At 62.4% G+C, this 43,848-nt stretch carries 60 protein-coding genes and 2 pseudogenes; 10 read left to right on the top strand and 52 right to left on the bottom strand.

Features of this window, described 5'->3' with window-relative positions; translation table 11 throughout:
- Both K9B37_RS23755 and K9B37_RS23750 read left to right on the top strand, forming a co-directional pair.
- Positions 1-1,021 (top strand): autotransporter outer membrane beta-barrel domain-containing protein (locus tag K9B37_RS23755; RefSeq protein ID WP_224316187.1); only part of this gene is annotated, 1,021 nt, incomplete at its 5' end.
- Between the two features lie 152 nt (positions 1,022-1,173).
- On the top strand, positions 1,174-2,349 hold the full coding sequence (locus tag K9B37_RS23750) for an isovaleryl-CoA dehydrogenase (protein ID WP_224316186.1): 1,176 nt from the start codon (positions 1,174-1,176) through the stop codon (positions 2,347-2,349).
- A 51-nt stretch (positions 2,350-2,400) separates the two neighbouring features.
- On the opposite strand, the gene K9B37_RS23745 is transcribed toward K9B37_RS23750, so the two are convergent.
- Positions 2,401-3,351, bottom strand: coding sequence for a DUF6454 family protein (locus K9B37_RS23745; protein ID WP_224316184.1), 951 nt, complete (start codon positions 3,349-3,351; stop codon positions 2,401-2,403).
- Positions 3,352-3,508: 157 nt separating this feature from the next.
- Between K9B37_RS23745 and K9B37_RS23740 the strand changes: the two genes are divergently transcribed.
- Complete coding sequence (locus K9B37_RS23740; RefSeq protein ID WP_224316183.1) at positions 3,509-4,213, top strand: ribonuclease activity regulator RraA; 705 nt, start codon at positions 3,509-3,511, stop codon at positions 4,211-4,213.
- A 25-nt stretch (positions 4,214-4,238) separates the two neighbouring features.
- Entirely contained in the window at positions 4,239-5,039 is an 801-nt protein-coding gene (locus K9B37_RS23735) for a YdcF family protein (protein ID WP_224316181.1), read from the top strand.
- A 3-nt stretch (positions 5,040-5,042) separates the two neighbouring features.
- On the opposite strand, the gene K9B37_RS23730 is transcribed toward K9B37_RS23735, so the two are convergent.
- Both K9B37_RS23730 and K9B37_RS23725 read right to left on the bottom strand, forming a co-directional pair.
- Positions 5,043-5,312, bottom strand: coding sequence for a DUF3253 domain-containing protein (locus K9B37_RS23730; protein WP_439651788.1), 270 nt, complete (start codon positions 5,310-5,312; stop codon positions 5,043-5,045).
- The gene (locus K9B37_RS23725; protein WP_224316178.1) at positions 5,290-6,003 is read right to left on the bottom strand and encodes a DUF599 domain-containing protein; all 714 of its coding nucleotides are present in this window, start codon (positions 6,001-6,003) and stop codon (positions 5,290-5,292) included. Before K9B37_RS23725 ends, K9B37_RS23730 begins: the two co-directional genes overlap by 23 nt.
- A 62-nt stretch (positions 6,004-6,065) precedes the next feature.
- On the opposite strand from K9B37_RS23725, the gene K9B37_RS23720 reads away from it, so the two are divergent.
- Complete coding sequence (locus tag K9B37_RS23720) at positions 6,066-6,476, top strand: rhodanese-like domain-containing protein (protein ID WP_224316176.1); 411 nt, start codon at positions 6,066-6,068, stop codon at positions 6,474-6,476.
- Positions 6,477-6,480: 4 nt separating this feature from the next.
- Here the strand turns inward: K9B37_RS23720 and K9B37_RS23715 are convergent, their stop codons facing one another.
- The 6 genes and pseudogenes from K9B37_RS23715 to K9B37_RS23695 form a co-directional block, all read right to left on the bottom strand.
- Positions 6,481-7,104, bottom strand: coding sequence for a glutathione S-transferase family protein (locus K9B37_RS23715; RefSeq protein WP_224316174.1), 624 nt, complete (start codon positions 7,102-7,104; stop codon positions 6,481-6,483).
- 31 nt (positions 7,105-7,135) lie between these two features.
- The gene (locus K9B37_RS23710; RefSeq protein ID WP_224316172.1) at positions 7,136-7,432 is read right to left on the bottom strand and encodes an acylphosphatase; all 297 of its coding nucleotides are present in this window, start codon (positions 7,430-7,432) and stop codon (positions 7,136-7,138) included.
- A gap of 148 nt (positions 7,433-7,580) precedes the next feature.
- Positions 7,581-7,991 (bottom strand): annotated as a pseudogene (locus tag K9B37_RS23705) (gamma-glutamylcyclotransferase); the annotation flags it as partial.
- A gap of 29 nt (positions 7,992-8,020) precedes the next feature.
- Positions 8,021-8,569: a biotin/lipoyl-containing protein gene (locus K9B37_RS25090; protein WP_439651787.1), complete on the bottom strand. Its 549-nt coding sequence runs from the start codon at positions 8,567-8,569 to the stop codon at positions 8,021-8,023.
- A pseudogene (locus K9B37_RS23700) lies at positions 8,555-10,021 on the bottom strand (acetyl-CoA carboxylase biotin carboxylase subunit); the annotation flags it as partial. The pseudogene K9B37_RS23700 and the gene K9B37_RS25090, both read right to left, overlap by 15 nt.
- A gap of 109 nt (positions 10,022-10,130) precedes the next feature.
- Positions 10,131-10,544: a hypothetical protein gene (locus K9B37_RS23695; protein ID WP_224316168.1), complete on the bottom strand. Its 414-nt coding sequence runs from the start codon at positions 10,542-10,544 to the stop codon at positions 10,131-10,133.
- Positions 10,545-10,850: 306 nt separating this feature from the next.
- Between K9B37_RS23695 and K9B37_RS23690 the strand changes: the two genes are divergently transcribed.
- On the top strand, positions 10,851-11,780 hold the full coding sequence (locus K9B37_RS23690; RefSeq protein ID WP_224316166.1) for a ring-cleaving dioxygenase: 930 nt from the start codon (positions 10,851-10,853) through the stop codon (positions 11,778-11,780).
- Positions 11,781-11,833: 53 nt separating this feature from the next.
- The gene (locus tag K9B37_RS23685) at positions 11,834-12,445 is read left to right on the top strand and encodes an alpha/beta hydrolase (protein ID WP_224316164.1); all 612 of its coding nucleotides are present in this window, start codon (positions 11,834-11,836) and stop codon (positions 12,443-12,445) included.
- 121 nt (positions 12,446-12,566) lie between these two features.
- On the opposite strand, the gene K9B37_RS23680 is transcribed toward K9B37_RS23685, so the two are convergent.
- The 6 genes from K9B37_RS23680 to K9B37_RS23655 all read right to left on the bottom strand — a co-directional run bounded on the left by K9B37_RS23680 (position 12,567) and on the right by K9B37_RS23655 (position 18,333).
- The gene (locus K9B37_RS23680) at positions 12,567-12,959 is read right to left on the bottom strand and encodes a c-type cytochrome (RefSeq protein ID WP_224316162.1); all 393 of its coding nucleotides are present in this window, start codon (positions 12,957-12,959) and stop codon (positions 12,567-12,569) included.
- Positions 12,956-13,933: a Vgb family protein gene (locus K9B37_RS23675; protein ID WP_224316154.1), complete on the bottom strand. Its 978-nt coding sequence runs from the start codon at positions 13,931-13,933 to the stop codon at positions 12,956-12,958. The genes K9B37_RS23680 and K9B37_RS23675 overlap by 4 nt, the downstream gene beginning before the upstream one ends.
- A gap of 158 nt (positions 13,934-14,091) precedes the next feature.
- Entirely contained in the window at positions 14,092-15,624 is a 1,533-nt protein-coding gene (locus tag K9B37_RS23670; RefSeq protein ID WP_224316151.1) for an acyl-CoA carboxylase subunit beta, read from the bottom strand.
- A 101-nt stretch (positions 15,625-15,725) separates the two neighbouring features.
- A complete protein-coding gene (locus K9B37_RS23665) occupies positions 15,726-16,505 on the bottom strand; it encodes an ATP12 family chaperone protein (protein ID WP_224316150.1) in 780 nt (259 codons plus the stop codon).
- Positions 16,506-16,523: 18 nt separating this feature from the next.
- Entirely contained in the window at positions 16,524-17,201 is a 678-nt protein-coding gene (locus K9B37_RS23660) for an HAD-IA family hydrolase (RefSeq protein ID WP_224316148.1), read from the bottom strand.
- 64 nt (positions 17,202-17,265) lie between these two features.
- Positions 17,266-18,333, bottom strand: coding sequence for a patatin-like phospholipase family protein (locus K9B37_RS23655; RefSeq protein ID WP_224316146.1), 1,068 nt, complete (start codon positions 18,331-18,333; stop codon positions 17,266-17,268).
- Between the two features lie 208 nt (positions 18,334-18,541).
- Here K9B37_RS23655 and K9B37_RS23650 point away from each other — a divergent pair, with 208 nt between their 5' ends.
- Positions 18,542-19,876: a globin-coupled sensor protein gene (locus K9B37_RS23650; protein WP_224316145.1), complete on the top strand. Its 1,335-nt coding sequence runs from the start codon at positions 18,542-18,544 to the stop codon at positions 19,874-19,876.
- Between the two features lie 6 nt (positions 19,877-19,882).
- Here the strand turns inward: K9B37_RS23650 and K9B37_RS23645 are convergent, their stop codons facing one another.
- The 13 genes from K9B37_RS23645 to rpsM all read right to left on the bottom strand — a co-directional run bounded on the left by K9B37_RS23645 (position 19,883) and on the right by rpsM (position 30,442).
- On the bottom strand, positions 19,883-20,488 hold the full coding sequence (locus tag K9B37_RS23645; protein ID WP_224316143.1) for a GNAT family N-acetyltransferase: 606 nt from the start codon (positions 20,486-20,488) through the stop codon (positions 19,883-19,885).
- A gap of 130 nt (positions 20,489-20,618) precedes the next feature.
- Entirely contained in the window at positions 20,619-21,080 is a 462-nt protein-coding gene (locus tag K9B37_RS23640) for a hypothetical protein (RefSeq protein ID WP_224316141.1), read from the bottom strand.
- 123 nt (positions 21,081-21,203) lie between these two features.
- The gene (locus K9B37_RS23635; protein ID WP_224316139.1) at positions 21,204-22,457 is read right to left on the bottom strand and encodes an RluA family pseudouridine synthase; all 1,254 of its coding nucleotides are present in this window, start codon (positions 22,455-22,457) and stop codon (positions 21,204-21,206) included.
- Between the two features lie 220 nt (positions 22,458-22,677).
- Entirely contained in the window at positions 22,678-23,193 is a 516-nt protein-coding gene (locus K9B37_RS23630) for a hypothetical protein (RefSeq protein ID WP_224316137.1), read from the bottom strand.
- Between the two features lie 173 nt (positions 23,194-23,366).
- The gene (gene crcB, locus K9B37_RS23625) at positions 23,367-23,753 is read right to left on the bottom strand and encodes a fluoride efflux transporter CrcB (protein ID WP_224316134.1); all 387 of its coding nucleotides are present in this window, start codon (positions 23,751-23,753) and stop codon (positions 23,367-23,369) included.
- A 9-nt stretch (positions 23,754-23,762) separates the two neighbouring features.
- Positions 23,763-24,359 (bottom strand): tetratricopeptide repeat protein, encoded by a 597-nt coding sequence (locus K9B37_RS23620; protein WP_224316132.1) that lies wholly within the window; start codon positions 24,357-24,359, stop codon positions 23,763-23,765.
- A 150-nt stretch (positions 24,360-24,509) separates the two neighbouring features.
- Entirely contained in the window at positions 24,510-25,820 is a 1,311-nt protein-coding gene (locus K9B37_RS23615; protein WP_224316131.1) for a replication-associated recombination protein A, read from the bottom strand.
- A 6-nt stretch (positions 25,821-25,826) separates the two neighbouring features.
- Complete coding sequence (locus K9B37_RS23610; protein WP_224316129.1) at positions 25,827-26,273, bottom strand: GNAT family N-acetyltransferase; 447 nt, start codon at positions 26,271-26,273, stop codon at positions 25,827-25,829.
- Positions 26,270-27,673, bottom strand: a complete 1,404-nt coding sequence (locus K9B37_RS23605) for a Do family serine endopeptidase (RefSeq protein ID WP_439651786.1) — start codon at positions 27,671-27,673, stop codon at positions 26,270-26,272. Before K9B37_RS23605 ends, K9B37_RS23610 begins: the two co-directional genes overlap by 4 nt.
- 197 nt (positions 27,674-27,870) lie before the next feature.
- Positions 27,871-28,293, bottom strand: a complete 423-nt coding sequence (rplQ, locus tag K9B37_RS23600; RefSeq protein WP_224316126.1) for a 50S ribosomal protein L17 — start codon at positions 28,291-28,293, stop codon at positions 27,871-27,873.
- 116 nt (positions 28,294-28,409) lie between these two features.
- Positions 28,410-29,432, bottom strand: coding sequence for a DNA-directed RNA polymerase subunit alpha (locus K9B37_RS23595; protein WP_224316124.1), 1,023 nt, complete (start codon positions 29,430-29,432; stop codon positions 28,410-28,412).
- Between the two features lie 85 nt (positions 29,433-29,517).
- On the bottom strand, positions 29,518-29,907 hold the full coding sequence (rpsK, locus tag K9B37_RS23590; protein WP_047186967.1) for a 30S ribosomal protein S11: 390 nt from the start codon (positions 29,905-29,907) through the stop codon (positions 29,518-29,520).
- 166 nt (positions 29,908-30,073) lie between these two features.
- Positions 30,074-30,442 (bottom strand): 30S ribosomal protein S13, encoded by a 369-nt coding sequence (gene rpsM, locus K9B37_RS23585; RefSeq protein ID WP_224316122.1) that lies wholly within the window; start codon positions 30,440-30,442, stop codon positions 30,074-30,076.
- Between the two features lie 729 nt (positions 30,443-31,171).
- On the opposite strand from rpsM, the gene K9B37_RS23580 reads away from it, so the two are divergent.
- Positions 31,172-31,510 carry a DUF6968 family protein gene (locus K9B37_RS23580; protein ID WP_224316120.1) on the top strand — a complete coding sequence of 113 codons (339 nt, stop codon included), beginning with the start codon at positions 31,172-31,174 and terminating at the stop codon, positions 31,508-31,510.
- 100 nt (positions 31,511-31,610) lie between these two features.
- Complete coding sequence (locus K9B37_RS23575; RefSeq protein ID WP_224316118.1) at positions 31,611-31,949, top strand: DUF6968 family protein; 339 nt, start codon at positions 31,611-31,613, stop codon at positions 31,947-31,949.
- 26 nt (positions 31,950-31,975) lie between these two features.
- Here the strand turns inward: K9B37_RS23575 and K9B37_RS23570 are convergent, their stop codons facing one another.
- From K9B37_RS23570 to K9B37_RS23455, 24 genes are all read right to left on the bottom strand, one after another.
- Positions 31,976-32,557, bottom strand: coding sequence for an adenylate kinase (locus K9B37_RS23570; RefSeq protein ID WP_224316116.1), 582 nt, complete (start codon positions 32,555-32,557; stop codon positions 31,976-31,978).
- A gap of 54 nt (positions 32,558-32,611) precedes the next feature.
- Complete coding sequence (gene secY / locus K9B37_RS23565) at positions 32,612-33,949, bottom strand: preprotein translocase subunit SecY (protein ID WP_224316114.1); 1,338 nt, start codon at positions 33,947-33,949, stop codon at positions 32,612-32,614.
- Positions 33,950-34,054: 105 nt separating this feature from the next.
- On the bottom strand, positions 34,055-34,528 hold the full coding sequence (gene rplO, locus K9B37_RS23560; protein WP_224316112.1) for a 50S ribosomal protein L15: 474 nt from the start codon (positions 34,526-34,528) through the stop codon (positions 34,055-34,057).
- A gap of 10 nt (positions 34,529-34,538) precedes the next feature.
- Entirely contained in the window at positions 34,539-34,748 is a 210-nt protein-coding gene (rpmD, locus tag K9B37_RS23555; RefSeq protein ID WP_224316110.1) for a 50S ribosomal protein L30, read from the bottom strand.
- 13 nt (positions 34,749-34,761) lie between these two features.
- Entirely contained in the window at positions 34,762-35,328 is a 567-nt protein-coding gene (gene rpsE / locus K9B37_RS23550; RefSeq protein WP_109596533.1) for a 30S ribosomal protein S5, read from the bottom strand.
- Positions 35,329-35,394: 66 nt separating this feature from the next.
- Positions 35,395-35,757, bottom strand: coding sequence for a 50S ribosomal protein L18 (gene rplR / locus K9B37_RS23545; protein ID WP_224316108.1), 363 nt, complete (start codon positions 35,755-35,757; stop codon positions 35,395-35,397).
- A gap of 12 nt (positions 35,758-35,769) precedes the next feature.
- Entirely contained in the window at positions 35,770-36,303 is a 534-nt protein-coding gene (gene rplF, locus K9B37_RS23540; RefSeq protein ID WP_224316100.1) for a 50S ribosomal protein L6, read from the bottom strand.
- A gap of 37 nt (positions 36,304-36,340) precedes the next feature.
- On the bottom strand, positions 36,341-36,736 hold the full coding sequence (rpsH, locus tag K9B37_RS23535) for a 30S ribosomal protein S8 (protein WP_109596527.1): 396 nt from the start codon (positions 36,734-36,736) through the stop codon (positions 36,341-36,343).
- Positions 36,737-36,749: 13 nt separating this feature from the next.
- Positions 36,750-37,055 carry a 30S ribosomal protein S14 gene (rpsN, locus tag K9B37_RS23530; RefSeq protein ID WP_224316099.1) on the bottom strand — a complete coding sequence of 102 codons (306 nt, stop codon included), beginning with the start codon at positions 37,053-37,055 and terminating at the stop codon, positions 36,750-36,752.
- 39 nt (positions 37,056-37,094) lie between these two features.
- Positions 37,095-37,661 carry a 50S ribosomal protein L5 gene (gene rplE, locus K9B37_RS23525; RefSeq protein ID WP_224316097.1) on the bottom strand — a complete coding sequence of 189 codons (567 nt, stop codon included), beginning with the start codon at positions 37,659-37,661 and terminating at the stop codon, positions 37,095-37,097.
- On the bottom strand, positions 37,654-37,971 hold the full coding sequence (gene rplX, locus K9B37_RS23520) for a 50S ribosomal protein L24 (RefSeq protein WP_224316095.1): 318 nt from the start codon (positions 37,969-37,971) through the stop codon (positions 37,654-37,656). Before rplX ends, rplE begins: the two co-directional genes overlap by 8 nt.
- The gene (gene rplN, locus K9B37_RS23515) at positions 37,971-38,339 is read right to left on the bottom strand and encodes a 50S ribosomal protein L14 (RefSeq protein ID WP_009764309.1); all 369 of its coding nucleotides are present in this window, start codon (positions 38,337-38,339) and stop codon (positions 37,971-37,973) included. The genes rplX and rplN overlap by 1 nt, the downstream gene beginning before the upstream one ends.
- A 160-nt stretch (positions 38,340-38,499) precedes the next feature.
- Positions 38,500-38,739 (bottom strand): 30S ribosomal protein S17, encoded by a 240-nt coding sequence (rpsQ, locus tag K9B37_RS23510; RefSeq protein WP_224316093.1) that lies wholly within the window; start codon positions 38,737-38,739, stop codon positions 38,500-38,502.
- Between the two features lie 11 nt (positions 38,740-38,750).
- Positions 38,751-38,963, bottom strand: a complete 213-nt coding sequence (gene rpmC / locus K9B37_RS23505) for a 50S ribosomal protein L29 (RefSeq protein ID WP_224316092.1) — start codon at positions 38,961-38,963, stop codon at positions 38,751-38,753.
- A 10-nt stretch (positions 38,964-38,973) separates the two neighbouring features.
- Positions 38,974-39,387 carry a 50S ribosomal protein L16 gene (rplP, locus tag K9B37_RS23500; protein ID WP_224316090.1) on the bottom strand — a complete coding sequence of 138 codons (414 nt, stop codon included), beginning with the start codon at positions 39,385-39,387 and terminating at the stop codon, positions 38,974-38,976.
- A 24-nt stretch (positions 39,388-39,411) separates the two neighbouring features.
- Positions 39,412-40,116 (bottom strand): 30S ribosomal protein S3, encoded by a 705-nt coding sequence (rpsC, locus tag K9B37_RS23495; RefSeq protein ID WP_224316088.1) that lies wholly within the window; start codon positions 40,114-40,116, stop codon positions 39,412-39,414.
- Between the two features lie 11 nt (positions 40,117-40,127).
- On the bottom strand, positions 40,128-40,508 hold the full coding sequence (gene rplV, locus K9B37_RS23490) for a 50S ribosomal protein L22 (protein ID WP_224316086.1): 381 nt from the start codon (positions 40,506-40,508) through the stop codon (positions 40,128-40,130).
- A 1-nt stretch (position 40,509) separates the two neighbouring features.
- The gene (gene rpsS / locus K9B37_RS23485; protein WP_152586457.1) at positions 40,510-40,788 is read right to left on the bottom strand and encodes a 30S ribosomal protein S19; all 279 of its coding nucleotides are present in this window, start codon (positions 40,786-40,788) and stop codon (positions 40,510-40,512) included.
- A gap of 15 nt (positions 40,789-40,803) precedes the next feature.
- Positions 40,804-41,640 (bottom strand): 50S ribosomal protein L2, encoded by an 837-nt coding sequence (rplB, locus tag K9B37_RS23480; protein WP_224316084.1) that lies wholly within the window; start codon positions 41,638-41,640, stop codon positions 40,804-40,806.
- Positions 41,641-41,660: 20 nt separating this feature from the next.
- A complete protein-coding gene (locus tag K9B37_RS23475) occupies positions 41,661-41,957 on the bottom strand; it encodes a 50S ribosomal protein L23 (protein WP_224316082.1) in 297 nt (98 codons plus the stop codon).
- Positions 41,954-42,574, bottom strand: coding sequence for a 50S ribosomal protein L4 (rplD, locus tag K9B37_RS23470; protein ID WP_224316080.1), 621 nt, complete (start codon positions 42,572-42,574; stop codon positions 41,954-41,956). Before rplD ends, K9B37_RS23475 begins: the two co-directional genes overlap by 4 nt.
- Entirely contained in the window at positions 42,574-43,302 is a 729-nt protein-coding gene (rplC, locus tag K9B37_RS23465) for a 50S ribosomal protein L3 (protein ID WP_224316078.1), read from the bottom strand. The genes rplD and rplC overlap by 1 nt, the downstream gene beginning before the upstream one ends.
- Positions 43,303-43,349: 47 nt before the next feature.
- On the bottom strand, positions 43,350-43,658 hold the full coding sequence (gene rpsJ / locus K9B37_RS23460; RefSeq protein WP_009764298.1) for a 30S ribosomal protein S10: 309 nt from the start codon (positions 43,656-43,658) through the stop codon (positions 43,350-43,352).
- 63 nt (positions 43,659-43,721) lie between these two features.
- The coding region (locus tag K9B37_RS23455; protein WP_455030925.1) for an EF-Tu C-terminal domain-related protein at positions 43,722-43,848 on the bottom strand (127 nt) is incomplete at its 5' end.

Here is a 43,848-nt window from a genome sequence, read left to right as displayed (position 1 = left end):
CTCGGCGGTCAGCGTCGGCTATGCCCAGGCCCAGCTGGTCGAGAATGCCCTGCTCACCCGCCTGCGCCAGCCGCTGCTCACCTCCTCGCTGCCGCTCTTGGCCCAGGGTCAGTACAGTGCCGCCTTCGCCGCCGATCGCCCCGGTCAGGCCGTGGCCCCGGTGGCGGTGGCACCGGTTCCGGTTGCCCCGCGCTATGCCCTGTGGGGCGAAGGCTTTGGCTCCTGGGGCCAGACCCGCTCGAACGGCAATGCCGCGGCCCTCGATGCCGCGACCGGCGGCTTCGTGCTCGGCGCCGATGCGCTGGTCTCGGACGGCCTGCGCCTCGGCGTGGCCGGCGGCTATCTCTCGACCAGCTTCGATGTCGATGCGAGACTGTCCTCAGGCTCAACCGACAGCGTGTTCGGCGCGCTCTACGGCTCCGGTCAGTGGGGCAGCCTGACCCTGCGGCTTGGCGCCGTCTATGCGCAGCAGGATGTCGCGGTGCGGCGCACGATTTCCTTCCCCGGCTATGCCGATGCGGCGCGCTCCTCCTCCGATGGCAGCACGCTGCAGGGCTTTGGCGAACTCGGCTATCGCTTTGGATGGGGCACGGTGGCGCTGGAGCCGTTTGCCGGCGCCGCGGTGCTGCGGCTGTCGACGGAGCGCTTCCAGGAACAGGGCGGGGCTGCTGCCCTGACCGGGGTTGGCCGCACCTATGAGCTTGGCACCACGACGCTGGGGGTCAGGGCCGAGGCGCGGCTGAGTGCAGAGGTGCCACTGACACTCAAGGGGTTGCTCGGCTGGCGGCATGCCTATGGCGATGTCGAGCCGCAAGCCTTGCTGGCGTTTGCCGGCGGGGCGCTGCCGTTTGCGGTCTCCGGGGTGCCGGTGGACCGCGATGCGCTGATGGCCGAGGCGGGCTTGGCCTGGCAGGCGTCCGAGGCGATCAGCTTGAGCGTCAACTATGCCGGCCAGATCGGCCAGCGGGCGCAGGAGCACTCCCTCAAAGGCAACCTCACCTGGACCTTCGAAACACGATAGGGTGACGGACAACCGCCTTCGGGCGGTTTTTCGTTTCTCTCACTTTTCTTCTCGCCGCCGCTTGAAAAGGGCAGCATTGCTGACCAAAATGGCTCCATAACAAGCCATCCCGCTCGCCCGATTGTGGATCGTGATGGAGATGGGAGGAACACATGCTGCGGAATATCGAGAAGACGTTCAATTTCGACCTCGGCGAGACCGCCGAGGCAATCCGCGAAACCGTCCGCGACTTCACGCGGGACCACATCGCTCCCCGCGCCCAGGAGATCGACCAGACCAACGAGTTTCCGCGCGATCTCTGGCCCAAGATGGGCGAGATCGGCCTGCACGGCATCACGGTCGAGGAGGAGTATGGCGGGATCGGTCTCGGCTATCTCGAGCACGTGATCGCCATGGAGGAGATCTCCCGCGGCTCGGCCTCGGTGGGTCTCTCCTACGGCGCCCATTCCAATCTCTGCATCAACCAGATCCGCCGCAACGGCAACGACGATCAGAAGCGCCGCTATCTGCCGAAGCTGATCTCCGGCGAGCATATCGGAGCGCTTGCCATGTCGGAGCCGGGCTCGGGCTCGGACGTGGTCTCCATGCGCACCGAGGCAAGGAAGCAGGGCGACCGCTATGTCATCAACGGCAACAAGATGTGGATCACCAACGGCCCGGTCGCGGACACCCTGGTGATCTACGCCAAGACCGATCCGGAAGCCGGCCCGCGCGGCATGACGGCCTTCATCGTTGAGAAAGGCTTCAAGGGCTTCTCGACCCAGCAGAAGCTCGACAAGATCGGCATGCGCGGATCGGATACCTGCGAACTCGTCTTCGAGGATTGCGAGGTGCCCGAGGAAAACGTCCTCGGCCGTGTCGGCAAGGGCGTGAACGTCCTGATGTCCGGCCTCGACTACGAGCGCGCCGTTCTGGCGGCAGGCCCCCTCGGCATCATGCAGGCCTGCATGGATGTTGTCCTGCCCTACATCCACGAACGCAAGCAGTTCGGTCAGCCGATCGGCAGCTTCCAGCTCGTGCAGGCGAAGGTCGCGGACATGTACGTGACGATGAATGCCTGCAAGGCCTATGTCTACGCCGTCGCCAAGTCCTGCGACCGCAGCGAGACGACCCGCGAGGATGCTGCGGGAGCCATCCTCTATGCGGCCGAGAAGGCGACCCAATGCGCCCTCGACGCCATCCAGCTTCTCGGCGGCAACGGCTATATCAACGACTATCCGACCGGCCGCCTGCTGCGTGACGCGAAGCTCTACGAGATCGGCGCCGGCACAAGCGAGATCCGGCGCATGCTGATCGGCCGTGAGCTGTTCGAGAAGACGGCGCCATAAGACTTCCGGAAGGGCGCCGTCGGCCGACGCGCGCCCGCCCCTTTCACGACGCTACTTCACCTCGGTCTCGTAGATATACAGGGTCGACTTGTCGTCCTCGGGCATGAAGTAGCCGCGCAATCCCGCGTCGCTGACTTCCATCCAGACCGGATTGTGCGTCATGTCGAAGCCCGACGCGGTCCACAGGAGCACGGGCGTCTGGAACAGGGGACGCCCATCCGTCAGGCTCACGAGATCGAGACCGCCGAGGCGGAACAACGGACCCTCGGTCGTCACGCGCATCTCGGTCACGCCGGAACAGAGCATGCGGTGTCCGCCGGCATATTTGCAGTCCTGATAATCGAGGTAGTGCGAGGTGTTGAGGGTGCGCAGCTTCTCGGGTGTCTCGTTGGCGTTGGTCGGCTTGCCATCCTGTCCGAGCGGCCAGCTGTAGAACCGGCGCGATCCCCAGCTCACGCCGTGAATGGAATTATCGTCGGTGTCGTGAACGACGCCGCCGATATGGTCCGCGAACCGGAAAACTTCCGTCGCCTGCATGGTCTCCGGATCGACCCGGTAGATGATCGAGCGGCTGTTCGGACGGTATTCGGCCACCGGCACCCAGATGTAGCGGCCGTCGTAGTCGATGCCGCCGGGATGATAGATCGACCCCTCCCCGAGGGTGATCTCCTTCACGAGATTGCCCTTCATGTCGATCTTGAACAGATGCGCCACACCCTCACCCGTGTCGCGGTCGAAGCCATCCACCGGCTGCGGAAACCGCTTGGTCGGCGTCGAGATCTCGACCGAGGAGACGAAGAGCGTGTCGCCGATCTTCACCATGCCCTGCGGATGAAAGGTCGGGAAGTTGATGGACACCGCCGTGACCGGCTTCCACTGCGTGGAACGGGAGAGCTTGGTGACGCGCTCGGCCAGCAGATCCCGGCTGGCATCCGCCGCCCACGCGCCGGGAACCATCGCGACAGCCACGAACGCGGCCAGACAGGTGGACAAACGGCGCATCGATCATTCTCCAGTAGCAGAACCGCCCCCGACGGAAGGGCGTCCCTTGTTTTGGAGCGAATTGACGTGTCGGCAATGTGACGGTCCGATTTTTCCAGGGTGGCGGAGCCTCGAACCGGGCGCTATGAGTGCAGAACAATCAGACAGAGAGGCCGCCATGACCCTGGACAAAGCCATCGTCGACGCCCTGCGCGCGTCGTCCACCGCCACGCTCACGACGGTCCTCCTGAAGAAAGGCATCCGCCGCTGCTGGATGCAGGGGCCGGTGCCGATGTTCAACGCGGCGGAGCGCCTTGTCGGCCGCGCCTTCACCCTCCGGTTCGTCCCGGCTCGCGAGGACCTGGCGACACCGGAATCCTGGTCCTCGCCGCGCTCGACCCGCGCCGCGATCGAAGAGATGCCCGAAGGCTTTATCGCAGTGGTCGATTCCATGGGCGTCACCGATGCGGGCATTTTCGGCGACATCCTGACCGCGCGCATGAAGAAGCGCGGCGTCACGGCGCTGGTGACCGACGGCGTCGTGCGTGATGCAGCGGGCGTCGAAGGAACGGAACTGCCCGTGTGGTGTGCCGGCGCTGCCGCTCCGCCCTCCGTCGCTGGGTTGACATTCGTCGGCTGGCAGGAGCCCATCGGCTGCGGCGGCGTCGCGGTCTTCCCTGATGACGTGATCGTCGCGGACGGCGACGGCGTCGTGGTGATCCCGGCGGCCCTCGTCGAGGATGTCGCCAAGGCCGCCGTCGAGCAGGAAAGGCTCGAACTCTGGATCATGCGCGAGGTCGAGAAGGGCGTCCCCCTGCCCGGCCTCTATCCGCCGAACGCCGAGACCAAGGCGCGCTACGAGGCGGAGATGGGCCGGTCGTAACGGCCGATAGCGGGGACGACGGCGCTTGTTCTACTACGCTTCAAAAATCTTCTGGTTCTTCGCGACGCCGTCGAACCTTCTGATCAGCTTCGTTCTCCTCGGGCTTCTCATCAGCCTGAGCAAGCGTTGGCGGCGGTTCGGCACCGGACTGGCGCTCGTCGCCACAGTCGCGACCGTCGCGCTCGGCCTGTTACCGATCTCCAGCGCTCTGCTGCGTCCTCTGGAGGAGCGCTTCCCGATGTTCCGCGACGACGGCAGCAGGCCCATCGACGGGATCATCCTGCTCGGCGGCGCTGTCGAGGCCGCAGATTCCCTCTCGCGGGGCAGCCTTGTCGCCAACGAGTCGGCGGAGCGCGTCCTCGATACGATCACCCTCGCCCACCGCTATCCTCAGGCGAAGATCCTGATTTCCGGCGGCGGCGGAACGGTGTTCGGAGACGGCGCCGCGGAGGCACCGGTCATCGCCTCCTATTTCAAGGGCATCGGGATCGACCCCGCGCGGATCATCATCGAGGATCGCTCGCGCACGACGGCGGAGAATGCCACGTTCACGCGGGAGTTCATTGCGCCGGAGCAGGCCGGCCGCTGGCTTCTGGTGACCTCGGCCTGGCATATGCCGAGAGCCGTGGGGGTCTTCCGGAAGGCGGGATTGGACGTGATCCCCTACCCGGTCGATTACCGCACCGGTGCGTCGGAGGGTTTCTATCGTCCCTTCGCCTTCATCTCCGATGGGTTGCGCCGGCTCGATGTCGCTGCAAAGGAATGGGCCGGCCTCATCGGCTATTATGTCGCCGGCAGGACCTCGGCACTGCTGCCCGCCCCTTAAGATTCACGCAGGCGGCATCGTCAGCCGATAGACGCCCTTGAAATCATCCGGGTCTACGGGGCGGCCCTTGCGAAGGATGAGCACGCGCCCCTCCTTCATGAGCCTCACAGCCGTCTGGCGAACCGGCTGCATCAGCGGCCCCCAGCCATCCGGCGCATCGCCTCCCAGGGCCCGCGCCACATCCATCGGGCTGACAGTCTTGCCTTCGCCCTGCGCGGTAACGAGGGCGAGCATCGTCCGTTCGAGATCTTCAGGCGTCGCCTTCTTCGTCATCATACCTGCCTACCGCCGCCAGACGCGCATCCGAGACGAACTGCCGCCGCCACATCACGTAGAGCACGCAGGCCGTCGCTGCCATGAACAGGTAGGCATGCACGAACCATCCGAGATAAGCGAGGGAAAAGAAGAACGCGCGCTGCCCGCGGTTGAAGTGCTTTCCGGCCACGACATTCATGGATGCGGCCTGACGCGCGACACGCTCCGCCTGTTTCCGGTTCTCCTCCCGCAATACCGGGATCGATCCGACGATGATCGCCATGTAGTTGAACAGCCGGTAGGACCAGGCGAACTTGAAGAAGGCATAGACGAAGATCACCGCAAGCCCGATCACTTTGACCTCCCACATCAAGGGCGTCGTCGCGGGCCCGAAGGGTAGCGTTGCGAAAATCGGCAGAACCGCATCGGCGGAGCGCAGCAGAGCGAGCACGCCGCCGATCGCGATGAGCGACGTGGAGGCGAAGAAGGCCGTGCCGTTCATGAGCGCTCCCAGAATGGTCGTGTCGACGATGCGGTTCTCGCGCACCACCGTCTGCTCCATCCACTGGTAGCGATAGGCATTCATGATAGTGTTCAGGCTCTTTCCGCCGGCTTGGGTCAACTCCACCGCAGCGTGGTAGCCCAGCCACGCGGCGAGAAAGAACCCCAGCGCCACAAGATCGAGAACGGTGAAACCCAGCACAGTCATCTCCAGTTGACTCTTGTTCCATCATGCCCAGTTTTGACGAAGCTTCAAACGGAGGGTGGGCCATGGCCCAGACGATCACCCGTGGCTACAAGACCATGCTCGACGAGGCGAATGCCAAGATCGAGACTCTAAAGGCGGAAGAGGCCATCGCCCGGTTCGGCCGGAACGACACGGTTTTCGTCGATCTCCGCGATCCGCGGGAGCTGGAGCGCGAAGGCAGAATCCCTGGCGCCCTCCACTGTCCGCGCGGCATGCTGGAATTCTGGATCGATCCGGAAAGCCCCTACCACAAGCCGGCCTTCGCAGAGGACAAGACCTTCATTTTCTTCTGCGCCGCCGGCTGGCGCTCCGCCCTCTCGACCGCGACGGCCCAGGATATGGGCTTGAAACCCGTGGCCCATATCGAAGGCGGCTTCACCGCCTGGAAGGCCGCCGGCGGGCCGGTGGAGGCTGTACCGGAACGGAAGACGTGAAAACCTATCGGGCGGCGAGCCCCTCCTGAGCGAACGCCTTCTGAACGGCGGACCGGTTCTGCATCCGGTCCAGATGGGCGCGTAGGTTGGGGAGATCGGCGAGTGAAACACCGTCGGGCTCCGCCCACCAGCTCATGACGAACAGGTGGGTATCGGCGACGCTGTAATGCTCGCCGAGAACCCACGGCTCACCGATTTTTCCTTCCAGCAGGCGCAGGTCCGCTGCCATCACCTCCGGCGCCTTCCGTCGTATCTCCCGGATCGACTCCTCGTCGTCTGCCCACCGATAGCCCCGGTTCAGATGCGCGTTGTCCACGTGCACGGTCGAGGCCACATAGCTCAACACCGAGAGCATTCTGGCGAAGTCCCATGGATCGGGCGGCAACAACTTTGCTTCGGGAAAATTTTGCGCGATGTGAACGAGGATCGCGGGAGTCTCCGTCAGGATGCCCCTGCTCGTTACCAGGGCAGGAACGCGCCCCTGGGGGTTGATGGCCAGATACGCGGAGCTGCGCTGTTCCTCGGATTTGAAGTCGACGCGGATCAGTTCGTAGGGAGCACCAGTTTCCTCAAGCGCGATATGGGCTGCCAGGGAAATGGCGCCGGGCGAGTAGAAGAGTTTCAGCATATGTTCGCCTTCGGACCGATGACCTGGCAGCCTAAAGCGTCCCGCGCACATCGAACGGGGCGCTGAGATCAACCGCCGCATCAGCGCTGCCCTCAACCGGCTCGATCCGCTCGACCACCGCACCGAGGGGCCCTTGCCTGCACGCCTTGAGCATGGCTTCGATCTCCGTGTCGGGTCCGGCGAACAGCGCCTCGACGGTACCGTCACGGCGATTGCGGACCCAGCCTTTCAACCCGTGAAGCATGGCCTGGTGGTGCGTCCAGGCGCGAAAGCCGACGCCCTGGACGCGGCCGTGAATGATGACGTGCAGAGTACGGTGCGATGACATGAATCCTCAACGCCGGCGTATCGCGAAGGTTCTTCGATGAGGAGTTTCAGGTGCTCCGCAGCTTGCCGGGCAAGCCGGCGGGAGCGCTCCAACGCGGCCGGACCTTCGGAACCTGAACAGGCTCCGGCAGGCAGGATGCAGAGGGAAGCCAAGGGGAAAGGCCTCGCACATAGTCGACAGGCAAGCCCGCCTCGTCGGCTGCCTTCACGACCCCTTCCATGTAGCCCGGCTTTGGGGCGCCAAGTGCCTGGCTCCGACCGACATAAACGATGGCGCGGCGCGGACCACCTGTCGTCAGAATCGGCTGGGCGACCTTGGTATAGAGCCCGGTGGAGAGACTCTCGTAGCGATCGAGGGCCGGAATGTCGGAAAGGGCGAGATCCCAGAGCAGCCCCCAGACGATGCCTCGGATGTCCCGGGTCACGGACGCATAGCCGTCGCTCATGATGAAGAAACGGTGCCGCATGAGCCGCCCCGGCCCGACCACCTTCGATGCCGGGCACCTTTGGGCCATGGCGGCCCGGTCCATATTGGATCCGTAGGCGAAATACAGCGGCATGTCCGAGGCCTCGTCGAAAGCCGTCAGGCTCAGGCGAATTCCATGATGACTGCATCCACGGAGAGGCTGTCGCCCTCTTTCGCAAGAATCTTCGAGACTGTGGCGTCCCGTTCGGCCCGCAGGACGTTCTCCATCTTCATCGCTTCCACGATGCAGAGCGGCTCGCCCGCCTTGACCTCCTGGCCCACCTTGACGGACACGACCTTCACAAGGCCGGGCATCGGACACAGAAGCTTCTTGCCCGTATCCGCCTCGACCTTTTCCGGCATCAGCGCCGCAAGCTCCGCCTCGCGGTGCGTATAGACCCTCACCTCCGCCGAAGCTCCCGCATGGGCGAGAGACACGCCGTTGAGGATCGGCCGCACCTGGACCGCGATGTGTTCGCCACCGACATGGCCAGTCCAGACCGGCTCACCCGGCCTCCATGCCGATGAGACCGGCCAGGCCTGCCCGTCAATGACGACAGCAATGCCGCCGTCGATATCCTCGATCACGATGTCGTACCGCTCGGCGCCCAGCATGACGACGCGTTCACGGTCGAACCGCACGGCACCGTTCGGCCTCATCTGGCCGGAGATCTGGCGCTTGCGCTCGTTGAGAAGATGATCGATCGCGGCGCCGACCGCCACGATGCGCCGGGCAACTTCGCCCTCCGGTGCAGCAAGCTTGAACCCTTGCGGAAATTCTTCGGCGATGAAACCCGTCGAGAGTTTGCCTTCCTGCCAGCGCGGATGCTGCATGAGCGCTGTCAGGAAGGGAATGTTGTGGCGGATCCCCTCAATGGCGAAGGCGTCCAGGGCTTCGGCCTGGGCGGCGATGGCCTTGTCGCGGCTCGGCGCATGGGTCACGAGCTTGGCGATCATCGGATCGTAGTAGATCGAGATCTCACCGCCCTCATAGACGCCGGTATCGTTGCGCACCGTAATGCCCGCATGCTCGCCTTCCGGCGGCGGCCGATAGGTGACGAGCCGGCCGGTCGACGGCAGGAAGTTGCGGATTGGATCTTCCGCATAGATGCGGCTTTCGACCGCCCAGCCGTCGAGCTTCACATCCGCCTGCGCCAGGCGCAGCTTCTCGCCAGCCGCGACCCGGATCATCTCCTCGACGAGATCGATGCCGGTCACAAGTTCGGTCACCGGATGCTCCACCTGGAGCCGGGTATTCATCTCGAGAAAGTAGAACGACTTGTCCTGGCCCGCCACGAACTCCACCGTGCCGGCGCTGTCGTAGCCGACCGCCTTCGCCAGGGCGACGGCCTGCTCACCCATCAACCGGCGGGTCGCCTCGTCGAGCAGGGGCGATGGCGCCTCCTCGATGACCTTCTGATTGCGCCGCTGGATCGAGCATTCGCGCTCGCCGAGATAGATCACGTTGCCGTGCTTGTCGCCGAGCACCTGGATCTCGATGTGCCGCGGATCGGTGATGAATTTCTCGATGAAGACGCGGTCGTCGCCAAACGAGCTCGCCGCCTCGGATTTGGCGCGCTCGAAGCCTTCCGCCACCTCGTCGGCAGAATGCGCAATGCGCATGCCCTTGCCGCCGCCGCCGGCGGACGCTTTGATCATGACCGGATAGCCGATCTCGTCCGCGATCGTCACCGCCTGCTCGGGACTTTCGATGATCCCGAGGAAACCCGGAACGGTGGAGACTTTCGCCGCCGCAGCCGCCTTCTTCGACTCGATCTTGTCGCCCATGGCGGCGATGGCTGCGGGGTTGGGACCGATGAACACGATCCCGGCCTCTGCCAGCGCCTTCGGAAAGGCCTCGCGCTCAGACAGGAATCCGTATCCCGGATGTACGGCCTGGGCGCCTGTCGCCTTGCAGGCCTCCACGATCTTTTCGATCACCAAGTAGGACTGGGCCGCAGGCGCCGGGCCGATGTGAACCGCCTCGTCGGCCATCTCCACGTGGAGAGCATCCCGGTCGGCATCGGAATAGACCGCGACGGTCTTTATTCCCATGCGCCGGGCCGTCTTGATGACCCGGCACGCGATCTCGCCGCGATTGGCAATCAGGATCTTGTCGAACATGAGCCCTCGAACGCTTCCACCCAAATGGTCTTGCCCATCCCCGTTACTGCACATCGGCGTGTTCGGGAAGCGGGATGGATTCAGCTTTTCGTCTGGCGGAGGGCTGTAATCACGCCGCGATGCTCTGCTCCCGCTCCTGCTGGCGGCCACGCATGATGAAATCGAGCAAGGCTGCTCCGACGTTCATCGATCGGTCGAGGACCGCATAGGCGATCTCCATGGCGGACCGGGTGTGGCCGCCGACATCGAGCACGGTAGCGAGCCACAGGGCATCTTCATGCTCGACCATTCCGGCCGGAGCGCGGCCGTCCACCACGAAATCGACGACGAGGCCCGTCAGCATCTGAGTCCAGCTCGGATCCGCTGCAACCGCGCGGTCGAGCGCCAGAAGCGCCTCGGCTTCGGATTTTGTGGAGAGACCCCGATCCGCAACGATATTCTGGAGAGTATGCACATCGTCTGCCGAGATGAACTGCCGGTCGATGGCGCTCTCGATGAAATGCCGAAGCTCAGCGCTGATCATCTGTCACTCCTCCCGACAGTCCGGGTCTGGTTGCTTTTGCTGTCTGGCCAGGACTGTCACATGTCGGGAGGACTTAAAAAGTTAATGAGAGATTCCGACCTTCCATTGAGGTTAAGCGATGTTGAGACTTTTTGGTTGCTGGAATCTTGCTGCCATCATCCGCGATTGCGCCAAGATGAGCCGCCACGGGATGCATCAACTTTGCATTAACGCAAGGTGAGCCTTTCCGCCATCGGTGAGCGGGGAAACTCTCCCTATCTCAACGGAAAGGCGGGATTTCGACCCGCCATCCGCTTGGAGGCGATCATGGCACATCACGGCATTCATCACGTTACGGCCATTGCCGGGCCCGCCCGCCGCAACATCGACTTCTACACCCGGGTTCTCGGTCTGAGGCTCGTGAAGAAGACGGTCAACTTCGACGATCCCGGCACCTACCACTTCTACTATGGCAACGAATCCGGCGATCCGGGCTCGATTCTCACGTTCTTCCCGTGGGAGCATGTTGCTCGCGGTCGGGCCGGCGTGGGCTCGACGCAGGAAACGAGCTTTCATGTACCGGAATCGTCCATCGGCTATTGGACTCACCGGCTGCTGGAGCAGGGTGTCGCGCATAGCGCGCCCGAAAAGCGCTTCGGCCAGAGCGTCCTGACTTTCAAGGATCCGGACGGCATGAGCCTTGCGCTGGTCGGGGTTCCCGAGAACGGAGACGGCGCGGCACCGTGGGTGGGTGACGTGTCGGAGGAGGCCGCCATTCGCGGTCTCGACGGCGTCACGCTGCTCGTCGAGGATGCGGAGCGCACCGGGGCGATCCTCACCGATGTGTTCGGCTTCCGCGAAACTGCCCGCGATGGGTCGCTGATCCGCTACAGCGGCGATGCGCCGATCGGCAGGACGGTCGATGTTCGTGGTGCCAAGGGCTTCCTGCCTGGACGACAGGGAGGCGGCTCCGTTCACCACGTGGCATTCCGCGCTGCAGACGATGCCGCGCAGCAGGCCATGGTGCAGCGCCTTGCGGAGCATCACGGCATCCGGACCACGGAACAGCGCGACCGCAATTACTTCCGGTCGGTCTATTTCCGCGAGCCGGGCGGGATCCTGTTCGAGATCGCCACGGACGAGCCGGGCTTCGCCGTCGACGAGCCGAAGGAGCGTCTCGGCCATGAGCTGAAGCTGCCGCGGTTCCTCGAATCGCGCCGGCGCCAGATCGAAACCGCTCTTCCGGTCCTCGCCTGAACCACTTAACCTCATCTCCCGCGCCGATCAGGCGCGGGACGAAAGTCGATGCCATGACTGAGCTGTCATTCATTCACCGCTTCGTGCCGGCGACGAAACCGGGCCGTCCGCCATTGCTGCTTCTCCATGGAACTGGCGGCAATGAGGACGATCTCCTCCCGCTCGGCAAGATCATCGCCCCAGGTTCTGCCCTCCTCTCGCCTCGCGGGAAAATTCTGGAGAACGGCATGCCGCGCTTCTTCAGACGCTTGGCAGAAGGCGTCTTCGACGAGGCAGATGTCCGGATGCGCGCGAACCAGCTCGCCGATTTCATCGGCGAAGCGCGCGCGGCCTATGAGCTCGACGCGCCGGTTGCTGTCGGGTTCTCGAACGGCGCGAACATTGCCGCCGCCATGCTGATGCTACGGCCGGAAGTCCTGGCTGGAGCGGCGCTCCTGCGCGCCATGGTACCTTTGAGCGAGCCGCCGAAGGCGGATCTGACAGGCAAGCTTGTGCTGATGATCTCAGGGCAGCTTGATCCGATCATTCCGACTGACAATGCCGAACAACTTGCGGCGCAGCTCACGGCTGCCGGCGCTCTCGTGAATCACAAAGTTCTGCCGACCGGCCATGGCCTGTCCCAGCAGGACCTTTCGCTCACGCAGAGCTGGCTCACGAACGTGTAAGGGCGCAGACACAGCCCGGCGGAACGACCTGCACTTTGCGGATCTCGGACATCACCGAGATCCGCCTCTCAATGCGCGGATGGAGATGTCGAGCAAGGAGCGCGCAAATGCATTCTCCGCTTCACTGGCCCTCGCTCATCGTCCGCAAATAAGCGATCAGATCGGCGCGTTCGCGCTCCTCGGGAACACCGGGAAAGCTCATGCTCGTCTTCGGCACGAGCTTGTACGGAGCCGCCAAATAGCGGTCCAAGAGTGCCTCGCTCCAGCGCCCCTCATGCTCGGCGAAGGCCCGCATGGCTGGCGAGTAAGCAAAGTCTTCCCTGGCAGCGATGGGACGTCCGACGATGCCGCGCAGATTGGGGCCGGGCAGGTTCGTTTCACCGGCCTGCACCGAATGGCACGCATAGCAGTATTGGAAAACCCGCTCGCCTCGAACCGGATCACCATCCGCCCACGCGATCGCTGGAGCGATAGTCAGCAGCAGGGCAAGAGCGTGAAGAAGAGGCCGGATCATTGCGACGGGCGGGGCGTGCGGATCACCATCAGACGATCGGAGCCCGATTCCGGCAGCCATACCTCGCCGGGCCGCCCGAGAATCTGGCGCACGCCAGCATCCGCATCGGAGAGCGGATAGCTGGTGAACTTCTCATTCACCGGATCGAAGGACAAAACCGCATTGGCGCCCCAGTCCGAGACCCAGACCATGTCGCGTTCATCGACATACACGGCATAGGCCTGCGGCTTGTCGCCCGGCAGCCTCCACTCGCGCCAGCTCTTCGCCTGCGGGTCGTAAAGTCCGAGCTGGCCCGCATTCCATTCGGAGACCCAGATGCGCCCTTTCGAGTCGGACCAGACGCGCCGGGCGCCCTGGTTCTTGGTTGGCGGCTCGAGGACGGTCGCCTCCCCGGTTGTCCTATCGATCCGGGCTATATGATTTCCAGCAAGCGAAGCGTAATAGATGTCACCGGCGGGCGTTACGGTCATGCCATAGGTGCCGCGGCCACGGGGGGCCTTCCACACTTTCATGGCACCACTTTTCGGATCGAGCTTGCCATAGAAGCCGTTCTGGCCCGTGAACCAGAGCACGCCGTCGGGGTCGAAGACGGCAGTGTTCAAGTTGGTGTAGCCGGTGTCCTCTGAAAGCTTCCAGACCCGAATCTGCTCGGTTCGCGGATCGAAGCGGACGATGGCGTTCTGCCCGCCATCCGTCAGCCACGCGGCATCGTCAGGGCCCCGGATCACTCCATGCGGTGCCGATTTCGGCCCGAGCTTGATCTCGCGACTTTGCCCGGTTGCCGGATCGAGGATGCCGATGGCGCCATTGCGCTGCGCGGAGTACCAGACCTTGCCGTCCGGCGCCGGCGCGACATCATGCGGATAGGCTCCTTCGGGCAAAGGAAAAACCTGCTGAGGCTCTTGGGCGGATCCTGCCGTTCCCAGAGTGACGACCGCGAGAAGCGCGAGGGCAAGGCTGCGAGCGTGAGGCATCGACGGGTCCTCCGAGAGAGCCCGGCATCCTGCTCCGCATTTGTGTCACCATTCTGCCGACACTACGCGCCTATGCAGCGCCCGGGAAGTCGATCGACCGCAAGAGCGACAAGCTCGCCAGTTTCTACGCGACCGAGACGCCCAAGAGTCCTTCGCGCCTATAGCGGGATATTGTCGTGCTTCTTCCAGGGACGCTCGACTTCCTTATGCCGCAGCATCGCCAGCGCACGGGCGATCCGTCGCCGCGTCGAATGCGGCATGATCACCTCGTCGATGTAGCCGCGCTCAGCGGCCACGAAGGGCGACATGAACCGGTCCTCGTATTCCTTCGTGCGCGCGGCGATCTTTTCCGGATCATTCATGTCCTGCCGGAAGATGATCTCGACCGCGCCCTTGGCGCCCATCACCGCAATCTGCGCCGTGGGCCAGGCATAGTTCACGTCACCACCCACATGCTTCGAGGCCATCACGTCATAGGCGCCGCCGAAGGCTTTGCGCGTGATCACCGTCACCAGCGGCACAGTCGCCTCCGAATAGGCGAAGAGCAGCTTCGCGCCGTGCTTGATCAGGCCGCCATATTCCTGCGCCGTGCCGGGCAGGAAGCCAGGCACGTCCTCGAAGGTGACGATTGGAATGTTGAAGGCATCGCAGAACCGCACGAAGCGCGCCGCCTTGCGTGACGCATCCGCATCGAGAACGCCCGCCAGCACCATCGGCTGGTTGGCCACGAAGCCGACCGTGCGTCCCTCGAGACGTCCCAAGCCCGTGATGATGTTCTTCGCGAACGCTTCCTGGATCTCGAAGAAATCGCCTTCGTCGACGACCTTCAGGATCAGCTCCTTCATGTCGTAGGGCTTGTTAGGGTTGTCCGGGATCAGCGTGTCGAGGCTGTCGTCGACCCGGTTCGGATCGTCGTAGCTCGGCCATTCCGGCGCACCATCCAGGTTGTTGGATGGCAGAAAGTCGAGAAGGCGGCGCATCTGCAGCAGCGCCTCGACGTCGTTGTCGTAGGCGCCGTCCGCAACGGATGACTTGGTGGTATGGACCTTCGCGCCGCCGAGTTCCTCCGAGGTCACCGTCTCGTTGGTGACGGTCTTCACTACTTCGGGACCGGTGACGAACATGTACGACCGGTCGCGGACCATGAAGATGAAATCGGTCATGGCCGGCGAATAGACATCGCCGCCGGCGCAGGGGCCCATGATCAGGGAAATCTGCGGAATGACACCGGAGGCGATCACGTTGCGCTTGAACACCTCGCCGTAGCCGCCGAGCGCCGCGACGCCTTCCTGGATGCGGGCACCGCCGGCATCGAACAGGCCGACGATCGGCGCGCGCATCTTCAGCGCCATATCCTGGATCTTGATGATCTTCTGGGCGTGGGCCTCGGAGAGGGATCCGCCGAAGACGGTGAAATCCTTGGCGAAGACGAAGACCGTCCGTCCGTTCACCGTTCCCCATCCGGTCACGACGCCATCGCCCGGGATCTTCACCTTCTCCATGCCGAAATCGGTCGAGCGATGCTCGACGAACATGTCGAACTCCTCGAAGGAGCTGGTGTCGAGCAGGAGTTCGATGCGCTCGCGCGCCGTAAGCTTGCCGCGTCCATGCTGCGCCTCGATCCGCTTGGCGCCGCCACCGAGGCGCGCCTGGGCTCGCCGATCTTCAAGCCGTTCGAGGATGTCTTTCATGGAAATACTCTGGACGTCGGAGAAGGTTGTCTCGCTTAGCATAGGCTGACAGCAGGGAAAAACCCCACTTTCGGCAGTAGCAGCCTTTCAGCGGCAAATCCTCACCGCCGCGCCAGATGATAGACGGTGGAAGCAGCCAAAAAGTCCTGATGCCGCCGCTTACGTCGCTCTGCGGCCTCATAATCTTCGCCCCAGATGCTTTCCTGGAACAGCTCGTCCACATGGGCGGCCGCCCAGGCCGCATCGGCCGTGACAGCTCCTTCCGCATGCGCCAGAGCGATCAGGACCGACCCCGAGAGCGTCGTCATCACATGAAGCGCCGCGAGTGCGATGGGTGAATCGATAGCGCTGACTGCTGCACGGACGGCGGCGATCGCCTCCTCCGGCTGGGTGACATGCATGACGCCCTCCGCCAGGGCGAACCGTGCCCCGTACTGCTCCTCGGCCCAGGCGAGGATCGGGTCCCAGGCGGCGTTCTGCGCCTGGGCCAAGCGTTCGGGCTCGCCCGTCCGATAATAGAGCAGGTCCGAGCCTGCATAGCGCACCAGATCGTCGGCGACTTCGGCCATTCGGGGCGTCACGCCGTCGATGGCGGAATTGACGATCCGGGTGATCGGCATGGTGGCGGGGTCGATCTCCGTCCCCTGCCCTGCCCACTCCTCGGCCATGGCCTGAGCTAGGGGCTTGGAATCGACCGCAAGAAGCTGCCGTCCGGGCGTCCGGGCGCTACGGCCGTCGAGAACAAGCGCATGCTGCCCGTCCCGCTCCTCTACGCCCGCCTCCTTGTAGAAGCGTCTCGGCAGGGTGGGCTTCATGCCGGCCTGCGCCGCCCGCATCGGTGCCGGCTCATCGGCGGAAGGAAACCAATCGTTATCGCTCATGACCGTGAAACTAGGACCTCAGGCCGCACTCGGCGAGGGTTGGGCCAGGAAATGATCGAGCGCCGTATCGAGTTCCGGATAGGAAGCGACAATGTGTCGTGCCCCCGCGGCAACGAGAGAAGCGACCGGCTGGAAGCCCCAGGAGACGCCGATCGGCAGGACGCCGGCAGCACAGGCCATGGCCATGTCGTAGCTCGAATCGCCGATCATGACCGTATCCATGGCGTCGGCTCCGACCTCCGCCATGGCCTGGAGGATCATCCCCGGATGAGGTTTGGATGGTGCGTCGTCGGCGGTTTGGATCGTCGCGAAGTGACCGTGCCAGCCCTCATGCTCCAGAAGGCGATTGACGCCGCGCCGCGACTTTCCGGTGGCAATGCCGAGAAGAACCTCGTCCCTCTGCCGTAGCGCCTGGAGGCAGGCGAGTGCTCCGGGAAAGAGCGGCTCGGCATTCGCCGGATCGGCCCGGAGCGTCCCGAAGGCCTCCTTGTAGACCCGTACGAGATTCTCGACGGGGCCCTCCGGCCCGACGAGGACCGTGAAAGCCTCTACGAGGGAGAGACCCACGATGGACAGTGCCCGCTCCCGCGTCGGCGGCTCCAGGCCGACCGCTGCAAATGCGCGGTGCTGGGCGGCGACGATCATGTTCTGGCTGTCGACCAGCGTCCCATCCACATCGAAGATGACGAGTTTCAAAGGCTTGTTCCGTTGAACGTAGCACGAAAGACGGACGCGTCATGCACGAGCGCTGCCAACCCCGTCAAGCGTAGGCGGCGCGCAGATCCAGCGTGCTTCTGTTCCCAATGGCCTCGTAATTCTCCGCGAGCCATTGCCGCGCGGCGGCACGTCCCAGGTTCTTCAGCTGTTTGAAGAAATCCCACCGGGCATTAAGGCGCGACGATGCCGCGAATTCGTCGAGGTGGCGATCGCCATGGATCCGGTGCATCAGGACCCGCTTGTAGTTGCTCGTCGGCAGCTTCCCTTCGTCGATGAGCCGCATGACGAAATCGGCCGTCCTGAGCTCGTGCAGCAGATTGGCGTTGAACGTGATCTCGGTCAGCCGATTCTGGATTTCCTGAACCGTCCGCGGCGTCGTGCGACGCTCGATCGGATTGATCTGGACCAGCAAGACGTCATCGGTCCGCGCCTCGTAGAAAAGTGGGAACAGGGCCGGATTTCCTGTGTAGCCGCCGTCCCAATAGGGTTCGCCGTCGATCTCGACCGCCTTGAAGATCATCGGCAGACATGCGGAAGCGAGAACATGGTCGACCGTAAGCTCCTCGCGTTTGAAGACGCGGACCTTGCCCGTCCAAACGCTGGTGGCGGTAACGAAAAGCTTCCCGTCCGCGCAGGCCCGCACCCGTTCGAAATCGATCAAGCCACTCAGGGCATCCTTGAGAGGATTGATGTCGAGCGGATTGAAATCATAGGGACTGGCCATGCCAGACCACGCATTGACCAGAGACTCCGCGGGAAAGCCACCCGGCGTCCAGAAGCTGAGGAAGCGGTCGAAGACCGCGCGTTGGAGCGGTGAGAGCACCCCATCGAGACTGACGCGCTTCCAGAACTGGCGCAGCTGGGCGCGGGCACCATCGACGCCGTTGTCCAGCCAACCCTCGAACAAGACCACAGCATTCATGGCGCCGGCGCTGGCGCCGGTGATCGCCTCGATGGCAAGGCGTCCATCCTCGAGGATGTAGTCGAGCACTCCCCAGGTGAAAGCTCCGTGAGCACCACCGCCTTGCAGAGCCAGTGAGACCGACTTCTCGGCCCTCGGACCAATCAGGCCTTGCGGACCTCCGGCCGTTTGCGCTGCGCGACCCGTCATCGCTAATTCCTATCTTTCTCGAGCCGAGCCCATCATTGCCGACCTTAGAGGACGCCCGACCAACGTGGAACCGGAACATCGGCAGGCAATGTTGCAACCTGCCGAACGACCGAAAGTTCACGGCCCGGTCACAAGCCTGCCGAAACGTAAGGTGGGATTAACTTCATGGCCCTAGTTCTCGCTGAGGTTCAGGGCTCAGGGCACAATCATGCAGGACAACACCGCGCTCACGGAAAGACTTCGTTTTCTTGGCATCGACGACAGCGTCTGCCAGGAACTCAGGTCCGTGTGGCAAATCATCTCCCCTGCTCTGCCCGGCATCCTGAAGCGATTCTATGCCCACGTGACGCAGGTCCCTCGTCTGGCGGAACTGATCGGATCTCAGCAGGAAAGGCTCATCAGCGCTCAGTCCAAGCACTGGAGCCGGCTCTTCAGCGGACGCTTCGACGAGGAGTATGTGAACAGCACGCGGCGGATCGGACTCGTGCACAACCGCATCGGGCTTGAGCCACAATGGTACATTGGCGGCTACGCCTTCATCCTCAACGAACTCTTCCAGATCCTGGCGGCCAAGCATCGCTTCAACAGTGCCGCACTTGCGCGACGCGTCACCGTCATGAACAAGGCCGTCATGCTCGACATGGATTATGCGATCTCGGTCTATCAGGACGCCCTGGTGGAGGAACGGCAGAAGCGCGGAGCCGCTCTGGCGGAGGCAATCACGGCCTTCTCCAGCGCCGTCCAGACGAGCCTCGAGATCTCGGGCGAGGCAAGCGAAGCGCTCTCCGTCAGTGCCGAAACTCTCGATGCAGCGGCGGAAGCGGCAAGCAGCCTTGCGATCGAGGTAACGGAGAGTGCCGAGCAGACCGCGCTGAATATGCGATCGGGGGCCAATGCGACGGAGCAGCTGGCCGCTTCCGTTCAAGAGATCGGCGAACAGGCAGGCCGCTCGGCGGACGTGGCACGCCAAGCACTGGCGACGGCACAGCAAACCAAGGACTCGATGGCGAGCTTGGCCGATCAGGCGCGGGAAATTGGCAACGTGGTCGATCTCATCGACGAGATCGCAGCCCAGACGAACCTTCTGGCTCTCAATGCCACTATTGAGGCGGCGCATGCAGGCGAGGCCGGCAAGGGCTTTGCCGTCGTGGCGCAGGAGGTCAAGACCCTTGCAACTCAGACGGCCAAGGCGACAACCGAAATCGCCTCGCGCATTGCGGCTCTTCAGAGCGCCACTCAGAAAAGTGCCGGCGAGATCGATGACATTGCGCGCGTGGTCGCAGAGGTCAGCGGCATCGCGACGGCCATTGCGGCTGCCGTGGAGGAGCAGGCAGCCGTTACGTCCGACATTGCGACGAACGTGCAACAGACCAGCGGACATACGCAGGCGATGGTTCAGAGCATCGAGACATTGAACACGTCGACAGCCTCAGCGACGACAGCGGCACAGCGTGTCTCGGAAGCCAAGCATACGCTCGATCAACAGCTCACCCGCCTGCGCGACGACATCGACCGCTTCCTGGACACCGCACGGGCGGCTTGAGACGTCTCAAGCCGTTCGAGAAGCGTCGCCAGCGATACGCCCATTAAGGCGAGCCTTCACGGCGGGCCATTCATCGCTGACGATGCTATAAACGACCGTATCGCGCACGTGACCGTCCGGCATGATCATATGCCGGCGCAGAATGCCATCGAGGGAGGCACCGAGGCGCTCGATGGCGGCCCGGGACTGGTCGTTGAGACGATGGGTCCGAAGCTCGACAGCGTTGCAACCCAGGACCTCAAAGGCATGTCGAAGCATCAGGAATTTGGCATGCGTGTTGACGAAGGAACGCTGCCATGAGCGGGCAATCCACGTCGTGCCGATCTCGACCCGGTGATTGACCGCATCGATGTTCATGTAGCGGGTCGAGCCGACCACTCGCTGCCCATCGCGGACAACGGTGGTGAAGGGGAGCGCCAAGCCGGCCGCCTGCAGGTCCACCGCCTTGCGAACGTAGGGCTCGAAGTCCTCCGATCGGGGAACGGTCGTGGTCTTCTTCTCCCAGAGTTCCCCGTCCTTTGCGGCTTCGGCGAATGCTGGAACGTCCTCCAGACTCATCGGCCGCAGGATCAGGCGGTCGGTCGCAAGCGTGACCGGCTCAATGTGAAGCATGGTATGATCGCCCTTATGAACTGTCGCTTTGTCCCCTATCGGAACGGCACAAGCAACAGCCAAAAGGGCCGATCAGGAGACCGGTGGGGTCTCCTGATCACGAATTGTCGTCGGTCGACCCGCGTTCTCGTCAAGTGAACAGATAGACGAATCCCGGCAGGGTCATGGCCAGGCCCGCCAATGCCCACGCGCCGGCCACCGGGCGCCAGCCGGTCCCGTCCGTGGTGTTGCGGAGACGCTGAGCAAACGAGGCGGACTCCATCGTGCGTCCGCTCAGGCAAGAGCACAGAGCGTAGTGCGCTTGGCCATCGGAAAGCTCGAAGAAGTTCATGGCGTCGCCGAGCCGATCGCTTCCGAGTCCTTCAGCCCGAAGGACCGGATCCTCATAGGCCACTGAAAGCGGGGAATCGTCCACGCGGATCAATGCCCGTTCTGCTGGCGGCTTGTACTCGATTTCACCAAGAGAGTTCAGACGACGCGTCGGATTCCGCTCAAGAAGCTCGACCCAGCGCTGAAGGCGCTCCTGCCGAGTCATCGACCTCGGCTGAACATCGGCTACGCTACGGAGCTGATCAAGATGCTTATGTTCCATTGATCTTTCTCCTTGCAATGGCCCGGCTTGCCACAAGGACCCGCCGAGAACCCTTGATGCTGCGCGCAGGGCGCGGCAAAAGTGCGACTACGAGAAGAAAGATTTTCAGGAAATGTGACGCACCTAATCCTCAGGTGCGTCGACAATCGGATCGTAACGGCTGGTATCGAATCCGAGCAGGTTGAAGCTTTGCTGCATGTGCGGTGGCAAAGGAGCTGTCACATCGATGGGTTTGCCAGTTCTGGGATGCGCGATCACGATGCGTCGCGCCAGAAGGTGCAACTTGTTCTGGATGCCACCGGGAAGCTCCCAATTCTCGATGTCGAAATACTTCGGATCGCCGACGATCGGATGACCGATATGCGCCGCGTGAGCGCGCAGCTGATGGGTACGTCCGGTCACCGGCTTGAGGGACATCCAGGCGAGCTTCTGCGCAGCCGTCTCCACGACTGCATAATAGGTCAGCGCGTGGCTTGCTCCCTCGTCCCCATGCTTGGCGACCCGCATCCGCGCGTCACCCTCATCCCCCTCCTTGGCCAGATACGTCGAGACCCGGCCCTGGCGGACACGTGGGACGCCGGCCACAAGGGCCCAATAGATCTTCCGCGTCGTGCGTGACCGGAAGGACTTCGCCATCGTGGACGCCGCGAACCGGGTTTTCGCGATCACGAGGCAGCCCGCCGTATCCTTGTCGAGACGGTGCACGAGCCGGGGACGCTGCCCCTCGTCGTCTCGCATCGACTCGAGCAGCTGGTCCACATGACGGGTAGTGCCGGAACCGCCCTGCACGGCGAGTCCCATGGGCTTGTTGATGATCAGGACGTCCTTATCCTCGTAGAGCGTGATGGACTTCAAGAAATCTCGATCGCTCTGGTCCCTGACGGCACTACGCGCCACGAGCTTCGGCTGATCGAGCTTGAGCGGCGGAATCCGAACCTTCTGACCTGCCTCAAGACGATCGTTCGGCTGCGCCCGCTTGCCATCGACCCGAAGCTCACCCTTGCGAACGATCCGCTGGATATGTGTGAAGGCCAGTTGCGGAAACCGGGCCACCAGAAACCGGTCGACGCGCATGTCTGCCTCGTCGGGCTCCACCACAAGGGTTTGCACGCCGGTCGCCAGGGTTTCCTGCGCGGCCGCTTTGGCCGCAGCACGGGTCGGCCGGCGTGGCGCCTCCGCCGAAGGCCGGGCCGGTGCCTTGGCTATCGGCCTCTCACCGAGCGGGGCCTCGGAGCGCGTCTTGTCCGCCGTCTTCCCGCTGCGCGGCTTTGTCGGAGACGCCTTACGTGCGGGCTTATCATCGCGCGAGCGAAAGCCCTGCCGCGTTCCCGCTCGCCCGCCACGGGCCCCGTTCTGTCCTGAGCTGCCTTTTTTCATGGAATGTGGGTATCAGAGCGCCGCTCATGCGGCAATCAAGGGTTCGATACCAATCCGACCTGTCGGCGGAAAAATGGGCCGCTGGCACCCCTTTCCAGCATCGTGCGGGCCGATAGGAGCATATGATGAAGATCGCCCGGCCTCTGGGAGGAGTGCCGGACGATCACGCTCGACAGGTCGTGTGCCGCTCGTGCGTTGGATGCTTCCGGCCGTCGGCTTACTAGCTGCAGACCACAGCACGACGCAGGACAATGCGTCCCCAGGGATTGACCACCCGGCGATGAATGACAAAGCAATCTCCGCCATACGTCGCGCCGTAATAGGGATAGTCATAATAGGGATAATCATAGGCCAAGCCACCGAGGACCGTACCGCCGACCAGCCCGAAGGCGAGCGCATTGTCGTTGAACGGATGGTGATGGAAGAAGAACGGCCGGTTCACGAAGACCGCCCTGTTACCCATGAAAGGTCGGCCAGCGAAGCCCGGATGGAAGCCGGGACTGAAGCCGGAGTGGAAACCCTGGTGGATGAAGACCGGCGGGTGGAAGCCGCCAAATCCTCCCATACCGCCATGGAAACCACCCATTCCCATACCACCGTGGAAACCACCCATTCCCATGCCGCCCATGCCCCCGCGCGCCATTGTCGGCGCAGCAAGGGCGACGACACCGACACCGAGCGTGATAGCGGCAAGCAGGGCTCTGAAACCGGTCCCGGGTTGAGACGCGAAGATCATGACAATGTCCTCCAATCAGGACGTCTACATGCCTTCAAGAACACTTCTGGCGGCGCATTATTCGAAAAAGATATGGTGGTCGCCACGACAGCATCAGGGCTTGCACAAGACCTGGGCAACCCACCCGGGAAGAAAAGAGAGCGAGGTCAGCCCGTCGCTACTGTCGTACGGATTTAGGCCGCCATCGCGCGCACCAGCGCCAACCCGGACACAAGCCCAGCAAGGGAAAACAGAACCGAAGCAGCAATATAGCCGATGGCGATGCCTGCGTCGCCGCGCTCCCAGATCAGCACCGTATCCAGGGAGAAGGCCGAGAAGGTGGTGAATCCCCCGAGAATTCCGGTGGTCAGGAAAAGGCGCAAGTGTTGGGTCCACCCCTCGCCTGCTTTGAACGCCAGCCATCCGACAATGGCACCCATGATGAAGGAGCCGAGCACGTTGACCGTCAACGTTCCCCACGGAAATGCCACTCCGCAATAGCGGGCACAGCCGAGGTTGACCGCATGCCGGAGCGCACCGCCGATCCCGGCACCGATGAAGACGATGAAATATGAGATCATGGGGCCAAGCTAGCAGCCCGCCTTCTGTGCAAACAAGACCAGATCTGACTGCACAACATCCAGGTCCTGTCCATGAACCTCAGACTTGAGGCGACAGGCTTCATCGCGCAGTCCGGCCAGCAGCGTGGCCCATGCAAGATTCATGCGGGGTATCGCCCACTCAGGAGAGTTCGCGACAGCCTGCTGCAGGACCGCCTTCGCAGATTGCGGGCGACCGGCCATGAGCAACATTCGTCCATGATCGGCCTGCAGCGATGGAGCAGGAGATTTCATGCGTGCAGCGAGGTCGAACAATTCGTTGGAATAGTCGTAATCCTTGAACCGGCCAGCGACGATCATCGCGAAGCGATGATAAATCCCGCTCAGTTCCGGATCCAGGAGATAGGCTTGGTTGAACAGCTTTGCTGCGGTCGAGAGATCTCGCTGCTCTAGAAAGGCGCGGCCGCCAGCCGCAATCGCAGCGCTTGCAGCCTTAGATCGATCCAGAGAAGTTTTGAGAACGTCCGCGACCAGCTTTTCATCCGCCGCCCGCTGCGCAGGATTTTTCTCGGCGAAATTGAAGAACGGTGCCTCATTTGCCGGAACGTCATACGTTCTTACGCTCACGACAATCCCTGGCGCGACCGTCGCCTTCCGAGGCTCTGCGGCTGCAGGAGAAATTAGGCTTTCTAAAACCAACGAAAGCACGACGGATCGCAGCATCGCTTGTCCCTCCACGGCCGGAGCTTAGCCGAAGGAATAGTATACGCAATAACATTAGTATTTCTGCCGTTCTTTCCGCAGCTTCTCCCACCAATCGAGCCGTTTGCGCACCTCGCGCTCAAAGCCGCGGTCTACAGGCTCGTAGAAGTGCTGCCGACCAAGTTTCTCCGGCCAGTAGTTCTGACCAGAGAAAGCGTCCGGCTGGTCATGGTCATAGCGGTAATTCTCGCCGTAGCCGATGTTCTTCATGAGCTTCGTCGGTGCGTTGAGAATTGTCTTCGGCGGCATCAGAGAGCCGTTCTCCTTCGCAACACGCGTCGCGGCCTTATAGGCGGTGTAGACTGCATTCGATTTCGGTGCGGTGGCCAGGTAGACCGCCACCTGCGCCAAAGCGAGTTCACCCTCGGGCGAACCGAGAAAATCGAAGGCATCCTTGGCCGCGTTGGCAATCACGAGGGCCTGCGGGTCAGCAAGACCAATATCTTCCACCGCCATGCGCACCAGCCGGCGAGCGATGAAGAGCCGATCCTCGCCGGCATCGAGCATGCGGGCGAGATAGTAGAGGGCCGCATCGGGATCCGAGCCGCGGATCGTCTTATGGAGGGCGGAGATCAGATTGTAGTGCCCCTCCTGTCCCTTGTCGTAGATCGGCGCGCGGCGCTGGATGATCTCTTGCAGCTGTTCCGCATCGAAGATCTCTTCCGGCTTCGCGGAACGCCAGACTTCTTCCGCAAGGGTCAGGACCGCCCGGCCGTCGCCGTCCGCCATGCGCACGAGAGAGGCTCTGGCTTCATCGTCCAGCGGCAAGGACTTTCCGGAAACCTCCTCGGCCCGCAGCAGGATCTTCTCGATCGCCTCTTCATCGAGCGATTTGAAGACAAGGACCCGGGCCCGCGACAGCAGTGCGGCATTCAGCTCGAAGGATGGGTTCTCGGTCGTCGCTCCCACGAGCGTGATGGTGCCATCTTCCATGACGGGCAGGAAGGCGTCGAGCTGAGCGCGGTTGAACCGATGAATCTCGTCGACGAAGAGCAATGTGCCCTTGCCCATGGAGCGTCGGCCGCGGGCCGCCTCGAAGACTTTCTTGAGGTCCGCGACGCCGGAAAAAATCGCCGAGATCTGCTCGAAATGGAGATCCGTCTCATGAGCGAGAAGGCGCGCCACCGTGGTCTTTCCGGTGCCGGGCGGGCCCCAAAAGATGAGCGAGCCGAGCGACCCCGACGCGATGAGACGGGACAGGATCCCGTCAGGTCCGACCAGATGATCCTGGCCCACCACCTCCGCCAGCGTGGTCGGTCGCATGCGATCTGCCAGAGGTCGCGGCGCGTTCCGGTCGAGGCCAGCGGAGGAAAAGAGATCGCTCATGTTCGATTACGAAGCTTGCGCGTTCAGGCGCGCATAAAGATCAGGATCGACCCGGACCATCATCCGCTCCGGATTGGCCGGCGGTCCGAAGCCGAAGGGGGCATAAAGCCCGTGAGCGTCGCGGGTCATGAGCAGCCAACGCCGGAGGTTCTGCAATTCAGGATGCTCCAGAATGGCCTCAATCATCGCCTTGCCGCCACCCTGGCCTCGAACAGACGGACACACGAAAACGTCCCCGAGATAGGCGAAGGTCGCCTTGTCGGTGATCACGCGCGCAAAGCCGCGGATCTCGCCCTCCCCGTCCCTCAGCGCAAAGCAGAGGGAGTTTGCCAGGGAGCGGTCGAAGATCGAGCGCGGCAGGCCTTTCGCCCAATAGCTTTCGGAGCCGATCCATCGGAAGACGATATCTGCCTCCTCCGTCGACAGCTCATTGAAGACGGACCAGCCTTTCATCGTCCGAGAACCGTCGTGAAGACCCGCCCGCCGCGATTGATCGTCATTTCCCAATAGCCGCCTCCGCGCCGCGTCAGCCGGTCCACATCCTTGGTCGACGTCAGCCGCTCACCATTGATGGCGACGATCTGATCGCCCTTCTGGAAACCGACGCTGGCGGCGATCCCGTTCTCGTCCAAATCTGCCACGACCACGCCGTCGTCGGAAATATCGATCTGCAGTTCCTCGGCAACGGCGGGCGACATATTCACAAGCGTCGCGCCCGAAAGCGGCGAGCGGCTCGTCACCTTGACCGGGCTGCGCGACGGGTTTTCCGGCGGCGGCAGCAGCCTGACGCTGATGTTTATCTGCTTGCCGTCCCGCAGGATCGTCAGCGGCGTCTGCCCTTGTATCCCCTTGAGGGTGAATCGGTAGCCGAACCCGTCCGGATTATCGACCGACTGGCCATCGACCGCCAGGATCGCATCCCCACGTTTCAGGCCGGCATCCGCAGCAGGTCCCTTGTCATAGACGGAGGTGACGAGGACACCTGTGGGACGCGGCAAGCCAATGCTCGAGGCGATCTCACCATCCACCGATTGCAACCGGGCTCCCAGCCACGGCCGCACCACGTTACGCGCTCCATTGCGTGCGGAATTGAGCACGACCCGGACCATGCTGGACGGAATGGCGAACCCGATGCCAATATTGCCGCCGGACCGGGAGAAGATCGCCGTGTTGATCCCAACAAGCCGGCCGTTCATGTCGATCAGCGCGCCGCCCGAATTGCCCGGATTGATGGCCGCGTCGGTCTGAATGAAGAACTGATAATCGGAGATGCCGACCTGCGTTCTGGCGAGGGCCGAGACGATGCCCTGCGTCACGGTCTGTCCAACGCCGAAGGGGTTTCCGACCGCCAGGACCAGGTCGCCAACCTGAAGGGCCTCCGAGTCGCCCAGCTCGATCACTTGGAGATCCGCAGGATTCTTGAGCTTAAGCACGGCGAGGTCGCTACGGGGATCCCGCAGGACGATCTCAGCCTCGAACTCGCGGCGATCCGCCAGCGCGACCTTCACGTCGCTCATGTTCTCGATGACATGGTTGTTGGTGATCACGAGGCCCGCAGGGTCGACGATGACGCCGGAACCCAGGGAGCTCTGCGACCGGCCCGGTGGCACGCTGGGGCCACCCTCACCGAAGAAGCGACGGAAGAACTCTTCCATGCCGGCGTTCTGTCGGCGCTCGGAGCGTGTCGCATAGACATTGACGACTGCGCCACTGGTCTCGCGAACGATGGGTGCAAAGGAAAGCTGGACCTGCGCCCTGTTGGCCGGAACGGCCCGATCTTGTGCTTCCGCGCCCGGCGACCCGAACGCGAAGAGAGCCACGACAACAAACATAAAACAGGAAACAATGCGCATGAGGCGAATCCGTTGGAACAAGCACGAACGTGGATAAGACGTGGTGTGGCAAATGCCAAATTCCAGCGGGTCCGACAGAAGCGACATGGCTCCAAGAGCACCATAAGACGATTAGGGCGAACCATCTCGCCGCACTGACGCCAAAAGAAAAGGGCGGCCCAAGGACCGCCCTTTCCTAAAACTCTCAGATCTGAAGCTTACTCTGCGGCTTCGACGATCTCTTCCTTCTGGGTCGGGCCCGAATCCTGGCCGCGTGCATCGACATCGCGGTCGACGAACTCGATCACTGCCAGCGGAGCATTGTCGCCGAAGCGGAAGCCGGCCTTCAGGACGCGGGTGTAGCCACCCTGGCGGTCCTTGTAACGCGGGCCGAGAGCCGCGAAGAGCTTCTTCACCATATCCTCGTCGCGCAGCTGCGCCATGGCCTGACGGCGGGCATGCAGGTCGCCGCGCTTGCCGAGGGTGATGAGCTTCTCGACGACGGGACGCAGATCCTTCGCCTTGGGAAGGGTAGTAACGATCTGCTCGTGCTTGATCAGCGCAGCCGCCAGATTGGCGAACATGGCCTTACGATGTTCGGACGTGCGGTTGAACCGACGGCCGCGGAATCCGTGACGCATGGCTTTCTCCTTGATCTTCCGGCCGCCGTGCCAAGGGTCGACCGTCTCTCTTCTTCAATCCGCCGAAGCGGGGCAGGACAAAGGGCCCCCGCAAACGCGGCGGCCCCCTGAAAGGCTCAGTAATGTTCTTCGAAGCGCTTGGCGAGATCTTCGATGTTCTCCGGCGGCCAGCCCGGCACATCCATGCCGAGATGGAGGCCCATGGAAGCCAGGACTTCCTTGATCTCGTTGAGCGACTTGCGGCCGAAGTTCGGAGTGCGGAGCATTTCCGCTTCGGACTTCTGGATGAGGTCGCCGATATAGACGATGTTGTCGTTCTTCAGGCAGTTCGCCGAACGGACCGACAGCTCGAGCTCGTCCACCTTCTTGAGCAGTGCAGGGTTGAACGGCAGCTGCGGCGCGGCAGCGGCGGTCTCTTCCTTGCGGGGCTCTTCGAAGTTCACGAAGACCTGGAGCTGGTCCTGGAGAATGCGGGCCGCATAGGCCACGGCATCCTCGGGGGACACGGCGCCGTTGGTCTCGACCGTCATGATCAGCTTGTCGTAGTCGAGGATCTGACCCTCACGGGTGTTCTCGATACGATAGGAGACCTTCTTCACCGGGCTATAGAGCGAATCGACCGGAATGAGGCCGATCGGAGCGTCCTCGGCACGGTTGCGCTCGGCAGGAACATAGCCCTTGCCGGTATCGACGGTGAACTCCATGCGGATCTCGGCGCCCTCGTCGAGAGTGCAAAGCACCAGCTCGGGGTTCAGGATCTGCACATCACCAACGGTGTTGATGTCGCCGGCCGTGACCAGGCCTGGGCCGGTCTTACGCAGCGTCATACGCTTCGGACCCTCGCCCTGCATCTTGATGGCGATGGTCTTCACGTTCAGGACGATATCCGTCACGTCCTCGCGGACGCCCGGAATGGAGGAGAACTCGTGCAGCACGCCGTCGATGTGGATCGATGTCACCGCCGCGCCCTGGAGGGACGACAGCAGCACGCGGCGCAGGGAGTTGCCGAGCGTCGTACCGAAGCCGCGCTCGAGCGGCTCAGCCACGACCGTCGCAATACGCTTCGGATCGTCGCCCGGAGCGACTTCGAGCTTGTTGGGCTTAATCAGCTCTTGCCAGTTCTTTTGGATCACAACCACACCTCTTCAAGGTACGGCTTAAAGGGCGGGACGAACCCACCCTTGAAACCGAAACGCGCGCGGGAAACCCGCGCGCCGGATGATCTTAGACGCGACGACGCTTGCGCGGGCGGCAGCCGTTGTGCGGGATCGGGGTCACGTCACGGATCGAGGTGACGGTGAAACCGGCCGACTGGAGCGCACGGAGAGCCGATTCACGGCCGGAACCGGGGCCGGACACCTCGACCTCGAGGGTGCGCATGCCGTGCTCGGAGGCCTTACGGGCGGCGTCCTCGGCCGCAACCTGGGCCGCGTAGGGGGTCGACTTCCGCGAGCCCTTGAAACCCATCGCGCCAGCGGACGACCAGGAGATCGTGTTGCCCTGAGCGTCGGTGATGGTGATCATCGTGTTGTTGAACGAGGCGTTCACGTGAGCAACGCCGGACACGATGTTCTTGCGTTCGCGACGGCGGACGCGGGTAGCTTCTTTAGCCATACTTCAAGTCCTTCAAACGCGCCCGTGATGCCAGGCGCTCGGGAGTTTCTTTTGTCGTCATGGCCAGGCTTATCCCGGCCATCGCATTCAGTTTCTAGCGCCTCGATCGGCACAGGATTCCCGGGTCAAGCCCGGGAATGATCTTGGGCGAAGAATCTCCCTACGATCACTTCTTCTTGCCGGCGATCGGCTTCGACTTACCCTTACGGGTGCGAGCATTGGTATGCGTGCGCTGGCCGCGAACAGGGAGCGAACGGCGGTGACGAAGACCGCGATAGGCGCCAAGGTCCATCAGGCGCTTGATGTTCATCGAGACATCGCGACGCAGATCGCCTTCCACGACGTAGTCGCGGTCGATGGTCTCGCGGATCTGGAGCACTTCGGCGTCGGTGAGCTGGTTCACGCGGCGCTCGGCCGGGATGTTCACCTTCTCGACGATTTCCTGGGCCTTCTTGGGCCCGATGCCGTGAATGTACTGAAGCGCGATCACGACGCGCTTGTTGGTCGGAATGTTGACGCCTGCTATACGGGCCATCGTCCATCTCCATGTGGCGAAGCGTTAAGCTTCGGTGGCGTTGTCGCGCGTCCGGTGGAGGCCGGCCCTTGCGCGGGATATAAGAACACAACAATACGGAGCGGCCTCAAGTGAAGCCCTCCGTATCGCGTCTTCTTTTGCGAGAACCGGTTGCCTAGCGCATTGGGGAAGGTACGTCAAGTGCCTTAGGGCGGGTCATTTCTGTTCCATGACAGGCACGTAATGATTTTGTTCTTATTTTGTTCTTGACAACAAAATGACATGTTGCAACATTATGTTCACATTTATTACGCAGGCCCGTTATGCCTCAAGACAATCTATTTTGAGCGAGACTTCTCAGACTTCAGATCGAGCTCACAACCCTCCGGCAACAAGTCAGAGATATTCGCTCCCGTCGCGCTCTTGAGCGACGATACGATCCCAAGCAACCCCGCGTCCCAGCCGGATCTGCAGGGGGAGGTCGATGGACCTCGGAGGGCACTGCAGATGCAGGAGATAGCGACGATCCGGAGATCTTGCCAAGTGATGAACGCACGAGGATACGCAGTCGCGCGGGCCGGACAACGTTGGCCGGTTTACGATCGCTCGCAGAACGTGAAGAACAATACGAGCGCGACAGTTTTCAGTGCAGACTTCTGAAAAGCAAGCCTTGCTGGGCGCAAGCTTTTGTCCGGAAGATTGCCTGTGAAAAAGGGCACCCTATCCCGCCGTTGAATTACTGAGTTCGCCATGATGATTGCTCAACGAAACCTCGAATACGTAGCGGAGAACGGAACCGCCATTTCGGTCCCAATTCAACTCTTCTCCCCGGAGGAGGACGATCGATGCTGGGCATGCCGCTATACGATCGGCTGGCCCAACGGCGTGAAATCCGGGGTCGCCTACGGGTTCGACTCGGTTCAAGCGCTTATCCTGGCGATCAACAGTATCGGAAACGATCTCTATTTCAGCGACTACCACAAGACGAGCCGGCTCACGTGGGGAGAGATCAATGGCGGCTATGGCTTCCCCGTGACCAAGAATGCGCGCGATCTGCTTGTCGGCTACGACAAGGAATTTGATGACTAACGAAGCGGATGGGCGGACCGAAAAATCGATCTCTCAACGGCAACGATCCTTCTGGATCATACAAGAGAAGCTTCCCTCCCCTCAATGACCAAGGCTCGACATGCTCATTGCCAAGCGCGATCTCCAGTACACGCCCGCCGCTGGAACCCTGACGAACGTTCCCATATCCCTGTTCGCTCCAGAACATACGGGCCAGGATTGGCGCTGCCGCTACACGATCGGCTGGCCGGATGAGCCGCAAGAAGGAGCCGGCTACGGCGTCGATGCGATGCAGGCTCTGATCCTGACCCTGCAGATGATCGGCGCTCGCATCTACTGCAGCGATTACCATGAGACCGGAAAGCTGTACTTCGAAACGCCCGGGAGCGGATATGGCTTCCCTGTCCCGAAAAACATTCGAGACATACTGATCGGCGATGATGCGCGTTTCGAGGGCTGATTGCAGGGGCTCGAAGGCCCCTGCCCTCACCGGCCGAGGATGCCCTTGACCGCCTCGGTGACCTCGTCGATGGGCCGCATGCCGTCGACGGTCTTCAGCTGGCCCTTCGTCCCATAATAGGCGGAAAGCGGCGCCGTCTGGTTGCGGTAGGCTTCGAGGCGTGTCCTGAAGACATCCGGGTTGTCGTCGCGGCGAACCGGTTCACCGCGCGCCTCGGTCTCCTTGGCGCGCTTGATGATCCGCTCCACGAGCTCGCCTTCGTTGACCTTGAACTCGAGGACGGCATCGAGCTTCAGGCCCTTCTTCGCCAACATGGCCTCGAAGGCCTCAGCCTGGGCGACTGTGCGCGGAAAGCCATCGAGAATGAAGCCGCTCTTGGCATCCGGCTCTTCGATGCGCTCGGCAATGATGCCCACGACCACGTCGTCGGAGACCAGATCGCCTCGATCCATGATCTCCTTGGCCTTCAGGCCGACCGGGGTTCCAGCGGCAACGGCCGCGCGGAGCATGTCGCCGGTGGACAGCTGGGGAATTCCCAAACGCTCCACCATGCGCACGGCCTGGGTGCCCTTCCCGGCTCCCGGCGGCCCCAGCAGAATAATCCTCATCGACGCGCCCCCCTAACTTCGTCGACAATCCCGCCTAGCGACGGGACGCTTTCCTTAGCGCCGTCTGGCACCCTTGAGCTTTGCCTTCTTCACGAGCCCCTCATACTGGTGGGCGAGAAGATGACCATGAACCTGTGCCACCGTATCCATCGTGACAGAGACCACGATCAGGAGTGAAGTGCCGCCGAAATAGAACGGCAGTGCCGCATAGGAGACCAGAAGCTCGGGAATCAGACAGATGATGACCAGATAAGCTGCACCGAGAACGGTGATGCGTGTCAACACCTGATCGATGTATTCGGCGGTACGCTCGCCCGGACGGATACCGGGAATGAAGCCTCCGTGCTTCTTCAGATTGTCGGCCGTCTCCTGCGGATTGAACACGATGGCCGTGTAGAAGAAGGCGAAGAACACGATCAGCGCCGCATAGAGGAACATGTAGGCTGGCCGCCCATGGCCCAGATAAGCCGTGAGCGTGGCGACGAAGCCGGTACCGCCCGCGCTGGACTGGAAGCTGGCGATGGTCGCCGGCAGCAGCAGCAGCGAGGAGGCGAAGATCGGCGGAATCACACCCGAGGTATTGAGCTTGAGCGGCAGGAACGAGGTCTGCCCCTCATACATCCGATTGCCGACCTGGCGTTTCGGATAGTTGATCAGGAGCCGGCGCTGCGCACGCTCCATGAACACCACGAAGTAGATGATCAGCACGGCCATGACGACGACGCCGAGAATGATTGGTGTCGAGATGGCGCCCTGACGGCCGAGCTCGAGGGTTCCGGCGATCGCCCGCGGCAGGTTGGCCACGATGCCCGCGAAGATGATCAGCGACGTGCCGTTGCCGATGCCGCGCGAGGTAATCTGCTCGCCGAGCCACATCAGGAACATGGTGCCGCCCGTTAGGGTAATCACCGTGGAAATGAGGAAGAACGGACCCGGCGCGCTCACGATGCTGCCCGAGCTCTGCAGGCCGACCGCGATCCCCCACGACTGGAACAGGGCAAGCACCACCGTCAAATAACGGGTGTATTGATTGAGGATCTTACGACCCGCCTCACCTTCCTTCTTCAACGCCTCGAGAGACGGAAGAACCGAGGTGAGCAGCTGAACGATAATCGAAGCCGAGATATACGGCATGATGTTCAAGGCGAAGATCGCCATGCGCTCCACGGCGCCGCCCGAGAACATGTTGAAGAGGCCGAGAACGCCGCCGCTGGCGCTCTGGAAGCTCTGCCGCAAGGCTTCCGGATTGATGCCCGGCAGAGGAATGTAGGTTCCGAGCCGATAGATCAGCAGCGCACCAAGAGTGAACCAAATGCGCTTCTTCAATTCCTCGGCTTTGGCGATCGCGCCGAAATTGATGTTCGCGGCAAGTTGCTCGGCTGCTGAGGCCATGGGTCTCGTCCTTGATAACTGGATACGTGATCGTCATCACGCAAACGGCGGCCTCACGATCAGACGCGGGCCGCCGCTTGGATCTTTATCGATGTAAGCCTTGGCTTACGCCTGTGCAACGGCACCCACGAGGGTCACCGAGCCGCCGGCCTTCTCGATCGCCGCGACGGCCGACTTGGACGCGCCGTTCACCTGGAACGACAGCTTGGCCTTGAGTTCGCCGACACCGAGGATCTTCACGCCGTCCCGCGGCTTGGAGACCACACCGGCAGCGAGCAGAGCCTCGAGAGTGATCGGCGCGCTCTTATCGAGCTTGCCGGCCTCGACAGCCTGCTGAATCCGGCCGAGATTGACCTCGTTCAGCTCGATCGCATTAGGCTTGTTGAAGCCGCGCTTCGGCAGGCGACGATGCAGAGGCATCTGTCCGCCTTCGAAGCCCTTGATGGCCACGCCCGTACGGGACGTCTGACCCTTTACGCCACGTCCGCCGGTCTTGCCTTTGCCGGAGCCGATGCCACGGCCGACGCGCATGCGGTTCTTCGTAGCGCCTTCGTTGTCACGAATTTCGTTGAGTTTCATGACGCTCTCCTCACTGCCCGTCGACAACGCGCACGAGGTGCTTGACCTTCTCGATCATGCCGCGCACCGCGGGGGTGTCGACAAGCGTCGAGGTCCGATGAAGCTTGTTGAGCCGCAGGCCGATCAGCGTCTGACGCTGCTTGGCCTCGCGACGGATCGGGGATCCGATCTGCTCAACGGTGATGGTTTTCGCCGTCTCGGCGGAAGGCTTCTTCGCCATGGATCAGCCTCCCTTACGCTTCGGCGCCGACGTCGGCGTCGGAGGTATCGCGGCGGCGAGCCTGCAGCGTCGAGACCTTCAGGCCCCGGCGAGCGGCGACCGAACGCGGGCTGTCCTCGTTCTTCAGCGCATCGAACGTCGCACGGACGAGGTTGTACGGGTTCGAGGAGCCGAGGGACTTCGCGACGACGTCCTGCATGCCGACCGTCTCGAAGACAGCGCGCATCGGACCACCGGCGATGATGCCGGTACCCTGCGGAGCTGCACGAAGCACGACCTTGCCGGCGCCGTGGCGGCCCTTCACGTCGTGATGCAGCGTGCGCCCTTCGCGGAGCGCAACGCGGATCATCGAACGCTTGGCGGCATCTGTCGCCTTGCGGATCGCTTCCGGCACTTCGCGGGCCTTGCCGTGGCCGAAGCCGACGCGGCCCTTCTGGTCGCCGACGACCACCAGGGCAGCGAAGCCGAAGCGACGGCCGCCCTTCACAACCTTCGCGACGCGGTTGATGTGTACCAACCGATCGACGAATTCGCTGTCGCGCTCTTCGCGATCAGCACGTTCTCTGGGTTCTCTTGCCATGAGACCTCTCACTTGCGCGGGCGGCGGGCCCGCTCGCTAAGGGTGTTTCGACTTAACCCGCCGTTTTTAGAAATCGAGACCACCTTCACGGGCAGCGTCGGCGAGAGCCTTAACGCGGCCGTGATAGAGGTAGCTGCCACGATCGAAGATCACGTTCTTCACGCCGGCTTTTGCCGCGCGCTCAGCCAAGAGCTTGCCGACTTCCTTCGCTGCCTCGACGGTAGCACCGGTCTTCAGCTTGCCTCGCATGTCCTTCTCAAGGGTCGAGGCGGCCGCAACAGTCACGCCACGCTCATCATCGATGACCTGGGCATAGATCTGCTTCGACGAACGGAACACCGACAAACGCGGGCGACCATTCGCTGCCTTACGGATCGCACGGCGTACCCGAGCCTTGCGGCGATCTTCAGCGCCTTTCTTCTCAGCCATGATACGTCGTCCTTACTTCTTCTTGCCTTCCTTGCGGAAGATGAATTCGTCGGAATACTTGACACCCTTGCCCTTGTAGGGCTCCGGACCACGATACTCGCGGATCTCGGCGGCTGTCTGGCCGACCTTCTGCTTGTCGATGCCGGCGACGACCACTTCGGTCGGCTTCGGAGTCGTGATCGTGACGCCTGCCGGAATCTCATAGTCGACGTCATGGCTGTAGCCGAGCGACAGCTTCAGCACCTTGCCTGCAACAGCAGCACGGTAACCGACGCCGTTGATTTCGAGGCGCTTCTCGAAACCCTTGGACACGCCCTCGACCAGGTTCGCCACCTGGGCGCGAGACATGCCCCACTTCGCACGGGCCGTCTTGGACTCGTCGCGCGGATTCACCGACACGGCGCCGTTCTCAAGAACTACCGACACTTCCTCAGGAACCAGGAACGACAGCTCGCCCTTGGAACCCTTCATCTTCACCAACTGACCGTCGACGGTCGCCGTCACACCGGACGGAACCTGGACGGGCTTCTTGCCTACTCGAGACATGTTCGTAATCTCCGTGGTTCTGTGCGTCCGCTAAGTCTTAGAAGACCTTGCAGAGCACTTCGCCGCCCACGTTCTTCTCCCTGGCCTCGTGATCGGCCATAACGCCCTGCGGCGTCGAGAGAATGGTGATGCCGAGGCCGTCAGCCACGCGAGGCATGGTATCGACGGAAGCATACACGCGGCGGCCCGGCTTGGAGACGCGCTCGATCGAGCGGATCACCGGCTGGCCATCGTAGTACTTCAGCTCGATCGAAAACTCCGTCCGGCCGTTGCCGAACTCGGTCTGCGAGTAATCGCGGATGTAGCCTTCGCTCTTGAGCACGTCGAGAACGCGGGCGCGAAGCTTCGAGCCAGGGGTGGAAACGTTACCGCGACGACGCATCTGCGCGTTACGGATACGGGTGAGCATATCGCCCAACGGATCGTTGATCATATGATGCCCTCCCTTACCAGCTGGACTTCACGAGGCCCGGAATGAGGCCGTTGGAGCCGAGCTCGCGCAGAGCGATACGCGACATGCCGAGCTTGCGATAATACGCCCGCGGACGGCCCGTGACTTCGCACCGGTTACGAATGCGAGTCGGGCTCGCATTGCGAGGGATCTCGGCGAGCTTGAGGCGCGCTTCGAAACGCTCCTCCATGGACTTCGACTCGTCGTTGGCGACCGCCAGAAGGCGAGCGCGCTTGCTGGCGAACTTCTTCACCAGCTTGCGACGGAGCTTGTTCTTCTCAATAGCGCTTTTCTTAGCCATTCGATTTTCTCCAGTGTCCGCGTTTGAGGACGTCTGTCCTCACTGCCGGAACGGGAAGTTGAAGTGACGCAGCAGGGCGCGGGCTTCGTCATCGGTCTTCGCCGTCGTGGCGATGATGATGTCCATACCCCAAACCTGCTCGACCTTGTCGTAGTTGATTTCAGGGAACACCAGGTGCTCCTTGATCCCAAGAGCGTAGTTACCACGGCCGTCAAACGACCGCGCGTTGAGACCGCGGAAGTCACGAACGCGGGGAAGAGCCACGGTCACGAGACGGTCCATGAACTCGTACATACGAGCCTTGCGGAGCGTCACCTTGGCACCGATCGGCATACCTTCGCGGACCTTGAACTGCGAGATCGCCTTGCGGGCCTTCGTGATCACGGGCTTCTGGCCGGCGATGAGCGCCAGGTCCGCAGCCGCGACGGAGGCCTTCTTGGAATCGGCCGTCGACTCGCCGACACCCATGTTCAGAACGATCTTATCGATCTTCGGAACTTCCATGGGATTCTTGTAGCCGAACTCTTCAATAAGCTTCGGACGCACCACTTCCTCGTAGTGCTTCCGCAGACGCGGCGTATAGCCGTCCACCTGAGCCTTAGCCATCGATCAGGTCTCCCGAACGCTTGGCGAAACGAACCTTGCGGCCGTCTTCGAGAACTTTGAAACCAACCCGGGTCGGCTTGCCGTCCTTCGGGTCCGCATTGGCCAGGTTCGACAGATGGATCGGCGCCTCTTTCGAGATGATGCCGGCTTCCTGAGCTGCCGTCTGACGTTGATGGCGCTTCACCAGATTCACGCCACGGACGACCGCGCGCTCTTCCTTCGGCAGCACCTGTACGACTTCACCGGTCTTGCCCTTGTCGCGACCGGTCAGGACGACGACCTTATCGCCCTTCTTGATCTTCGCGGCCATTAGAGCACCTCCGGTGCCAGCGAGATAATCTTCATGTGATTCTTGGCACGCAGTTCGCGCGGAACGGGGCCGAAGATACGGGTGCCGACGGGCTCTTTCTGATTGTTGATCAGAACCGCGGCGTTCCGGTCGAACCGGATCACGGATCCGTCCGCACGACGGATATCCTTGGCCGTGCGAACGACGACCGCCTTCATGACGTCGCCCTTCTTCACGCGGCCGCGCGGAATAGCCTCTTTGACCGATACGACGATGATATCGCCGACGGAAGCGTACTTACGCTTCGAACCACCGAGAACCTTGATGCACATCACGCGACGGGCGCCGGAATTGTCGGCGACGTCAAGATTCGTCTGCATCTGGATCATGGCTTTGATCCTTTCCTTTGTTTCAGACAGGTTTCCGGGCCAAGGCACGATTGCCTTCCCGGACTACGCCTGATGGGGATCTGACGTCCCCTGCCCTCATGTCGAGAAAGGCGGCCGTATATACGAGCCGCCCTCGTTAGACAAGTCCCAATCGAAAGCTTTATGCCTTCGGCTGGTCCACGAGCACCCAGGTCTTGAGTTTGGACAGCGGCTTGGACTCCTCGATGAAGACCATGTCGCCAACCTTGGCTTGATTGTTCTCGTCGTGAGCGTGGTAGTTCTTCGTCTTACGCACGGTCTTCTTCATGACCGGGTGCGTGAAACGGCGTTCCACCTTCACAACGACCGTCTTGTCCTGCTTATCGCTGACAACGACGCCCTGCAAAACGCGCTTCGGCATCCTGATTCCCCTTAAGCCTTCGCCGGCGCCGACTTCTGGCGCTGCAGCGTCTTGACGCGGGCGATGTCCTTACGGACTTCGCGGACGCGTCCGGTGTTCTCGAGCTGCCCCGTGGCACGCTGGAACCGGAGGTTGAACTGCTCCTTCTTCAAGTTCAGGAGCTCGTCCGACAGCTGGTCCGTCGACATCGCCTTGATATCAGAGGTTCTCTGTTTCGACTTCATGATCCCCTCCTTACTCGGCGATGCGCTGAATGAAGCGCGTCTTGATCGGGAGCTTGGCGGCGCCGAGACGCAGCGCCTCGCGGGCGGTCTCCTCGTTCACGCCATCGATCTCGAACATGATACGGCCAGGCTTCACACGGGCAGCCCAATACTCGGGCGCGCCCTTACCCTTACCCATACGCACTTCGGTCGGCTTGGTCGAGACCGGCACGTCAGGGAAGACGCGGATCCACACACGGCCCACACGCTTCATGGCGCGGGTGATCGCGCGGCGGGCCGCCTCGATCTGCCGGGCGTTCACACGCTCCGGCTCCATCGCCTTCAAGCCGAACTGGCCGAAATTCAGATCCGTGCCGCCCTTCGCAGTGCCGGAAATGCGGCCCTTGAACTGCTTACGGAATTTCGTCTTCTTCGGTTGCAACATGGCAAACCTCTCCTGACCCCTCGGTTACGCCGCCTGCTCGCGGCGACCGCCCGAGCGGCCCCCTTCGTCGTTCATGCGCTTGTCCTGCGCCATCGGGTCGTGCTCAAGGATCTCGCCCTTGAAAATCCAGACCTTGATGCCGCACGTGCCGTAGGTCGTGAAGGCAGTCGACGTCCCGTAATCCACATCCGCACGAAGCGTATGAAGCGGAACGCGGCCCTCGCGATACCATTCGAGGCGGGCGATTTCAGCTCCGCCGAGACGGCCCGAGCAGTTGATGCGGATGCCCTCGGCGCCGAGACGCATCGCCGACTGAACGGCGCGCTTCATGGCGCGGCGGAATGCGACGCGACGCTCGAGCTGCTGAGCGATCGAGTCGGCAACCAGGGTTGCATCGACTTCCGGCTTGCGAACTTCGACAATGTTGATCGCCACGTCCGCGTCCGTCATCTTGGACACGAGCTTGCGCAATTTCTCGATGTCGGCGCCCTTCTTGCCGATCACAACACCGGGACGACCCGAGTGAATGGTGACGCGGCACTTCTTGTGCGGGCGCTCGATCACGATCTTCGAAACGGCGGCCTGTTTGAGCTGCTTCATGAGCGCATCGCGGATCGCGATGTCCTCATGCATCAGCTTGGAGTACTCGCCCTTGCCGGCGAACCAGCGCGAGTCCCAGGTCCGGTTGATGCCGAGCCGAAGACCGATCGGGTTAACTTTCTGACCCATCTGGTTCTCCTTTACGCCTGTTCGGCGACTTCCCGAACCACGATCGTGAGGTTCGAGAACGGCTTCATGATACGGGCGCCCCGGCCGCGGGCCCGAGCGTGGAAGCGCTTCATGACGAGCGCCTTGCCCACGAAAGCCTGGCTGACGACGAGATCGTCCACATCGAGGTTGTGGTTGTTCTCGGCGTTGGCGATGGCGCTTTCAAGGCACTTCTTGACGTCCCGAGCGATCCGCTTGCGCGAGAACTCGAGATCGGCGAGAGCGGTCGAAACCTTCTTGCCACGGATAAGGCCCGCAACAAGATTAAGCTTCTGGGGGCTGACGCGCAGCATGCGAGCGATGGCTTTCGCCTCGTTGTCGCTCAGCGCGCGAGGTGTCGCGGCCTTACCCATCTTACTTCCTCTTCGCCTTCTTGTCCGCCGCGTGACCGTGGAAGGTGCGAGTCGGCGAGAACTCGCCGAACTTGTGACCCACCATTTCCTCGCTCACGTAGACGGGAATGTGCTTCTGACCGTTGTAGACCCCGAAAGTGAGGCCCACAAACTGCGGGAGGATCGTGGAGCGGCGGCTCCAGATCTTGATGACCTCGTTGCGGCCCGACCCACGGGCAGCCTCGGCCTTCTTGAGGAGGTAGCCGTCGACGAACGGACCCTTCCAAAGCGAACGTGCCATGACGTGCCTCTGTCCTTACTTCTTCCGTGCGTGGCGGCTCGACACGATGAACTTGTCGGTCCGCTTGTTCGAACGGGTTTTCTTGCCCTTGGTCGGAACGCCCCACGGCGTCACCGGATGACGGCCACCGGAGGTGCGACCCTCACCACCACCATGCGGGTGGTCGATCGGGTTCATCGCAACACCGCGGTTGTGCGGACGCTTGCCCAGCCAGCGATTGCGGCCGGCCTTACCGATCGACGTATTCATGTGATCGGGGTTGGACACGGCGCCGACGCTGGCGAAGCACAGGCCGTGAACCAGCCGCTGCTCGCCCGAGTTGAGACGGACGGTCACATAGCCCTGGTCGCGACCCACGATCTGAGCGTAGGCACCGGCGGAGCGGGCGATAGCGCCGCCACGGCCAATCTTCAGCTCGATGTTGTGGATGATCGTCCCCACCGGCATGTTGCCGATCGGCATCGCGTTGCCCGGCTTAATGTCGACCTGATCGCCAGCCTGCACCTGATCGCCGACAGCGAGACGCTGCGGAGCCAGGATGTAGGACAACTCGCCGTCGGCGTAGCGGATCAGGGCGATGAAGGCGGTGCGGTTCGGATCGTACTCGATCCGCTCCACGGTCGCCACGTCACCCATGCGCCCGCGGCGCTTGAAGTCGACATTGCGCAGGGTGCGCTTATGGCCACCGCCGCGGAAGCGGACGGTCACGCGACCCAGATTGTTGCGGCCGCCGGAGGACGACTTGCCCTCCGTCAGCGTCTTGACCGGCTTGCCCTTGTAGAGCTCGCTACGGTCGACGATCACCAGCTGGCGCAGGCCGGGGGTGATTGGTTTGAAAGTCTTCAAAGCCATCGGATCACTCTCTCAACCGATCAGAGGCCCGTCGTGACGTCGATGGTCTGGCCCTCTTCGAGGGTTACGACCGCCTTCTTCACGTCCGACCGCTGGCCGCGGGTGCCGCGGAACATCTTCACTTTGCCTTTGGTGACGAGCGTGTTGACGCTCTTCACCTTGACATCGAACAACTTCTCAACCGCCTCTTTGATCTGCGGCTTCGTCGCATCCGTCCTCACCTTGAAGACGACCTTGTTCTGATCGGACAGGGCCGTAGCCTTCTCGGTGATGACCGGGCTTACGATCACATCGTAATGGCGCGGATCCAGGCTCATTTGAAGCGCGCCTCCAGCGCATCGACAGCCGCCTTCGTGAGAACGAGCTTCTCGCGACGGAGAATGTCATAGACGTTGATGCCCTGCACCGGCAGGACGTCGATGTTCGGGATATTGCGCGCAGCCCGCTGGAAGTTCGCCTCGATCTCGGCGCCGCCGATGATCAGAGCATTAGCGAGTCCGAGCTTCCCGAAGCGCTCAACGAGGGCCCTCGTCTTCGGCTCGGCGAGAGTCACCTCGTCGACGACGATGAGCGACGCATCCTTGGCCTTGGACGACAGCGCGTGCTTCAGAGCAAGAGCGCGAACCTTCTTGGGCAGGTCGTGCGCATGGCTGCGGACCTGCGGGCCGAAGGCGCGACCGCCGCCCCGGAACTGGGGAGCGCTCGCGGCACCGTGACGGGCGTTACCCGTGCCCTTCTGCTTGTAGACCTTCTTCGTGGTCCGGTCGATATCCGAACGGTTCTTCACCGCATGCGTGCCGGCCTGGCGCTTCGCGAGCTGCCAGCGGACGCATCGGGCGAGAAGATCGGCGCGCGGATCGAGACCGAAGATGGCCTCGTCCAGATCGACCGAACCGGACTTCTTACCCTCAAGCGTGGTGACGTCGAGTTTCATCACGCATTCTCCTCTTGGGCCTGATCAGCCTGAGCGGCCGGCGCAGCGTCGTTCGCCGCACGGAACTTGCCGGGCATCGGCACGTCCGTCGGCAGCTTCCGCTTCACCGCGTCGCGGACGAAGATCCAACCGCCGGCAACGCCGGGAACGGCGCCCTCGACAAGGATCAAACCGCGCTCAGGATCGGTCGACACGACGCGCAGGTTCTGCGTCGTCACGCGCTCGACACCGAGGTGACCGGGCATCTTCTTGTTCTTGAACGTACGGCCTGGATCCTGACGCCCACCGGTCGAACCGATGGAGCGGTGGGAGATCGACACGCCGTGCGTGGCGCGCAGACCGCCGAAGTTCCAGCGCTTCATGCCGCCGGCAAAGCCCTTACCTGTCGTCGTGCCCGTGACATCCACGAACTGACCGGCGACGAAGTGATCGGCGGTGATCTCGGCGCCAACCGGGATGATAGCATCCTCGGAGACGCGGAACTCCGCGAGCTTGCGCTTCGGCTCGACCTTGGCGACGGCGAACCGCCCGCGCTCGGCCTTCGAAACGTTCTTCACCTTGGCCTTGCCGACGCCGACCTGCAGCGCGGTGTAGCCGTTCTTGTCCTTGGTCCGATGGGCGACCACTTGGCACTGATCGACCTTCAAAACCGTCACCGGGACGTGTTCACCCGCATCCGTAAAGACGCGTGTCATCCCGACCTTTTGTGCAATGACGCCTGAGCGCATCTGCGTATCCTCTCGGCGTGTCCAACCGAAGCTCCAAGCCCAAAGGCTTAGAGCTTAATCTCCACATCCACGCCCGCGGCGAGGTCGAGCTTCATCAGCGCGTCCACCGTCTGGGGAGTGGGGTCCACGATATCGAGAACACGCTTGTGAGTGCGCATCTCGAACTGCTCGCGCGACTTCTTGTCGATGTGCGGCGAGCGAAGCACCGTAAAGCGCTCAATGCGCGTCGGCAGCGGGATGGGCCCGCGCACCTGAGCGCCGGTCCGCTTCGCGGTCGACACGATTTCCCGTGTCGAAGCGTCGAGGATCCGATGGTCGAACGCCTTAAGGCGAATGCGAATATTCTGACCGTTCATGGGTTGACCTCAACAAGGGAGAAGACCGGCCGAAACCGGCCCACTCCTTTGATCCTCTTCGAATTAATCCATGACCTGAGCGACGACGCCTGCACCGACGGTGCGGCCGCCTTCGCGGATGGCAAAGCGCAGCTTCTCTTCCATGGCGATCGGCGCAATCAGCGTCACTTCCATGGCGATGTTGTCGCCA

The organism is Microvirga puerhi, assembly GCF_020089865.1.
Taxonomy (GTDB): Bacteria; Pseudomonadota; Alphaproteobacteria; order Rhizobiales; family Beijerinckiaceae; genus Microvirga; species Microvirga puerhi.
The sequence above is the reverse complement of the archived record's forward strand: the minus strand, read 5'-3'. Positions and strand labels throughout refer to the sequence as shown.

Coding starts and splice junctions, on each gene's coding strand:
- K9B37_RS23680 (WP_224316162.1), bottom strand. CDS start 12,959: ATGATCCGGCCTCTTCTTCACGCTCTTGCCCTGCTGCTGACTATCGCT.
- rplC (WP_224316078.1), bottom strand. CDS start 43,302: ATGCGCTCAGGCGTCATTGCACAAAAGGTCGGGATGACACGCGTCTTT.
- rpsK (WP_047186967.1), bottom strand. CDS start 29,907: ATGGCTAAAGAAGCTACCCGCGTCCGCCGTCGCGAACGCAAGAACATC.
- K9B37_RS23740 (WP_224316183.1), top strand. CDS start 3,509: ATGACCCTGGACAAAGCCATCGTCGACGCCCTGCGCGCGTCGTCCACC.
- rplD (WP_224316080.1), bottom strand. CDS start 42,574: ATGAAACTCGACGTCACCACGCTTGAGGGTAAGAAGTCCGGTTCGGTC.
- rpmC (WP_224316092.1), bottom strand. CDS start 38,963: ATGAAGTCGAAACAGAGAACCTCTGATATCAAGGCGATGTCGACGGAC.
- K9B37_RS23690 (WP_224316166.1), top strand. CDS start 10,851: ATGGCACATCACGGCATTCATCACGTTACGGCCATTGCCGGGCCCGCC.
- rplO (WP_224316112.1), bottom strand. CDS start 34,528: ATGAAACTCAACGAAATTCGTGACAACGAAGGCGCTACGAAGAACCGC.
- secY (WP_224316114.1), bottom strand. CDS start 33,949: ATGGCCTCAGCAGCCGAGCAACTTGCCGCGAACATCAATTTCGGCGCG.
- rpsM (WP_224316122.1), bottom strand. CDS start 30,442: ATGGCCCGTATAGCAGGCGTCAACATTCCGACCAACAAGCGCGTCGTG.
- rpsC (WP_224316088.1), bottom strand. CDS start 40,116: ATGGGTCAGAAAGTTAACCCGATCGGTCTTCGGCTCGGCATCAACCGG.
- K9B37_RS23615 (WP_224316131.1), bottom strand. CDS start 25,820: ATGAGCGATCTCTTTTCCTCCGCTGGCCTCGACCGGAACGCGCCGCGA.
- K9B37_RS23635 (WP_224316139.1), bottom strand. CDS start 22,457: ATGAAAAAAGGCAGCTCAGGACAGAACGGGGCCCGTGGCGGGCGAGCG.
- rplQ (WP_224316126.1), bottom strand. CDS start 28,293: ATGCGTCACGGATTCCGCGGCCGTCGGTTCAACCGCACGTCCGAACAT.
- rplX (WP_224316095.1), bottom strand. CDS start 37,971: ATGGCCGCGAAGATCAAGAAGGGCGATAAGGTCGTCGTCCTGACCGGT.
- K9B37_RS23645 (WP_224316143.1), bottom strand. CDS start 20,488: ATGCTTCACATTGAGCCGGTCACGCTTGCGACCGACCGCCTGATCCTG.
- rplE (WP_224316097.1), bottom strand. CDS start 37,661: ATGGCTAAGGCTCAGGTGGACGGCTATACGCCGCGTCTGCGGAAGCAC.
- K9B37_RS23745 (WP_224316184.1), bottom strand. CDS start 3,351: ATGCGCCGTTTGTCCACCTGTCTGGCCGCGTTCGTGGCTGTCGCGATG.
- K9B37_RS23725 (WP_224316178.1), bottom strand. CDS start 6,003: ATGACTGTGCTGGGTTTCACCGTTCTCGATCTTGTGGCGCTGGGGTTC.
- K9B37_RS23575 (WP_224316118.1), top strand. CDS start 31,611: ATGCTCATTGCCAAGCGCGATCTCCAGTACACGCCCGCCGCTGGAACC.
- rplB (WP_224316084.1), bottom strand. CDS start 41,640: ATGGCTTTGAAGACTTTCAAACCAATCACCCCCGGCCTGCGCCAGCTG.
- K9B37_RS23750 (WP_224316186.1), top strand. CDS start 1,174: ATGCTGCGGAATATCGAGAAGACGTTCAATTTCGACCTCGGCGAGACC.
- K9B37_RS23655 (WP_224316146.1), bottom strand. CDS start 18,333: ATGACGGGTCGCGCAGCGCAAACGGCCGGAGGTCCGCAAGGCCTGATT.
- K9B37_RS23730 (WP_439651788.1), bottom strand. CDS start 5,312: ATGACGAAGAAGGCGACGCCTGAAGATCTCGAACGGACGATGCTCGCC.
- rpsN (WP_224316099.1), bottom strand. CDS start 37,055: ATGGCTAAGAAAAGCGCTATTGAGAAGAACAAGCTCCGTCGCAAGCTG.
- K9B37_RS23570 (WP_224316116.1), bottom strand. CDS start 32,557: ATGAGGATTATTCTGCTGGGGCCGCCGGGAGCCGGGAAGGGCACCCAG.
- K9B37_RS23665 (WP_224316150.1), bottom strand. CDS start 16,505: ATGAGCGATAACGATTGGTTTCCTTCCGCCGATGAGCCGGCACCGATG.
- rplV (WP_224316086.1), bottom strand. CDS start 40,508: ATGGGTAAGGCCGCGACACCTCGCGCGCTGAGCGACAACGAGGCGAAA.
- K9B37_RS23605 (WP_439651786.1), bottom strand. CDS start 27,673: ATGCGCATTGTTTCCTGTTTTATGTTTGTTGTCGTGGCTCTCTTCGCG.
- K9B37_RS23670 (WP_224316151.1), bottom strand. CDS start 15,624: ATGAAAGACATCCTCGAACGGCTTGAAGATCGGCGAGCCCAGGCGCGC.
- rpsE (WP_109596533.1), bottom strand. CDS start 35,328: ATGGCAAGAGAACCCAGAGAACGTGCTGATCGCGAAGAGCGCGACAGC.
- K9B37_RS23580 (WP_224316120.1), top strand. CDS start 31,172: ATGATGATTGCTCAACGAAACCTCGAATACGTAGCGGAGAACGGAACC.
- rplP (WP_224316090.1), bottom strand. CDS start 39,387: ATGTTGCAACCGAAGAAGACGAAATTCCGTAAGCAGTTCAAGGGCCGC.
- K9B37_RS23640 (WP_224316141.1), bottom strand. CDS start 21,080: ATGGAACATAAGCATCTTGATCAGCTCCGTAGCGTAGCCGATGTTCAG.
- rpsJ (WP_009764298.1), bottom strand. CDS start 43,658: ATGAACGGTCAGAATATTCGCATTCGCCTTAAGGCGTTCGACCATCGG.
- K9B37_RS23710 (WP_224316172.1), bottom strand. CDS start 7,432: ATGTCATCGCACCGTACTCTGCACGTCATCATTCACGGCCGCGTCCAG.
- K9B37_RS23630 (WP_224316137.1), bottom strand. CDS start 23,193: ATGATCTTCGCGTCTCAACCCGGGACCGGTTTCAGAGCCCTGCTTGCC.
- K9B37_RS23685 (WP_224316164.1), top strand. CDS start 11,834: ATGACTGAGCTGTCATTCATTCACCGCTTCGTGCCGGCGACGAAACCG.
- K9B37_RS23675 (WP_224316154.1), bottom strand. CDS start 13,933: ATGCCTCACGCTCGCAGCCTTGCCCTCGCGCTTCTCGCGGTCGTCACT.
- K9B37_RS23695 (WP_224316168.1), bottom strand. CDS start 10,544: ATGATCAGCGCTGAGCTTCGGCATTTCATCGAGAGCGCCATCGACCGG.
- rpmD (WP_224316110.1), bottom strand. CDS start 34,748: ATGGCGAAGAAGCCTTCCGCCGAGACGGCGAAAACCATCACCGTTGAG.
- K9B37_RS23475 (WP_224316082.1), bottom strand. CDS start 41,957: ATGAGCCTGGATCCGCGCCATTACGATGTGATCGTAAGCCCGGTCATC.
- rpsS (WP_152586457.1), bottom strand. CDS start 40,788: ATGGCACGTTCGCTTTGGAAGGGTCCGTTCGTCGACGGCTACCTCCTC.
- K9B37_RS23650 (WP_224316145.1), top strand. CDS start 18,542: ATGCAGGACAACACCGCGCTCACGGAAAGACTTCGTTTTCTTGGCATC.
- K9B37_RS23610 (WP_224316129.1), bottom strand. CDS start 26,273: ATGAAAGGCTGGTCCGTCTTCAATGAGCTGTCGACGGAGGAGGCAGAT.
- K9B37_RS23715 (WP_224316174.1), bottom strand. CDS start 7,104: ATGCTGAAACTCTTCTACTCGCCCGGCGCCATTTCCCTGGCAGCCCAT.
- rpsQ (WP_224316093.1), bottom strand. CDS start 38,739: ATGCCGAAGCGCGTTTTGCAGGGCGTCGTTGTCAGCGATAAGCAGGAC.
- rplF (WP_224316100.1), bottom strand. CDS start 36,303: ATGTCTCGAGTAGGCAAGAAGCCCGTCCAGGTTCCGTCCGGTGTGACG.
- K9B37_RS23720 (WP_224316176.1), top strand. CDS start 6,066: ATGGCCCAGACGATCACCCGTGGCTACAAGACCATGCTCGACGAGGCG.
- rplR (WP_224316108.1), bottom strand. CDS start 35,757: ATGGCTGAGAAGAAAGGCGCTGAAGATCGCCGCAAGGCTCGGGTACGC.
- rplN (WP_009764309.1), bottom strand. CDS start 38,339: ATGATCCAGATGCAGACGAATCTTGACGTCGCCGACAATTCCGGCGCC.
- crcB (WP_224316134.1), bottom strand. CDS start 23,753: ATGATCTCATATTTCATCGTCTTCATCGGTGCCGGGATCGGCGGTGCG.
- rpsH (WP_109596527.1), bottom strand. CDS start 36,736: ATGATCAACGATCCGTTGGGCGATATGCTCACCCGTATCCGTAACGCG.